General features: G+C 63.1%; 48 protein-coding genes, 2 tRNA genes and 3 pseudogenes (2 of these 53 running past the window's edge). 37 read left to right on the top strand and 16 right to left on the bottom strand.

The genetic code is table 11. The annotated features are described in order from the left end of the window. From parE to AC1MHZ_RS00760, 5 genes are all read left to right on the top strand, one after another. Positions 1-1,248 carry the 3' portion of a DNA topoisomerase IV subunit B gene (gene parE, locus AC1MHZ_RS00780; RefSeq protein ID WP_084854134.1) on the top strand. The gene continues 657 nt to the left of window position 1, outside the view, so the window shows 1,248 of its 1,905 coding nt (coding positions 658-1,905); its start codon lies off the left edge, out of view; its stop codon occupies positions 1,246-1,248. Beyond that, a complete protein-coding gene (locus AC1MHZ_RS00775) occupies positions 1,245-2,231 on the top strand; it encodes an esterase-like activity of phytase family protein (RefSeq protein ID WP_482965931.1) in 987 nt (328 codons plus the stop codon). Before parE ends, AC1MHZ_RS00775 begins: the two co-directional genes overlap by 4 nt. Further along, the gene (locus tag AC1MHZ_RS00770) at positions 2,228-2,746 is read left to right on the top strand and encodes a retropepsin-like aspartic protease family protein (RefSeq protein ID WP_482965930.1); all 519 of its coding nucleotides are present in this window, start codon (positions 2,228-2,230) and stop codon (positions 2,744-2,746) included. The genes AC1MHZ_RS00775 and AC1MHZ_RS00770 overlap by 4 nt, the downstream gene beginning before the upstream one ends. A 10-nt stretch (positions 2,747-2,756) precedes the next feature. Further along, positions 2,757-5,015 (top strand): DNA topoisomerase IV subunit A, encoded by a 2,259-nt coding sequence (gene parC, locus AC1MHZ_RS00765; protein ID WP_224457105.1) that lies wholly within the window; start codon positions 2,757-2,759, stop codon positions 5,013-5,015. Positions 5,016-5,190: 175 nt separating this feature from the next. Then, complete coding sequence (locus tag AC1MHZ_RS00760; RefSeq protein ID WP_084854142.1) at positions 5,191-5,901, top strand: PqiC family protein; 711 nt, start codon at positions 5,191-5,193, stop codon at positions 5,899-5,901. Positions 5,902-6,098: 197 nt separating this feature from the next. Here AC1MHZ_RS00760 and AC1MHZ_RS00755 read toward each other — a convergent pair whose 3' ends face one another. Further along, positions 6,099-7,556 (bottom strand): histidine kinase, encoded by a 1,458-nt coding sequence (locus AC1MHZ_RS00755; RefSeq protein ID WP_084854144.1) that lies wholly within the window; start codon positions 7,554-7,556, stop codon positions 6,099-6,101. Positions 7,557-7,692: 136 nt separating this feature from the next. On the opposite strand from AC1MHZ_RS00755, the gene serB reads away from it, so the two are divergent. Further along, entirely contained in the window at positions 7,693-8,907 is a 1,215-nt protein-coding gene (gene serB / locus AC1MHZ_RS00750; RefSeq protein WP_482965929.1) for a phosphoserine phosphatase SerB, read from the top strand. 92 nt (positions 8,908-8,999) lie between these two features. Here serB and asd read toward each other — a convergent pair whose 3' ends face one another. From asd to AC1MHZ_RS00735, 3 genes are read right to left on the bottom strand one after another with little or no spacing between them, the layout of a single operon-like run. Then, positions 9,000-9,863 (bottom strand): archaetidylserine decarboxylase, encoded by an 864-nt coding sequence (asd, locus tag AC1MHZ_RS00745; protein WP_084854148.1) that lies wholly within the window; start codon positions 9,861-9,863, stop codon positions 9,000-9,002. A gap of 17 nt (positions 9,864-9,880) precedes the next feature. After that, positions 9,881-10,690 (bottom strand): rhodanese-like domain-containing protein, encoded by an 810-nt coding sequence (locus AC1MHZ_RS00740; RefSeq protein ID WP_084854150.1) that lies wholly within the window; start codon positions 10,688-10,690, stop codon positions 9,881-9,883. Positions 10,691-10,736: 46 nt separating this feature from the next. Further along, complete coding sequence (locus AC1MHZ_RS00735; protein WP_482965928.1) at positions 10,737-12,272, bottom strand: HDOD domain-containing protein; 1,536 nt, start codon at positions 12,270-12,272, stop codon at positions 10,737-10,739. Positions 12,273-12,402: 130 nt separating this feature from the next. Here AC1MHZ_RS00735 and motA point away from each other — a divergent pair, with 130 nt between their 5' ends. Together motA and motB are read left to right on the top strand one after the other, a co-directional pair. Next, entirely contained in the window at positions 12,403-13,254 is an 852-nt protein-coding gene (gene motA, locus AC1MHZ_RS00730; protein WP_084854154.1) for a flagellar motor stator protein MotA, read from the top strand. Positions 13,255-13,257: 3 nt separating this feature from the next. Beyond that, positions 13,258-14,271, top strand: coding sequence for a flagellar motor protein MotB (motB, locus tag AC1MHZ_RS00725; RefSeq protein WP_482965927.1), 1,014 nt, complete (start codon positions 13,258-13,260; stop codon positions 14,269-14,271). Positions 14,272-14,341: 70 nt separating this feature from the next. Here motB and rsgA read toward each other — a convergent pair whose 3' ends face one another. Next, positions 14,342-15,373: a small ribosomal subunit biogenesis GTPase RsgA gene (gene rsgA, locus AC1MHZ_RS00720; RefSeq protein ID WP_084854157.1), complete on the bottom strand. Its 1,032-nt coding sequence runs from the start codon at positions 15,371-15,373 to the stop codon at positions 14,342-14,344. A gap of 136 nt (positions 15,374-15,509) precedes the next feature. Between rsgA and orn the strand changes: the two genes are divergently transcribed. Both orn and AC1MHZ_RS00710 read left to right on the top strand, forming a co-directional pair. Continuing rightward, entirely contained in the window at positions 15,510-16,052 is a 543-nt protein-coding gene (gene orn, locus AC1MHZ_RS00715) for an oligoribonuclease (RefSeq protein WP_084854159.1), read from the top strand. A gap of 81 nt (positions 16,053-16,133) precedes the next feature. Then, a complete protein-coding gene (locus AC1MHZ_RS00710) occupies positions 16,134-16,745 on the top strand; it encodes a trimeric intracellular cation channel family protein (protein ID WP_070571131.1) in 612 nt (203 codons plus the stop codon). A gap of 43 nt (positions 16,746-16,788) precedes the next feature. On the opposite strand, the gene queG is transcribed toward AC1MHZ_RS00710, so the two are convergent. Next, on the bottom strand, positions 16,789-17,913 hold the full coding sequence (gene queG, locus AC1MHZ_RS00705) for a tRNA epoxyqueuosine(34) reductase QueG (protein ID WP_084854160.1): 1,125 nt from the start codon (positions 17,911-17,913) through the stop codon (positions 16,789-16,791). Between the two features lie 65 nt (positions 17,914-17,978). On the opposite strand from queG, the gene AC1MHZ_RS00700 reads away from it, so the two are divergent. From AC1MHZ_RS00700 to AC1MHZ_RS00625, 16 genes and pseudogenes are all read left to right on the top strand, one after another. After that, positions 17,979-18,839, top strand: a complete 861-nt coding sequence (locus AC1MHZ_RS00700; RefSeq protein ID WP_324816301.1) for an NAD(P)H-hydrate dehydratase — start codon at positions 17,979-17,981, stop codon at positions 18,837-18,839. Next, a complete protein-coding gene (gene tsaE / locus AC1MHZ_RS00695; protein WP_084854165.1) occupies positions 18,827-19,300 on the top strand; it encodes a tRNA (adenosine(37)-N6)-threonylcarbamoyltransferase complex ATPase subunit type 1 TsaE in 474 nt (157 codons plus the stop codon). The genes AC1MHZ_RS00700 and tsaE overlap by 13 nt, the downstream gene beginning before the upstream one ends. Then, positions 19,301-20,743 carry an N-acetylmuramoyl-L-alanine amidase gene (locus AC1MHZ_RS00690; protein ID WP_172402933.1) on the top strand — a complete coding sequence of 481 codons (1,443 nt, stop codon included), beginning with the start codon at positions 19,301-19,303 and terminating at the stop codon, positions 20,741-20,743. Then, positions 20,740-22,638: a DNA mismatch repair endonuclease MutL gene (gene mutL / locus AC1MHZ_RS00685; RefSeq protein WP_084854169.1), complete on the top strand. Its 1,899-nt coding sequence runs from the start codon at positions 20,740-20,742 to the stop codon at positions 22,636-22,638. The genes AC1MHZ_RS00690 and mutL overlap by 4 nt, the downstream gene beginning before the upstream one ends. Before the next feature lies 1 nt (position 22,639). Continuing rightward, on the top strand, positions 22,640-23,611 hold the full coding sequence (miaA, locus tag AC1MHZ_RS00680; protein ID WP_084854170.1) for a tRNA (adenosine(37)-N6)-dimethylallyltransferase MiaA: 972 nt from the start codon (positions 22,640-22,642) through the stop codon (positions 23,609-23,611). A 93-nt stretch (positions 23,612-23,704) separates the two neighbouring features. Continuing rightward, positions 23,705-23,965: an RNA chaperone Hfq gene (gene hfq, locus AC1MHZ_RS00675; protein ID WP_003258160.1), complete on the top strand. Its 261-nt coding sequence runs from the start codon at positions 23,705-23,707 to the stop codon at positions 23,963-23,965. Positions 23,966-23,977: 12 nt separating this feature from the next. Continuing rightward, the gene (gene hflX, locus AC1MHZ_RS00670) at positions 23,978-25,279 is read left to right on the top strand and encodes a ribosome rescue GTPase HflX (protein WP_480460978.1); all 1,302 of its coding nucleotides are present in this window, start codon (positions 23,978-23,980) and stop codon (positions 25,277-25,279) included. Positions 25,280-25,375: 96 nt separating this feature from the next. After that, positions 25,376-26,554 (top strand): FtsH protease activity modulator HflK, encoded by a 1,179-nt coding sequence (gene hflK / locus AC1MHZ_RS00665; RefSeq protein WP_084854174.1) that lies wholly within the window; start codon positions 25,376-25,378, stop codon positions 26,552-26,554. Further along, on the top strand, positions 26,554-27,423 hold the full coding sequence (gene hflC / locus AC1MHZ_RS00660) for a protease modulator HflC (RefSeq protein ID WP_084854176.1): 870 nt from the start codon (positions 26,554-26,556) through the stop codon (positions 27,421-27,423). Before hflK ends, hflC begins: the two co-directional genes overlap by 1 nt. 410 nt (positions 27,424-27,833) lie before the next feature. Then, complete coding sequence (locus AC1MHZ_RS00655; protein ID WP_084854179.1) at positions 27,834-29,021, top strand: ATP phosphoribosyltransferase regulatory subunit; 1,188 nt, start codon at positions 27,834-27,836, stop codon at positions 29,019-29,021. Between the two features lie 56 nt (positions 29,022-29,077). Next, positions 29,078-30,370, top strand: a complete 1,293-nt coding sequence (locus tag AC1MHZ_RS00650; protein WP_196145050.1) for an adenylosuccinate synthase — start codon at positions 29,078-29,080, stop codon at positions 30,368-30,370. A 616-nt stretch (positions 30,371-30,986) separates the two neighbouring features. Continuing rightward, a pseudogene (locus tag AC1MHZ_RS00645) lies at positions 30,987-31,679 on the top strand (methyl-accepting chemotaxis protein); the annotation flags it as partial. A gap of 390 nt (positions 31,680-32,069) precedes the next feature. Then, positions 32,070-32,585 (top strand): annotated as a pseudogene (locus tag AC1MHZ_RS00640) (methyl-accepting chemotaxis protein); the annotation flags it as partial. A 365-nt stretch (positions 32,586-32,950) separates the two neighbouring features. Then, a complete protein-coding gene (locus tag AC1MHZ_RS00635) occupies positions 32,951-33,439 on the top strand; it encodes an Hcp family type VI secretion system effector (RefSeq protein ID WP_084854185.1) in 489 nt (162 codons plus the stop codon). 9 nt (positions 33,440-33,448) lie between these two features. After that, positions 33,449-34,423 (top strand): hypothetical protein, encoded by a 975-nt coding sequence (locus tag AC1MHZ_RS00630; RefSeq protein WP_324819109.1) that lies wholly within the window; start codon positions 33,449-33,451, stop codon positions 34,421-34,423. After that, positions 34,420-34,797 (top strand): hypothetical protein, encoded by a 378-nt coding sequence (locus AC1MHZ_RS00625; protein WP_482965926.1) that lies wholly within the window; start codon positions 34,420-34,422, stop codon positions 34,795-34,797. Before AC1MHZ_RS00630 ends, AC1MHZ_RS00625 begins: the two co-directional genes overlap by 4 nt. 572 nt (positions 34,798-35,369) lie before the next feature. Here the strand turns inward: AC1MHZ_RS00625 and AC1MHZ_RS00620 are convergent. The 4 genes from AC1MHZ_RS00620 to AC1MHZ_RS00605 form a co-directional block, all read right to left on the bottom strand. Next, on the bottom strand, positions 35,370-36,935 hold the full coding sequence (locus AC1MHZ_RS00620; RefSeq protein WP_482965925.1) for an ABC transporter permease: 1,566 nt from the start codon (positions 36,933-36,935) through the stop codon (positions 35,370-35,372). Then, positions 36,935-37,948 (bottom strand): extracellular solute-binding protein, encoded by a 1,014-nt coding sequence (locus tag AC1MHZ_RS00615; protein ID WP_084854195.1) that lies wholly within the window; start codon positions 37,946-37,948, stop codon positions 36,935-36,937. The genes AC1MHZ_RS00620 and AC1MHZ_RS00615 overlap by 1 nt, the downstream gene beginning before the upstream one ends. Positions 37,949-38,279: 331 nt before the next feature. Then, positions 38,280-38,366: transfer RNA gene (locus AC1MHZ_RS00610), tRNA-Leu, on the bottom strand. Positions 38,367-38,453: 87 nt separating this feature from the next. Beyond that, positions 38,454-38,540, bottom strand: a tRNA-Leu gene (locus tag AC1MHZ_RS00605). Positions 38,541-38,810: 270 nt separating this feature from the next. Here AC1MHZ_RS00605 and rnr point away from each other — a divergent pair. The 7 genes from rnr (at position 38,811) to dnaB (ending at position 46,009) form a co-directional block, all read left to right on the top strand. Next, a complete protein-coding gene (gene rnr, locus AC1MHZ_RS00600; protein WP_324818257.1) occupies positions 38,811-41,384 on the top strand; it encodes a ribonuclease R in 2,574 nt (857 codons plus the stop codon). After that, positions 41,381-42,127 (top strand): 23S rRNA (guanosine(2251)-2'-O)-methyltransferase RlmB, encoded by a 747-nt coding sequence (gene rlmB, locus AC1MHZ_RS00595; protein WP_084854201.1) that lies wholly within the window; start codon positions 41,381-41,383, stop codon positions 42,125-42,127. The genes rnr and rlmB overlap by 4 nt, the downstream gene beginning before the upstream one ends. Positions 42,128-42,418: 291 nt before the next feature. Continuing rightward, complete coding sequence (gene rpsF / locus AC1MHZ_RS00590; RefSeq protein WP_084854204.1) at positions 42,419-42,844, top strand: 30S ribosomal protein S6; 426 nt, start codon at positions 42,419-42,421, stop codon at positions 42,842-42,844. Positions 42,845-42,873: 29 nt separating this feature from the next. Then, positions 42,874-43,104 (top strand): 30S ribosomal protein S18, encoded by a 231-nt coding sequence (gene rpsR, locus AC1MHZ_RS00585; protein ID WP_009403887.1) that lies wholly within the window; start codon positions 42,874-42,876, stop codon positions 43,102-43,104. Between the two features lie 33 nt (positions 43,105-43,137). Then, on the top strand, positions 43,138-44,031 hold the full coding sequence (locus AC1MHZ_RS00580) for a YybS family protein (RefSeq protein WP_084854206.1): 894 nt from the start codon (positions 43,138-43,140) through the stop codon (positions 44,029-44,031). Positions 44,032-44,051: 20 nt separating this feature from the next. Next, complete coding sequence (rplI, locus tag AC1MHZ_RS00575; protein ID WP_084854208.1) at positions 44,052-44,498, top strand: 50S ribosomal protein L9; 447 nt, start codon at positions 44,052-44,054, stop codon at positions 44,496-44,498. 113 nt (positions 44,499-44,611) lie between these two features. Beyond that, positions 44,612-46,009: a replicative DNA helicase gene (gene dnaB, locus AC1MHZ_RS00570; protein ID WP_084854211.1), complete on the top strand. Its 1,398-nt coding sequence runs from the start codon at positions 44,612-44,614 to the stop codon at positions 46,007-46,009. Positions 46,010-46,189: 180 nt separating this feature from the next. Here dnaB and AC1MHZ_RS00565 read toward each other — a convergent pair whose 3' ends face one another. The 3 genes and pseudogenes from AC1MHZ_RS00565 to AC1MHZ_RS00555 all read right to left on the bottom strand — a co-directional run bounded on the left by AC1MHZ_RS00565 (position 46,190) and on the right by AC1MHZ_RS00555 (position 49,122). Further along, positions 46,190-47,815 (bottom strand): ATP-binding cassette domain-containing protein, encoded by a 1,626-nt coding sequence (locus tag AC1MHZ_RS00565; protein WP_482965924.1) that lies wholly within the window; start codon positions 47,813-47,815, stop codon positions 46,190-46,192. Between the two features lies 1 nt (position 47,816). Next, positions 47,817-48,971: pseudogene (locus tag AC1MHZ_RS00560) on the bottom strand (YcaO-like family protein). 52 nt (positions 48,972-49,023) lie between these two features. Next, positions 49,024-49,122, bottom strand: coding sequence for an alginate O-acetyltransferase (locus AC1MHZ_RS00555; RefSeq protein ID WP_084854218.1), 99 nt, complete (start codon positions 49,120-49,122; stop codon positions 49,024-49,026). Positions 49,123-49,509: 387 nt separating this feature from the next. On the opposite strand from AC1MHZ_RS00555, the gene AC1MHZ_RS00550 reads away from it, so the two are divergent. Continuing rightward, positions 49,510-49,749, top strand: a complete 240-nt coding sequence (locus AC1MHZ_RS00550; RefSeq protein WP_253249295.1) for a DUF3077 domain-containing protein — start codon at positions 49,510-49,512, stop codon at positions 49,747-49,749. Between the two features lie 61 nt (positions 49,750-49,810). Further along, positions 49,811-52,111: a YgiQ family radical SAM protein gene (locus AC1MHZ_RS00545; protein ID WP_084854220.1), complete on the top strand. Its 2,301-nt coding sequence runs from the start codon at positions 49,811-49,813 to the stop codon at positions 52,109-52,111. Positions 52,112-52,237: 126 nt separating this feature from the next. Here AC1MHZ_RS00545 and AC1MHZ_RS00540 read toward each other — a convergent pair whose 3' ends face one another. Continuing rightward, positions 52,238-52,825: an LOG family protein gene (locus AC1MHZ_RS00540; protein ID WP_084854222.1), complete on the bottom strand. Its 588-nt coding sequence runs from the start codon at positions 52,823-52,825 to the stop codon at positions 52,238-52,240. Positions 52,826-53,173: 348 nt separating this feature from the next. On the opposite strand from AC1MHZ_RS00540, the gene azu reads away from it, so the two are divergent. Beyond that, a complete protein-coding gene (gene azu / locus AC1MHZ_RS00535) occupies positions 53,174-53,623 on the top strand; it encodes an azurin (protein WP_084854224.1) in 450 nt (149 codons plus the stop codon). A gap of 99 nt (positions 53,624-53,722) precedes the next feature. Here azu and nadE read toward each other — a convergent pair whose 3' ends face one another. Beyond that, the gene (gene nadE / locus AC1MHZ_RS00530; protein ID WP_084854226.1) at positions 53,723-54,550 is read right to left on the bottom strand and encodes an ammonia-dependent NAD(+) synthetase; all 828 of its coding nucleotides are present in this window, start codon (positions 54,548-54,550) and stop codon (positions 53,723-53,725) included. Between the two features lie 3 nt (positions 54,551-54,553). Then, complete coding sequence (gene pncB, locus AC1MHZ_RS00525; protein WP_084854229.1) at positions 54,554-55,759, bottom strand: nicotinate phosphoribosyltransferase; 1,206 nt, start codon at positions 55,757-55,759, stop codon at positions 54,554-54,556. A 518-nt stretch (positions 55,760-56,277) separates the two neighbouring features. Here pncB and AC1MHZ_RS00520 point away from each other — a divergent pair. Then, positions 56,278-56,984 carry the 5' portion of a branched-chain amino acid ABC transporter substrate-binding protein gene (locus tag AC1MHZ_RS00520; protein WP_084854231.1) on the top strand. It continues 430 nt past the right edge of the window, so only the first 707 of its 1,137 coding nucleotides appear in the window; its start codon is at positions 56,278-56,280; its stop codon lies beyond the right edge, outside the window.

The raw sequence follows: 56,984 nt of genomic DNA, 5'->3' as shown, positions 1-56,984 counted from the left end.
GAAGACGGCCTGCGCTCCTACCTGGTCGACTCGGTCAGCGAGTTCCTGCGCCTGCCCGACGAGCCGTTCTGCGGCAGCCTGGCTGGCAATAAGGAGGCTGTGGACTGGGCCCTGCTATGGCTGCCGGAGGGCGGCGACAGTGTCCAGGAGAGTTACGTCAACCTGATCCCCACCGCCCAGGGCGGCACCCATGTCAACGGCCTGCGCCAGGGCCTGCTGGATGCGATGCGCGAGTTCTGCGAGTTCCGCAACCTGCTGCCCCGGGGCGTCAAGCTGGCGCCGGAGGATGTATGGGAACGCATCACCTTCGTGCTGTCGATGAAGATGCAGGAGCCGCAATTTTCTGGCCAGACCAAGGAGCGTCTGTCGTCCCGCGAGGCGGCAGCGTTCGTCTCCGGCGTGGTCAAGGACGCCTTCAGCCTATGGCTCAACGCCCACCCGGAACTGGGCATGCAGCTGGCGGAGCTGGCCATCAGCAACGCCGGCCGGCGCCTGAAGGCGAGCAAGAAAGTCGAGCGCAAGCGCATCACCCAGGGCCCGGCGCTGCCAGGCAAACTGGCCGATTGCGCCGGGCAGGACCCGATGCGTGCCGAGCTGTTCCTGGTCGAGGGTGACTCGGCCGGCGGTTCGGCCAAGCAGGCGCGAGACAAGGAGTATCAGGCGATCCTGCCGCTGCGCGGGAAGATCCTCAACACCTGGGAAGTCGATGGTGGCGAGGTGCTGGCCAGCCAGGAGGTGCACAACATCGCCGTGGCCATCGGCGTGGACCCTGGTGCCGCCGACCTCTCGCAGCTGCGCTACGGCAAGATCTGCATCCTGGCTGATGCCGACTCCGACGGCCTGCACATCGCTACCTTGCTGTGCGCGCTGTTCGTCCAGCATTTCCGACCGCTGGTGGAGGCCGGCCACGTCTACGTGGCCATGCCGCCGCTGTACCGCATCGACCTGGGCAAGGAGATCTACTACGCCCTGGACGAAGCCGAGCGCGATGGCATCCTCGATCGACTGGTCGCCGAGAAGAAGCGCGGCAAGCCGCAGGTCACCCGATTCAAGGGCCTGGGCGAGATGAACCCACCACAGCTGCGCGAGACCACCATGGACCCGAACACCCGGCGCCTGGTGCAGCTGACCCTGGACGATGTGCAGGGCACCACCGAGATCATGGACATGCTGCTGGCCAAGAAGCGCGCCGGTGATCGCAAGAGCTGGCTGGAAACCAAGGGTAACCTCGCCGAGGTCCTGGTTTGATCCGCCTGCTGGCCGCCGTTTGCCTGGCCTTGCTGGCCCTGCCGAGCCAGGCGGGCAGCTGGCCGGAGCTCAAGCTCGGCGCAGAGTACCCGGTCGAAGGCATGCGCGGCGGCAACCTCTCGGGGTTGGCCTGGTGCCGTGGGGCGTTGTGGACCGTGTCCGACCGTGACGATGATCGCATCTACCGCCTCGACCGGCAGGGCGAAGTGTGGCGTGCCCAGCCGCTGACCTTCACCCCGCCGCCGGTGCCGCAGAGCGGCTTGCCATGGGGGCTCAGGTCGCGCAACTGGGCGGTGTCCTACATCCGCGGCGGTGAGCTGGACTTCGAAGGCATCACCTGCGATCAGGCTGGTAATTTCTACTTGGTCAGCGAAGCCCATGCGGCGGTGCTGCAAGTGCCTGTCGAGGGTGAGCCTGAATGGCTGCGGATCGACCCGACCATGGTTCGGCAGGCCCGTGCCAGTGGCATGTTGCTGCACTTCAACGCGTTGTTCGAAGGCCTGGCGATCAACCCGGCGGGCGACCGCCTGTGGCTGGCCGCCGAGCGTGAACGGCGCGGCCTGGTCGCCATCGAGCGCCAGCAGTCGGTGTGGAACTGTGGGCGCAGCTGCGTGCTGCTCAGCGAAGCCGGGGTCGAGATGCAGCCGCCACAGATGCCCGAACCCCAGGCCATGTCACGCGACTTCTCGGACCTCGCCTGGTACGAGGGCAAGCTGTTCACCCTCGAGCGCAATGCCTACCGGATCTGCCGACGCGACACCGACAGCGGCAAGGTCGAGCGCTGCTGGTCGTTCGCCGCCGATGCACTGGTCGACTCGCGTCGCTACGATCAGCCATTTGGCTTGGCCGAAGCGCTGGTCATCGATGCATCCGGTGCCTGGATCGGCCTGGACAACAACAGTGGCGACCGTGCCGACGGCGAGAGGCGCCCGATCGTATGGCGTTTCGCAGCCCCTGAGGGCGGCTGGAGCGCCAAGCCGTGAGCCAACCGCCAGGCAAGCGTGCGGGGCGGGTCCTGCTGGTGGTGGCCTGGGCGGGGGCGATGTTCCTCGCCACGCGCTTTTTCGGTCAATGGGAGGAGCGCCAGCGGAACCCCAATACCCAGGTGCAGTCTTCGCACGGCGAAGGCTTCATCGAGGTACGTCTGCTGAGCAACGGCCAGGGGCATTTCGTCGCCAATGGCGCGATCAACGGCCGTGCTGTGCGCTTCATGCTCGACACCGGGGCGACCGATGTGGCGATCCCCGAGTCGCTGGCCCGCGACCTCGACCTGCAACCCGGCGCGCCGGTGATCCTCAGCACCGCCAACGGCCGCACCCAAGGCTACCGCACCCGCCTGGGCGAGCTGCAGCTGGGCGATATCCACCTGCGCGACGTGCGCGCACTGGTGGTCCCCGGCCTCGATGGCGAGCAGGTGCTGCTGGGCATGAGCGCCCTGAAACAACTTGAATTTACCCAGCGTGGCGGTACCTTGCTGCTGCGCCAGAACTTGAAATGACGAGGCCCGCATGAGCGACTCACTGGAACTCAGTCTCGAAGGCGTCGAACGCCGATCCTTGGCTGACTTCACCGAACAGGCCTACCTCAACTATTCCATGTACGTGATCATGGATCGGGCCCTGCCGCATATCGGCGACGGCCTGAAGCCGGTGCAGCGACGTATCGTCTATGCCATGAGCGAGTTGGGGCTCGATGCCGACGCCAAGCACAAGAAGTCGGCGCGTACCGTCGGCGACGTGCTCGGCAAGTTCCACCCCCACGGCGACTCGGCCTGCTACGAGGCCATGGTGCTGATGGCGCAGCCGTTCAGCTATCGCTACACCCTGGTCGACGGCCAGGGCAACTGGGGTGCGCCGGACGATCCGAAGTCGTTCGCCGCCATGCGTTACACCGAGGCGCGCCTGTCGCGCTATTCCGAGGTGCTGCTCAGCGAGCTGGGCCAGGGTACCGTCGATTGGGTGCCGAACTTCGACGGCACTCTGCAGGAGCCAGCCGTGCTGCCAGCGCGCCTGCCGAACATCCTGCTCAACGGCACCACCGGTATCGCCGTGGGCATGGCTACCGACGTGCCGCCGCACAACCTGCGGGAAGTCGCCAGTGCCTGCGTGCGCTTGCTGGATGAGCCCAAGGCTACCATCGAGCAGCTGTGCGAGCACATCCAGGGCCCGGACTACCCGACCGAGGCCGAGATCGTCACGCCGCGTGCCGAAATCCTCAAGCTCTACGAGAGCGGCCGCGGCTCGATCCGCATGCGTGCCGTATACCGGGTCGAGGATGGCGACATCGTCGTCACCGCGTTGCCGCACCAGGTTTCCGGGGCCAAGGTGCTGGAGCAGATCGCCGCGCAGATGCAGGCCAAGAAACTGCCGATGGTCGCCGACCTACGGGATGAGTCCGATCACGAGAACCCGTGCCGCATCGTCATCATCCCGCGCTCCAACCGCGTGGATGCCGACGAACTGATGCAACACCTGTTCGCCACCACCGACCTTGAAAGCAGCTACCGGGTCAACGTCAACATCATCGGCCTCGACGGGCGCCCGCAGCTCAAGAACTTGCGGGCCCTGCTGCAAGAGTGGCTGCAGTTCCGCATCGGCACCGTGCGCCGCCGCCTGCAGCACCGCCTGGACAAGGTCGAGAAGCGCCTGCACTTGTTGGAAGGCTTGCTCACCGCCTTCCTCAACCTGGATGAAGTGATCCACATCATCCGCACCGAAGACCACCCCAAGCAGGCCCTGATCGCCCGCTTCGACCTGACCGAGATCCAGGCCGACTACATCCTCGAGACCCGCCTGCGCCAGCTGGCGCGCCTGGAGGAAATGAAGATCCGCGGCGAGCAGGATGAGCTGCTCAAGGAACAGGCCAAGCTGCTGGCCCTGCTGGGCAGCGACGCCAAGCTGCGCAAGCTGGTGCGCAGCGAGCTGATCAAGGATGCCGAGACCTACGGTGACGACCGCCGTTCGCCGATTGTCGAGCGTGCCGAGGCCAAGGCCCTATCGGAAAACGAGCTGATGCCGACCGAGCCGGTCACCGTCGTCTTGTCGGAAAAAGGCTGGGTGCGCTGCGCCAAGGGCCACGATATCGACGCCACCGGGCTTTCCTACAAGGCCGGGGATGGTTTCAAAGGCGCTGCCGCCGGTCGTTCCAACCAGTTCGCCGTATTCATCGACTCTACTGGGCGCAGCTACTCGCTGGCCGCCCACAGCCTGCCGTCGGCACGCGGCCAGGGCGAGCCCCTGACCGGGCGCCTGACGCCGCCGCCAGGGGCGACCTTCGAGTGCGTGCTGTTGCCTGAGGACGATGCGCTCTATGTGGTGGCGTCCGATGCCGGCTATGGTTTCGTGGTCAAGGGCGAGGACCTGCAGGCCAAGAACAAGGCCGGCAAGGGCCTGCTCAGCCTGCCCAACGGAGCCAAGGTGATGACTCCGCGACCTGTAGCCGACCGCGAGCAGGACTGGCTGGCAGCCGTGACCACCGAGGGCCGCCTGTTGATCTTCAAGGTCAGCGACCTGCCGCAGCTGGGCAAGGGCAAGGGCAACAAGATCATCGGCGTACCCGGGGACCGGGTCGCCAACCGGGAAGAGTTCGTCACCGATCTGGCCGTCGTGGGCGAGGGTGCGACGCTTGTATTGCAGGCTGGCAAGCGTACTCTGTCTCTCAAGCCCGACGACCTTGAGCATTACAAAGGTGAGCGTGGCCGACGCGGCAGCAAGCTGCCACGCGGCTTCCAGCGGGTCGATGGCATGGCGGTGGAACGCCCCGAGTGAACCGGCTGTCTGTCTGGAACGGCAATTTCAGCGTCATTCCAGGCAGAAATGCTGGAGTCGGACGGTTATTTCGCGGATGATAGTGCCCTTGCGGCGCCGGCGTGGCTGTGTGCCTGCAAGAATCTACATGAGTATCACTGCGGTTTGCCCCGGGGCGACCGCTTGGATGGGATGAATGAAATTTCTGCGCCTTCCATTTGCGCTGTTGATGACGGGTCTGCTGGGACTGAGCGGATGCAGCATGCATCAGCCGGTGGCCTTGTATCAGCTGGACAGTGGTGACCCAGGCCAGCCCTCGCAGAGTGCCGGCATGGCCGTCGTACTCGGCCCGGTATCGGTAGCCGATTACCTTCAGCGTGAAACCTTCTTGCAGCGTCAGCCTGACGGCAGCCTGACGTCCGCGACCGACGGTCGTTGGGCGGGCAGCCTTTCGGCGGACATCGACCAACTGCTGGTGCGTCAGCTCGCCTGGCGCCTGGACAGCCAGCGTGTCGTCCTGGCACCGGCCACCGCCGGTTTCTCGCCGGATGTGCAGGTGTTGCTGTCGATCACCCGCCTGGACTCCGGCCGCAACCAGCCGGCGATCCTGGATGCCCAATGGCGTCTGCTCGATCGCCGCGGCAAGGTGCGGGACAACCGCATCGTGCACCTGGAGCAACCGCACGAGGGCTCTGAGTCGTCCCAGGTGCAGGCCCAGGGGCAATTGCTGCAGAAGCTGGCCGAGCAGCTCAGCGCGGCGGTCAAGCCGCTGGCTAACCAGCCGGCCATCGCCGAGGAAGCACCGCCAAAGAAGTCCGCACCGACCCAGGTCAAGAAAGGGCCAGAGAAGCCGAAGATCCCCATGGCTTCGCCCATTCGGACCGACATGGAGGTCTATCGGTTCTGACCGGCAGACGCAAAAAAGCCCGCAGCGATGCGGGCTTTTTTGTGGCTTATTAGGACCAATTCTCCCTGTAGGAGCGGCCTTGCGCCGCGATCGGGCGCGAAGCGGCCGTAAACCAGGCGTTTCGTTCGTTGACGCAGGTGCATCGAGGTTGCATGGGGCAGGGCCGCTTCGCGGCCCATCGCGGCGCAAGGCCGCTCCTACAAAGCCCGGCGTTCGTGCATGCGGGCCAGCTGGCGTTCGAGCATGGACGGGTAGGGCTCCATCAGGCGTTCGACACAGCAGGCGCCTTCTGGGCTGGCGATAGGACGGATACGGGCACGCTGGCGGATCAGGGCGTCGTCGCTGATCTTGCGTTCCACCAGCAGCAGGTTGCGGCTGTGCTGGGACAGCGCCAGGGCGTCCTGGGCCTTTTCCGCCATCAGCAGGTCTACCTGCTCCAGGCCTTGCAGGTCGTCACCCAGGGTCAGGCCCAGTTGCAGCTGCAGGGTGATGCCGCTGTCGGCCACCTCGATCTGCAGGGCATGGCCCAAGGCGCGCAGCAGCTCGCCACAGCAGATGGCGTTGGTCAGGTAGTCTTCGCCGCAGTCGCGGCTATGGAACAGCAACAGCGTGCTGCCGTCCTTGAGCGTGTGGGTTTCCCCTTCGTACAGCGATGCCGCCTGCTCCAGGCAGTCGCGGTAGCGCTCCAGCAGTTCGGTCAGGCGGGTGCGCGGCAAGCGGCGCAGCTGTTCCTGGGAGCCCAGCTGCACGGCCAGCACGGCGCTATATTGCGGTTCGTCGGACTCGACCGCGGCCGCTTTGACCGGGCTCTGCTCGGTGTCGATCAGGTCGGCGAAGGCATCGTCGTCTTCGTCATCGCTGGTCGTGGCCTTGGCTTTTGCCGAGGGCTTGGGCGCTGCGGCGTGCTCATCCACCTCGCCCACGTCGAATTCATCCTCTTCCACTTCCTCAGGTTCCGGCGGCGGTGGGGCGAGACGGGTGTGCAGTTGGCGAGCCAGGTCGCCGATCTCGTCCTGGCGGTCGGTGCCGGGGGTGTAGTGGTGCGGGTCACGCAGCCATACGCGCAGCTGCAGCAGCGGCGTGGAGATGTGACGCCCCAGGCGCAAGCTCAAGGCCAGCGCCAAGGCCAACAGGATCGCGCCCAGGATGCCCATGCTCTGCAGGCTGATGGTCATCGGCTGGCGGAACTGGGTCATGTCCAGGCTGATGCGCAACTGCCCGGCGGTCACATCCTGGAAGGTGATCTTGGTCTGGTAGAGCCCTTCGGCCTCACCCAGCAGGCTGTTCTTCGGTCGCTGGCCGGCCTCAGCGAGGATGCGGTTGTCCACGCTGTAGATGGCCGCATGAGCCACCAGCGGGTTCTTCACCAGGTTGCCCAGGAGCACGTTGAGGCTGAGGATGTCGTTGGACACCAGCAGCTCGGTCGCTGAGGTGGCGGTCTGGATGGTCAGGCTCTGGCCGAGGGCGTCCGCCTGTTCGTGCATGGCCTGCCGGAACTGCAGGCCCATGACGCAGGCATAGATCACCAGCGCCAGGGCCACCAGGAAGATATTGGTGCTGGCGATGCGCAGGGCCAGGGGAACGCGACGCTGGCTGAGGGCTCGGAAGATCATCACGAAGAAATTATCAGGTTTGACGGGCGTGGGCCGGTTCACAGAGCGCGGCTCTTTATGGCGAAAAAGGTGTTGCGCAGTATAGCGAGCCGTGTTTTGTCGGCAAAGTATCGATGCTGCCCGATCATCACGGAAAATCGGTAGAATGCGCATTTTTCATCGAAGTCGGAGCCCGGTCTTGCGCGAAATCGTCCTGATCAACATCACTGGTGAAGACCGTCCAGGTCTCACTGCGGCCCTTACCGGCGTCCTGGTTCAGGGCGGTGTGAACATCCTCGACATCGGCCTGGCGGTGATGCACGGTACCCTGTCCTTCGGCATCCTGGTCGACATTCCGGACAACGAAGTGGCTACCCAGCTGCTGCAAAGCGTGCAGGCCAAGGCCCACGAGCTGAACCTGCAAGCCCGTTACACGCCGATTTCCGAGGCCGACTACCAGCACTGGGCCGACAGCCAGGGCGAGGCGCGCCATATCGTCACCCTGCTCAGCCGCAAGGTGACGCCCGAGCAGCTGCAGCGGGTGAGCGCGGTGATCAGCCAGTACGGCCTGACGATCGAGCGTATCGAGCGCCTGTCCTCGCGCGTGGCGCTGGATGCTCCGATGGAGAAGAGCAAGGCCAGCCTGGAAATTTCCGTGCGTGGCGAGCCGAGCGACGCCCAGGCCCTGCGCGCCGACTTCTTCGCCCTGGCCGAGGCGCTGGACATCGACATCGCCTTCCAGAAAGACGACCTGTTCCGCCGCAACCGCCGCCTGGCGGTGTTCGACATGGATTCGACACTGATCGAGGCCGAGGTGATCGACGAGCTGGCCAAGGCTGCCGGGGTGGGCGAGCAGGTGGCTGCGATCACCGAGCGCGCCATGCGTGGCGAGCTGGATTTCCGCGCCAGCTTCAAGGAGCGTATGGCTCTGCTCAAAGGCTTGGATGTTGGCGTGCTGGACGAGATCGGCGCGTCCCTGCGCCTGACCGAAGGTGCCGAGCACCTGTTCGCCGAGCTCAAGCGCCTGGGCTACAAGACGGCCATCCTTTCCGGTGGTTTTTCCTATTTCGCCAAGCAGGTGCAGGCGCGCCTTGGCATCGACTATGTATTTGCCAACGAACTGGAAGTGGTCGATGGCAAGGTGACCGGCGTTGCGGTCGAGCCGATCGTCGATGCCCAGCGTAAGGCCGAGCTGCTGCAGCAGTTGGCCGGTGAAGAGGGCTTGCAGCTGGAGCAGACCATCGCCGTGGGCGATGGCGCCAATGACCTGCCGATGCTGTCCCTGGCCGGCCTGGGCGTCGCGTTCCGCGCCAAGCCGCTGGTGCGCCAGTCGGCCAAGCAGGCGATTTCGACCTTGGGGCTGGACGGTGTGCTGTACCTGCTGGGCATGCGCGATCGTGATGCCCGTAGCTGAAGGTTCGGCGGGAGGACTTCGGCGATCTTGAAATCGAGCGCCGCGCGGGCGGCGCTCGATCTAACAGGCGCCGAAACCCTCGCGGCAAGCACTCAGCCCTGGGCAGGCTGTGCCAGCAGCTCACCCATGCGTACCGCCGAACCTGCACCCAGGCTCTCAGCCCACTTCACCTGCTCGGGCCCGAACAGCACGATGGCGGTCGATCCCAGCTTGAAACGCCCCAATTCCGCGCCCTTTTCCAGATGGATCGGCGCACGGCTGCCTTCGTTGTAGCGGAAGGTTTTCACCTCACGCTTGGGCGGCGTGACCAAGCCGGCCCACACCGTTTCGATCGACGCGACGATCATCGCCCCGACCAGTACCACGGCCATCGGCCCGCGCTCGGTGTCGAACAGGCACACCACCCGCTCGTTACGGGCGAACAGTTCGGGGACATTCTCGGCGGTGGTTTGGTTGACCGAGAACAGTCGGCCCGGCACGTAGACCATTTCGCGCAGGGTGCCGGCCAGTGGCATGTGCACGCGGTGGTAGTCCTTGGGAGACAGGTAGATGGTGGCGAACTCTCCGCCCATGAACGGCGCGGCCATCAGCGGGTCGCCGCCCAACAGCTCGAGGGCGCTGAAGCTATGGCCCTTGGCCTGGAAGATGCGGCCATGCTCGATCGGGCCGAGCTGGCTGACTGCACCGTCTGCCGGGCAGAGGATGGCGCCCGGGGTCTCGTCCAGTGGGCGTGCCCCCGGCTTGAGCGCGCGGGTGAAGAAGGCGTTGAAGTGTTCGTAGGCGGTCAGGTCCTCGACCAGCGCCTCGGACATGTTCACCTGGTAGCGCTTGGCGAACCAGGCGGTGAAGGCATTCTTGAACCAGCGCGCGCGGCACTCGGCGACGCAGCCGGCCAGCCGCGACAGCAGGTGGTGCGGCAGCAGGTACTGGCTGATGATGAACAAGCGGGATTTCATTGGGTTTCCTTGGAAATTCAAACTTCTACAGGCGTGTCCGGGTGGTTGCCCCACTCGCCCCAGGAGCCGGCATAGGCCTTGACCCGTGGATAGCCGAGGGCTTTGGCCACCAAGTAGGTGAAGCCGGAACGGTGGTGGGTCTGGCAGTGAGTGATCACTTCCTTGTCCGGGGTGATGCCGAGTTGTTGCAGGATGTCGGCCATGTCCGGGCGGATGCGCAGATGGTCGTTCAGGTCCATGCCTGCGGTCCACTCGAAGTTGACCGCGCCGGGAATGTGCCCGCCTTTGGCTGCCAGGACTTTCTCGCCCTTGTACTCGCCGGGGCTGCGGGCGTCCCAGATGGCCAGGTCGGCCGCGCCCAGTCGGCTTTGCAGGTATTCGCGGGTGGCGGTGGGCTCTGCATGCAGTTGCAGGCTGACCGGGCCAGCCGCGCTGGCAGGTACATCGGTTGAGAGCTTATCAGCCGGCCAGGCCTGAATGCCGCCGTTGAGGTAGTGGTAGCCCTTGTGGCCGATGACGTCGAGCAACCAGATGAAGCGCCCGGCCCAGCCGCCGCCCTCGTCGTCGTATACCACGTAGACCGCGTCGTCGCGGTGGCCGAGCTCGCCGAAGAGCTTTTCCAGGTCGGCGCGCGCCGGCAGCAGGCCTGGCGCCGGTGGCTGGCCCAGCTGGGTGCGCTTGGGGTCGACGAAGCGCGCGCCGGGGACATGACCGCTGCCATAGCGGTTGGCGCTGGTCAGGTCGACCACGATCAGCTGTGGCGAACCCAGGCGCGGCAGCAGGTCGGCCGGTTCGATCACCAGGGGCAAGCCGGAAAAGTCAGTCATCCACGGTCTCCAGGGTGGAATTGAGGGAGCGATTGTAGCGCAAGGCTCAGGCGTTGCGGTTGGCAAAGGCAGCCAGGGCACGCTCGGTGCATTGCGCGGTCTTGCCAAAGGCTTGCACGGTGACATCGGCCAACGGTTTGCCGCCCTGGTCTGCGATCACCAGCATCACCGTTTGGCCATTGACCGCCAGCGAACGCAGCAGCACATGCTCACTGCCGATGGCGGCCCACAGCGGGGCTGGCAGCAAGGCCGAGGACTGGGCGTGGTTGTCTGGTGTCAAGCGCAGCTGCGCCGCCTTGGTCATCAGGCGTTGCAGCAATTTGCTGCCGGCCAGGGGCAGTACCAGGGCCGCGACCTCCGTTGGCAGGCCGGCGGTCTGTTGCACGCGCAGGGATTCGGTGGCCTTGTCCAGGGTCAGCAGAATCACCCGTTGCATACCGCAGGCCAGCAGAGCGTCGCGAGCCTGGGTGCATAGGTGCAGGCTCGTGCCGAACGGGCTGGGCTGGGCCAGCAGCTCGCCACACAGCGTGCGCCAGCGCGCCAGGTCCTGGGTGGTGGGCGGTGGCGGTTCGAGCATGTCCGGATGCGGCCGGCGTTGCTGCCAGGGCCAGATCAGCGCCTCGGCGGGGTGGAACAGGGCATGCCGGGCATGGTGGCGGGCGCTGGCGGCGGCCTGCTGGTGGACCTGCTGTTGCACGTCGTCGAGCGATGTCTGCAGGTACAGGGCGGTCAGCAGTTGCCAGCGCAGCAGGTGCGGGTTGTCCCAGCCCACCTGGGCGGCCAGCGCCAGGCCGTTGGCCAGCAGCACGGTATTGGCCGGCTGGTTGAACCAGCGGCGCAGCCCGGGCTCGTCGTCCAGGCGCTGCTGTTGGGTGAAGCTGTCCTGCTCGCGGGCGATGGCCAGCACCTGGGCCAGCTGTTCGCGCTCATCGAGCAGCAGGCGATAGCCCTGGGTCACCCATTCCGGCAGCCGCCAGTGTTCGGCCACGGCCTGGCACAGTTGCATGATGCGTACGCCGAACAGCGCGAGCTCGACTTCGGCGGCGTCCTCGCCCTTGTGGATGACCCGCAGCTCCCAGGTATCGAGCAGCTTGGGAAAGGCTTGCGCCATAGGCCACAGCGGTGACAGGAACAGCAGGCTGCCCCAATGGATCTCCTGCCACAGCCGTGCCAGGCGGCTGGCGAACAGGCCGCTGGCCTGTTGCGCGGCATGCTGGCTGATCAGCAGGAACTGGCGCAGCACCGGCGGGATGTCCTGGCCCGGCACCGCGGGCAGGCGTGCCAGCAGGTTGGCGCTGCGCGCCAGGCCCAGGCGGTTGAGGGCGATTTCGAGGCTTTCGGCAGGCTCGGCCTGGCTGGCATTGGCCGGGTGGTTGGCCTCGCGCATCACCGACAGCACCAGGGCGGGGCTGTCTTGCATCAGTTCGGCAATGTCCCGCAGAGAGCGGCGGCTATCGTTGATGGCCGACAACACCCGGTCGTGGCTCTCCTTGGGCACCGGCAGGCGGATGCCATCGAGCAGCTTTACCCAGGCATCGAGCGTACGCGGAATCTGGTTTGGCACCTTAGCGTCCATTGGCATTTTGACATCAGTCCAAACTGGCTTTTCGTTATTTGTGGCTATAGTCTGGCGCAGTTCTGCCGATAAGTAGAAGAAGAGTTTCAAAGCTCCCGTCCCTCATCCCGACCACGACAGCAAGTGCCCTGAACCTATGGCTAAAATTATCGGCATCATCGTCGTATTCGCGAGCGTGCTCGGCGGATACGTACTTTCCCACGGCAAGATCGCGGCATTGATCCAGCCGTTCGAAGTGCTGATCATCGGCGGTGCGGCCTTCGGTGCGTTCCTTCAGGCCAACCCCGGTCACATGACCATGCATGTGATCAAGAAGTCGCTGAAGATGTTCGGCACCCGTTTCACCCATACCTTCTACCTGGAGGTGCTGGGCCTGGTCTACGAGATCCTCAACAAGAGCCGCCGCGAAGGCATGATGGCCATCGAGGGGGACATCGAGGACCCGGCGGCCAGCCCGATCTTCGCCAAGTACCCGGCGGTACTGGGTGATGAGCGCATGACCGCGTTCATCTGCGACTACCTGCGCATCATGTCCACCGGCAACATGGCCCCCCACGAGCTCGAGGGGCTGTTCGACATGGAGCTGCTGAGCCTGAAGGAAGAGCTCGAGCATCCCTCCCACGCCGTCACCAGCGTGGCCGACGCCATGCCTGGCTTCGGTATCGTCGCGGCGGTGCTGGGCATCGTGGTGACCATGGCCTCGCTGGGCGATGGCGACCAGAAGTCCATCGGCCTGCACGTGGGCGCGGCGTTGGTCGGTACTTTCTTCGGTATCCTGGCCGCCTACGGTTTCTTCGGCCCGCTGTCCAACGCCCTGCGCCACGATGCCAAGGAAGAGCTGAACGTGTACGAGGCGATAAAGGCTTCGCTGGTGGCTTCGGCGTCGGGCATGCCGCCGTCGCTGGCCGTGGAGTTCGGGCGCAAGGTGCTGTACCCGTCGCACCGCCCGAGCTTCGCCGAGCTGGAACAAGCGGTCCGCGGTCGCTGAGCCATGGAGAACAACCAGCCCATCATCGTCAAGCGCGTCAAACGCTATGGCGACGGCCACCACGGCGGCTCCTGGAAGATCGCCTTCGCCGACTTCGCCACGGCGATGATGGCGTTCTTCCTGGTGCTCTGGCTGCTGTCCACGGCTACGCCCGAGCAGAAAATCGCCATCGCAGGTTACTTCAAGGACCCGATCGGCTTCTCCGAGAGCGGCACGCCCTACGTGATCGACCTCGGCGGCTCGCCGCAGCTGGCGCCGGAGAAGACCATCAACCCCGAGGAGAAGTCCGAGCCGACGCCGAACACCAGCATCCAGCTGGACAAGGACCAAGTCGAGACCTTGGCCGACCAGGTCGAACAGGAGCGCTTGCAGCTGCTGTTGCAGGAGCTGCAGAACAAGGTCGAGGAAAACCCGCAGCTACAGAAGTTCAAGGACCAGATCCTGTTCGAGATCACCCAGGACGGCCTGCGGATCCAGATCATGGACGCCGAGAACCGGCCGATGTTCGACCTGGGCAGCGCGCGTCTGCAGCCTTACTTCGAGGACATCCTGCTGGCCATGGCCGACACCATCAAGGCGGTGCCGAACAAGATCAGCATCAGTGGCCATACCGATGCCAAGCCTTATGCCGGCACCGGGGAGTTCGGCAACTGGGAACTGTCGGCCAGCCGTGCCAACGCGGCGCGCCGGGCGTTGGTGGCGGGGGGGTATCCGGACGACCAGGTGGCACGAGTGGTCGGTTATGCCTCATCGTCGCTGTTCGACCGCAACGATCCGTTCAACCCGGTGAATCGTCGCATCGACATCATCGTCCTGACCAAGAAGGCCCAACGCGACATCGAGGGTGAACAGAGCACGCCCCAGACGCCGGCCGAACCGGCTCCGTCGGGTGCCCAGGCGCCGGCAGCGCCTGCCCAGGGCGACAGCGCCCAGGTACCGATGCAGCCGCGGGAGCTGCGCCAGAAGCTGAACATCTTCGAGGATGGCGTCCTGAAGATGGACGACGCCCAGGAATGATGGCCGCGCAACACTGTAGGAGCGGCCTTGCGCCGCGATGGGCCGCAAAGCGGCCCCAGGATCGCCAGCGTCAGTAGCTATCCTGCGGTAAGCTGGCGATGATCGAGCGGTAGCTGTTCATACGCTGCGGCGTGACGCGCCCGTCCTCCAGGGCCTGGAGCAAGGCGCACCCAGGCTCTCGGGCATGCTTGCAATCGCGGAAGCGGCAGTGGCCGATCAGGTCGCGGAACTCGATGAACCCGGCTTCGACGTCATCACGACTGACATGGCCCAGGCCGAATTCGCGGATGCCCGGCGAGTCGATCAGGTCGCCGCCGTTGGGGAAGTGGTACAGGCGCGCGGTGGTGGTGGTGTGCGTGCCCTGGCCAGACCACTCGGAGAGGTCGCCCACACGGGTCTGTACCTCGGGCAGCAGGCTGTTGACCAACGACGACTTGCCCACGCCCGACTGGCCGACGAACACGCTGGTGTGCGTATCGAGCATCTGCTGAAGGCGTTGCATGCCATCGCCCTGATGAGCCGAAACCTCCAGCAGCGGGTAGCCCAGGTCGCGGTAGACCGCCAGCAGGGCCTCGATGGTCGGGCCGTTGCGCTCATCGATCAGGTCGGCCTTGTTCAGCAGCAGCAACGGGCGGATGCCTGCATGCTCGGCGGCCACCAGATAGCGGTCGATCAGGTTGGCCTGGGGCTCGGGCGCCGGGGCGAAGACGATCACGATCAGATCGACATTGGCCGCCACCGGCTTGAGCTGACCATGGTTGTTCGGCCGACACAGTTCGGCCGTGCGTGGCATCTGTGCGACGATCACGCCATTGCCTTGGTTGCCGGCGCGCCACACCACGCGGTCACCGGTGACCAGAGCCGGCAGGTTGGCCCGCAGATGGCACCGAAACACCTGGCCCGCCGCTTCGCCATCCTGGGCTTCGACCTCCACCTGCACACCGAAATGGGCGATCACCAACCCCAGCTGTTCAGGGCCCAGGTCGCCGCCCTCCAGCTCCTGCAGGGCATGTTGTTCGCGTTTGGCGGCGCGAGCAGCGCGCTCGCCCTGGATTTTTTCGATGCGCCAGTTCTGGCGGCGGTTGAGCTGGCGTTTGGCCATGAATGTTCCGTATCGGCGGGGCAGGAAGAAAACGGCTGGCAGTTTAGCACGGTCCGGCGCGGACACTTGCGCTGGCGTTTGCGGCACGAAGGGCCGCGCCTAGGCTAATATGACCGCCTATTCGAGGAGCCCTTTCATGCAGAACCCACAGAACCTGATCTGGATCGATCTGGAAATGACCGGCCTGGATCCGGACAACGACGTCATCATCGAGATGGCCACCATCGTTACCGACAGCGAGCTGAACACCCTGGCCGAAGGCCCGGTGATCGCCATCCACCACAGCGACGAGGTGCTGGCGCGGATGGACGATTGGAACACCCGCACCCATGGCGCTTCGGGCCTGACCCAGCGCGTGCGCGAGAGCCGTATCGACATGGCCGAGGCCGAGGCGCAGACGTTGGCCTTCCTCGAGCAGTGGGTACCCAAGGGCAAGTCGCCGATCTGCGGCAACAGCATCTGCCAGGACCGGCGTTTCCTCTATCGCCACATGCCGAAGCTGGAAGGCTTTTTCCACTATCGCAACCTGGACGTCTCCACCCTCAAGGAGCTGGCCGCGCGCTGGGCGCCGCAGGTGCGTGACAGCTTCAAGAAGGGCGGGACCCACCTGGCCCTGGACGACATTCGCGAGTCGATCGCCGAGCTGCGCCACTACCGCGAGCACTTCATCAAGCTGTAACCCACGGCGGGTGCGCATGGCACATGGCTAGAAGCACCGGGAGTGGGTAGACTGCGCGCCTTTTTCCCACGGACACGCACCATGTTGTTGATGCTCTATCTCGTCGCCATCACCGCCGAAGCCATGACCGGCGCGCTTTCGGCAGGCCGTCGCGGCATGGACTGGTTCGGCGTGGTGCTGATCGCCTGCGTCACCGCCTTGGGCGGCGGGTCGGTGCGCGACGTGTTGCTGGGGCATTACCCATTGACTTGGGTGAAGCATCCCGAGTATCTGGTGCTGACCAGCTTCGCGGCGCTGCTGACCATCTTCATCGCGCCGCTGATGCGCCACCTGCGCTCGCTATTCCTGGTGCTCGACGCCCTGGGGCTGGTGGCCTTCACCCTGATCGGCTGCATGACGGCCCTGGAGATGGGCCAGGGCATGCTGGTGGCGTCGATCAGCGGGGTGATCACCGGGGTGTTCGGCGGCATCCTGCGGGATATCTTCTGCAACGACATTCCCCTGGTGTTCCGCCGCGAGCTGTATGCCAGCGTGTCGTTCGCCGCGGCCTGGTTCTACCTGGGGTGCGTGTACTTCAAGGTGCCGGCCGAGCAGGCCATGCTGCTGACCTTGTTCGGCGGGTTCCTGGTGCGCCTGCTGGCGATCCGGTTCCATTGGGAGATGCCCAAGTTCCACTACAACGACCAGCAGTGACTACGGCCTTCGGGCTCGATCGCCGGCAAGCCGGCTCCCACCGCTATGGCGGTGCAGGCCTGGTGGGAGCCGGCTTGCCGGCGATTGGGGGCGGCTCAGCCACGCTGGTTTTTTCATGCTGCGCCAACGCCCACTCCACATGCTCGCGCACCAGCTCCGACGGGTGCTCGCGCCGCGCGCGCAAGGCTTCCACCACGGGAATGCTGGTCGGCGCATTTCCAAGCCCTACCGCCAAGTTGCGCAGCCACCGTTCATAGCCGGCGCGGCGAAGCGGCGAGCCTTCTGTTCGGCCAAGGAAGGTGGCCTCGTCCCACAGGAACAGCTCGGCCAGTTCTGCGTTGTCCAGCCCATGGCGCGGCTTGAAGTCGTTCTCCTGGGTCGGCCGGGCAAAGCGGTTCCACGGGCAGACGATCTGGCAGTCGTCGCAGCCGAACACCCGGTTGCCGATCATCGGGCGCAACTCGACCGGAATCGCCTGCTTGAGTTCGATGGTCAGGTAGGAAATGCAGCGCCGGGCGTCGAGTACGTACGGCCCGACGAAGGCCTTGGTCGGGCAGATGTCCAGGCACGCCTGGCAGCGGCCGCAATGCTCGGTCACCTGGGCCTCGTCGACCGGCAGGGGCAGGTCGACGAACAGCTCGGCGAGGAAGAAATAGCTGCCCGCCTTGCGGTTGAGCAGCAGGGTGTTCTTGCCGATCCAGCCCAGGCCGGCCTGCTCGGCGATGGCTTTTTCCAGCACCGGGGCGCTGTCGACGAAGGCGCGAAAACCGAAGGGGCCGATCGCCTGCTGGATGCGTTCGGCCAGGTGCTGCACGCGCTTGCGCACCAGCTTGTGATAGTCGCGACCCAGGGCGTAGCGGGAGATATAGGCTTTTTCAGGCTGCGCCAGCCGCTGGGCCATGAGGGTGTCGCCGGGCAGGTAGTCCATGCGCAGCGATATCACCCGCAAGGTGCCGGGTATCAGCTCATCCGGGTGGGCGCGCTTGCTGCCATGGGCGGCCATGTAGTCCATCTCGCCCTGGTAGCCGGCTGCCAGCCAGCGTTGCAGGTGTTGTTCATGCTCGCCAAGCGCCACGCCGGCGATGCCGACGTGGGCGAATCCGAGTTCGCGGCCCCAATCCTTGATCGATTGGGCCAGCGTGGGAAGGTCAGGAAGGCAAGCGGACATGGATGGACAAGGCAATACAGGCGGAGGTGCGTATAATTCTGCCAGACATCGGAGCCTTTGACCCCATGCCCCAGACCAAACACCCCGGTAACGCCCCACAACTGCTCAGCAGCGTGAACACAGCCCACCTGGCACCACGCCGCGCCGACGCCCACAAGGGCGATTTCGGCCATGTGCTGGTGATCGGCGGCGACCTGGGCACCGGCGGAGCGGTGATGCTCAGTGCCGAGGCCGCCTTGCGTTGCGGCGCCGGCCTGGTGAGCGTGGCCACTCGTCCTGAGCATGTCGCTGCTGGCCTGACCCGCCTGCCGGAAACCATGTGGCGAGGGGTGGAGTCGGCCAACCAGCTGATGGGCGTGCTCGAGCGTGCCTCGGTGCTGGTGGTCGGCCCCGGGCTGGGCCAGGCTGCCTGGGGGCGCAGCCTGTTGTCGGCGGCGGCCAATGCCCACCTGCCGCAGGTCTGGGACGCCGACGCCCTGAACCTGCTGGCGCATCGGCCTCTGGCCCTGCCCAGTGGCAGCATCCTCACCCCGCACCCGGGCGAGGCCGCTCGCCTGTTGGGTATTTCCACCGAGGCGGTGCAGGCCGACCGGCCGGGCGCGGCCCGCAAGCTGGCGCGCAAGCATGCCAGCATCTGCGTGCTCAAGGGGGCCGGTACTCTGGTGGCCGCGCCGAGCGGCGAGCTGGCCCTGTGCGGGCGTGGCCACCCGGCGATGGCCGGCGCGGGCCTGGGCGATGTGCTGACCGGCGTGCTGGCGGCCCTGCTGGCCCAGGGGATGGACGCCTGGGCTGCCGCATGCCTGGGTGTGTGGCTGCATGCCTGCGCCGGCGAGCGTCTGGGGGGCAAGGGCAGGGGCCTGGCAGCCAGCGACCTGGTTCCGGTCATTCGTGAATTGTTGGAGGAGCATTCAGCGTGTCAGGTATAACCTTGTTTCTGGCCGACGAACCGGCCACCGTGGCATTCGGCGCACGTTTGGCCGAGGTGACCGGCGGTCATGGCGTGATCTTTCTCGAAGGCGACCTGGGCGCCGGCAAGACTACGCTCTCGCGCGGGCTGATCCGTGGCCTGGGCCACACCGGTGCGGTCAAGAGCCCGACTTTCACCGTGGTCGAACCCTACGAAATCGGCGAGGTGCGTGCCTATCATTTCGACCTGTACCGCCTGGTCGATCCGGAAGAGCTGGAGTTCATGGGTATCCGCGATTACTTCGAAGGGGACCCATTGTGCCTGTTCGAATGGCCAGAGAAGGGCGCGGGCGTTTTGCCAAAGCCCGACCTGACCATTACCATAAGCCCGCAAGCGAGCGGACGTTCGCTGACCCTTTCGCCGCAGGGGGAGCGCGGTGAGGCCTGGTGCGCCGCCCTGGCCACAGAATTCAAACAGTAAATGGGGTTAGGTATGCGCATACGCGCACTGGTCGCCGTCGTGGGGCTGCTGCTGACAGCGGTGACCGTTGACGCTCTGGCCGTCACACAAGTCAAGAGCATGCGTCTGTGGCGCGCACCGGACAACACGCGGCTGGTCTTCGACCTGTCAGGCCCTGTGCAGCACAGCGTCTTCACCCTGACCGCGCCAGACCGCCTGGTCATCGATATCAACGGGGCCACTTTGGGTGGCGCCCTGAACGTGGCCACCTCCAATACGCCGATCAGCAGCGTACGTTCGGCCCAGCGTACCCCCACCGACCTGCGGGTGGTGGTCGACCTGAAGAAGGCCGTCACGCCCAAGAGCTTCACCCTGGCGCCCAACGCCCAGTATGGCAACCGGCTGGTGGTCGACCTGTACGACCAGGAAGCCGATGCCATCGCCGCCAGCGCGCCGCCTCCGCCCCCGACCACGCGTACGCCCGCCAGCACCCCGGCTGTGCCGGTGACCCCAGCACAGCCAGCGATCAAGCTGCCGCCGGTGCCGAGCGGTAAGCGTGACATCGTCGTCGCCATCGACGCCGGCCACGGCGGGGAAGACCCGGGCGCCTCCGGTTCGCGCGGCCAGCATGAAAAAGACATCGTGCTGCAGATCGCTCGCGAGCTGCAGCGCCAGATCAATACCGAGAAGGGCTACCGCGCCGAGCTGACCCGTACCGGCGACTATTTCATCCCGCTGCGCAAACGCACCGAGATCGCCCGCAAGAAGGGTGCCGACCTGTTCATTTCGATTCATGCCGACGCCGCGCCGTCGCGGGCCGCCTTCGGCGCCTCGGTGTTCGCCCTGTCCGACCGCGGCGCAACGTCCGAGACCGCGCGCTGGCTGGCCGACACGGAAAACCGCTCCGATCTGATCGGTGGCGCCGGCAACGTCAGCCTGGACGACAAGGATCGCATGCTCGCTGGCGTGCTGCTGGACCTGTCGATGACCGCTACCTTGAGTTCCAGCCTCGATGTGGGGCAGAAAGTGCTGGGCAACATGGGCCGCATCACACCGCTGCACAAGCGGCGTGTGGAACAAGCTGGGTTCATGGTGCTGAAGTCGCCTGACATTCCGTCGATCCTCGTCGAAACCGGGTTCATCTCCAATGCCAACGAAGCGGCCAAGCTGGCGACCAAGAGCCACCAGCAGGCCCTGGCCCGCTCGATCCATACCGGGGTGCGTCAGTACTTCCAGCAGAGCCCGCCGCCGGGCACCTACATCGCCTGGCTGCGTGACAGCGGCAAGATTGCCCAAGGGCCGCGCGAGCACACCGTGCGCCCGGGCGAAACCCTGGCCATGATCGCCGTGCGCTACCAGGTCAGTGTGGCGAGCCTGCGCAGCACCAACAGCCTCAAGAGCGATGAGCTGAAGGTCGGCCAGCACCTCGACATTCCCGGCACCACCCTGGCGTCCCAGCGATGAGTGGTGGTTCGCGCATCCAGCTGCTCAGCCCGCGGCTGGCCAACCAGATCGCCGCCGGCGAGGTGGTCGAGCGCCCCGCCTCGGTGGCCAAGGAACTACTGGAGAACAGCCTCGACTCCGGTGCCCGTCGCATCGACGTGGAGGTCGAGCAGGGCGGGGTGAAGCTGCTGCGTGTGCGTGACGACGGTGGCGGTATCGCTGCCGACGACCTGCCGCTGGCCTTGGCCCGCCACGCCACCAGCAAGATCCGTGAGCTGGAGGATCTCGAAGGCGTGCTGAGCCTGGGCTTTCGCGGCGAGGCCCTGGCCTCGATCAGCTCGGTGGCGCGCCTGACCCTGACCTCGCGCACCGCCAATGCCGGTGAGGCCTGGCAGGTGGAGACCGAAGGCCGGGACATGACCCCGCGGGTGCAACCGGCGGCACACCCTGTCGGTACCTCGGTGGAAGTGCGCGACCTGTTCTTCAATACCCCGGCCCGGCGCAAGTTCCTGAAGTCGGAGAAGACCGAGTTCGATCACCTGCAGGAAGTCATCCGTCGCCTGGCCCTGGCGCGCTTCGACGTCGCCTTCCACCTGCGCCACAACGGCAAGAGCGTCCTGAGCCTGCACGAGGCACCCGATGAGATCACCCGGGCACGCCGGGTGGGCGCCATCTGTGGCCCAGGCTTCCTCGAGCAAGCGCTGCCGATCGATGTCGAGCGTAATGGCTTGCGGCTGTGGGGCTGGGTTGGCCTGCCGACCTTCTCGCGCAGCCAGGCGGACCTGCAGTACTTCTTCGTCAACGGCCGCGCCGTGCGCGACAAGCTCGTGGCTCACGCAGTGCGCCAGGCGTACCGCGACGTGCTGTTCAATGGCCGGCACCCCACCTTCGTGCTGTTCCTGGAACTCGAGCCCAACGGCGTGGACGTCAACGTCCACCCGACCAAGCACGAAGTGCGCTTCCGCGAAGGGCGCATGGTCCATGACTTCCTTTATGGCACGCTGCACCGTGCCCTGGCGGACGTGCGCCCGGAAGACCAGCTGGCCGCGCCGGCCGCGGCCACCGAGATCGTACGCCCCACTGGGCTGCAGGTGGGCGAGTTCGGCCCCCAGGGCGAGATGCGCCTGGCCTCGCCGGTGCTCGAACAGCCCCAGGCCGAACCGCGTCAGGCGTTCGCGGGTGGTAGTGGCTCGGGCTACCAGTACCAGTACACGCCTCGGCCTTCGCAACCGGTACCTGCCGCCGAAGCCCAGGCGGTCTACCGTGAGTTCTTCGCCCCGCTGGAAAACGGCGCCGCAGCGCCGGTGGCATTGCCGCAGAGCCAAGGCGATGTGCCGCCGCTCGGCTACGCCCTGGCCCAGCTCAAGGGCATCTATATCCTTTCCGAGAACGCTGTGGGCCTGGTGCTGGTGGACATGCACGCCGCCCACGAGCGGATCATGTACGAGCGATTGAAAGTGGCCATGGCCAGCGAAGGCCTGAGTGGTCAGCCACTATTGGTGCCCGAGTCGCTGGCGCTCAGCCAGCGCGAAGCCGACTGTGCCGAGGAGCATGCCCAATGGTTCCAGCGCCTGGGCTTCGAGTTGCAGCGCCTGGGGCCTGAAACCCTGGCGATCCGGCAGATCCCCGCCTTGCTCAAGCAGGCCGAGGCCAACCGCCTGGTGCAGGACGTGCTGGCCGACCTGATGGAGTACGGCACCAGTGACCGCATTCAAGCGCACCTTAACGAACTGCTCGGCACCATGGCCTGCCATGGCGCCGTGCGCGCCAACCGCCGCCTGGCCATTCCCGAGATGAACGCGCTGCTTCGCGACATGGAAAACACCGAGCGCAGCGGCCAGTGCAACCACGGCCGCCCGACCTGGACCCAGCTTGGGCTGGATGACCTGGACAAACTCTTCCTGCGCGGTCGATGACATGAGCGGCAAGCCCCCTGCAATATTCCTCATGGGCCCGACGGCGGCCGGCAAGACCGACCTGGCCATCGAGCTGACCAAGGTGTTGCCGTGCGAGCTGATCAGTGTCGATTCGGCGCTGGTCTATCGCGGCATGGATATCGGCACGGCCAAGCCGTCGAAAGAGGTGCTCGCTGCCCATCCGCACCGGTTGATCGACATCCTCGACCCGGCCGAGAGCTATTCGGCGGCGCAGTTCTGCAGCGACGCCCTGGAAGCGATGGCCGAGATCACCGCCCGCGGCAAGATCCCGCTGCTGGTGGGCGGGACGATGCTCTACTACAAGGCGCTGGTCGACGGTCTGGCGGACATGCCGGCGGCAGACGCTGCGGTGCGCGCCGAGCTCGAGGCCCAGGCTCGCGAGCTCGGCCTGGCCGAGCTGCACCGGCAGTTGGCCGAGGTCGACCCCGAATCGGCGGCCCGTATCCACCCCAACGACCCCCAACGCCTGATCCGCGCCTTGGAGGTCTACCGGGTGAGCGGCCAGAGCATGACGGCCCACCGGCAACGTCAATTCGCGGAAAGTAGCGCGGCAGACGCAGGCGCGGGCGGGCATTTGCCCTATACTGTCGCCAGTTTGGCGATTGCTCCTACAGATCGTCACATTTTGCATCAACGAATTGCGCTACGATTCTCGCAAATGCTGGAACAGGGGTTCGTCGACGAGGTCCGAGCACTGCGCACCAGAAGTGACTTGCACGCCGGGCTGCCGTCTATACGGGCAGTGGGGTATCGGCAGGTCTGGGATCATCTGGATGGCAAGCTCACGGCCGACGAGATGCGCGAGCGCGGTATCATTGCCACACGCCAGTTGGCCAAGCGGCAATTCACCTGGTTGCGCGGCTGGTCTGGCGTGGAGTGGCTCGACAGCCTGGCCTGCGACAATCTGTCCCGCACCTTGAAATACCTGGGGACCGTCTCCATATTGAGCTGAGTCCCTGCAATTGCCGTCTATTCTTGCGAAAGGTGGCATGAACTACCGATTTTTATTGTTTTTTTACTATTGATCCTTACAGGAGTGCGGCATATGTCAAAAGGGCATTCGCTACAAGACCCTTACTTGAACACCTTGAGAAAAGAAAAGGTCCCGGTTTCCATCTACCTGGTAAACGGGATCAAGCTGCAGGGCTCGATCGAATCCTTCGACCAGTTCGTGGTACTGCTGAAGAACACCGTCAGCCAGATGGTCTACAAGCACGCCATTTCGACCGTGGTTCCTGCCCGTCCGGTTCGCCTGCCAAGCCCGTCCGATTCCGAACACGGCGACAGCGAGCCAGGCAACGCCTGATAGGAGCCTGCATTGTTCTTTGAGCGCCACGGTGGTGGTGAGCGGGCGCTGCTCGTTCACTTGGAAGGTCAGAACCCTGAGGCGCGCGAAGACCCGCAGGAGTTTCAGGAGCTGGCGCTGTCGGCCGGAGCGGACATCGTTTCGCTGGCCACGATAGCCCGGCACCAGCCTACAGCCAAATACCTGATTGGCAGCGGCAAGGTCGAGGAACTGCGCGACCTGGTCCATGCCGAGCAGGTAGACCTGGTGATTTTCAATCACACCCTCACGCCCAGTCAGGAACGTAACCTCGAACGTGTCTTCGAGTGTCGCGTACTCGACCGTACCGGGTTGATTCTCGACATCTTCGCCCAGCGGGCGCGTACCCATGAAGGCAAGCTGCAGGTCGAGCTGGCCCAGCTCGAGCACATGAGCACGCGACTGGTGCGTGGCTGGACCCACCTGGAGCGGCAGAAGGGCGGTATCGGCCTGCGTGGCCCGGGCGAGACCCAGCTGGAAACCGACCGTCGCCTGTTGCGGGTGCGCCTGCGGCAGATCAAGGCACGCCTGGAAAAGGTCCGCAGCCAGCGCGAGCAGGCCCGTCGTGGGCGCAAGCGCGCGGACATCCCGTCGGTGTCGCTGGTGGGATATACCAACGCCGGCAAGTCCACCCTGTTCAACGCACTGACCGCCTCCGAGGTGTATGCCGCGGACCAGCTGTTCGCCACCCTCGACCCGACCCTGCGCCGGCTCGAGCTGGACGACCTGGGGCCGATCGTGCTGGCCGACACCGTGGGCTTCATCCGCCACCTTCCGCACAAGCTGGTCGAGGCATTTCGGGCTACGCTCGAGGAATCGAGCAATTCCGACCTGCTGCTGCATGTGATCGATGCCCATGAGCCCGAGCGCATGGAACAGATCGAGCAGGTGCTGGCGGTACTGGGTGAGATCGGGGCCGAAGGCTTGCCGATCCTCGAGGTCTATAACAAACTCGACCTGCTCGAAGATGTCGAGCCGCAGATCCAGCGCGATGCCGACGGCAAGCCGCAACGGGTCTGGGTATCGGCACGTGATGGGCGTGGCCTGGAACTGGTTGGCCAGGCGATTGCCGAGTTGCTGGGGGATGATCTGTATGTCGGAACCCTGCGCCTGGAACAGCGACTTGCCCGCCTGCGCGCGCAATTCTTCGCTCTAGGCGCGGTGCAAGGCGAAGAGCACGATGAAGAAGGTCGCAGCCTGCTGAGCGTGCGGCTGCCCCGGGTAGAGCTCAATCGCCTGGTCAGTCGCGAAGGCATGGAGCCTGAACTGTTCATCGAGCAACACACTTTGCAATAAATGCCCGTCGAGGTCGCCGGGCGGCCGAAGCAGGCATTCTGTAGCATTGGACGGCGCGCCGTGGGCGCGTCTTTGCTTTATCAGATGGAGAGCGCTATGGCTTGGAACGAGCCGGGTGGCAACTCGAACAATCAGGATCCCTGGGGCGGCCGCCGAGGCGGCGGCGGTGGCGACAAGAAAGGTCCACCGGATCTGGACGAGGCCTTCCGCAAGCTGCAGGACAGCCTGAACGGCATGTTCGGCGGCGGAAAGAAACGCGGTGGCGGTGGTGACCGCAATATCGGCAAGGGTGGTGGCCTGGGCCTGCTGGGCATCGGCCTGGCCGTGCTGGCGGCTATCTGGCTGTACAGCGCCGTTTACGTGGTGGACGAGCAGGAGCAGGCTGTGGTGCTGCGCTTCGGCAAGTACTACGAGACGGTTGGGCCGGGCCTGAACATCTACTTCCCGCCGATCGATCGCAAGTACCTCGAGAACGTGACCCGCGAGCGGGCCTACAGCAAGCAGGGCCAGATGCTCACCGAAGACGAGAACATCGTCGAGGTGCCGCTGACCGTGCAGTACAAGATCACCAACCTGCAGGACTTCGTGCTCAACGTCGACCAGCCGGAGGTCAGCCTCCAGCATGCGACCGAAAGTGCCCTGCGCCACGTGGTGGGCTCCACCTCGATGGACCAGGTGCTGACCGAAGGCCGTGAGCAGATGGCCGTGGATATCCGCGAGCGCCTGCAACGCTTCCTCGACACCTACCGCACCGGTATCACCGTCACCCAGGTCAACGTACAGAGCGCGGCAGCCCCGCGTGAAGTGCAGGAAGCCTTCGACGACGTGATCCGCGCCCGTGAAGACGAGCAGCGTGCGCGCAACCAGGCCGAGTCCTATGCCAACGGCGTGGTGCCGGAAGCCCGTGGCCAGGCCCAGCGCATCATCGAGGACGCCAACGGCTACCGCGATGAAGTCATCGCCCGTGCCAAGGGTGAGGCCGACCGCTTCACCAAGCTGGTCGCCGAGTACCGCAAGGCACCGGACGTGACCCGCCAGCGCTTGTACCTGGAGACCATGCAAGAGGTCTACAGCAACTCGAGCAAGGTCCTGGTGGCAACCAAGGATGGGCAGAACAACCTGCTCTACCTGCCGCTGGACAAGATGGTGGAAGGCAGCCGCAACACGGCCGCTCCGGTCAGCAGCGTACCGGCTTCGGCCAACGACGCGGCCGCGCGCGCGGCGCAGGAAATGCAACAGCAGCAACAGTCGCTGCGTTCTAGGGAGAGCCGTTGATGAGCAATAAATCGCTGATCGCCCTGATCGCCGCTGTAGTACTGGCCATCGTGGCCTGGAACAGCTTCTACATCGTGTCCCAGACCGAGCGTGCGGTATTGCTGCAATTCGGCCGTGTGGTCCAGGCTGATGTCCAGCCAGGCCTGCATGTGAAGGTTCCCTACGTCAACCAGGTGCGCAAGTTCGACGCCCGCCTGATGACCCTGGACGCCCCGACCCAGCGTTTCCTGACCCTGGAGAAGAAGGCGGTGATGGTCGATGCCTACGCCAAGTGGCGGGTCAAGGATGCCGAGCGCTTCTACACCGCGACCTCGGGCCTCAAGCAGATCGCTGACGAGCGCTTGTCCCGTCGTCTGGAAAGCGGCCTGCGTGACCAGTTCGGTAAGCGCACCTTGCACGAAGTGGTCTCCGGTGAACGTGACGCGTTGATGGCCGACATCACAGCTTCGCTGAACCGCATGGCCAGCAAGGAGCTGGGTATCGAAGTCATCGACGTGCGCGTCAAGGCCATCGACCTGCCGAAGGAAGTGAACCGCAGCGTGTTCGACCGCATGAGCACCGAGCGTGAGCGTGAAGCGCGCGAGCACCGTGCCAAGGGTAACGAGCTGGCCGAGGGTATCCGCGCCGATGCCGACCGCCAGCGTCGCGTACTGTTGGCCGAGGCCTACCGCGAGGCGGAAGAGACCCGCGGTGACGGCGACGCCCAGGCGGCTGCCATCTATGCCAAGGCCTACACCCAGGACGCAGAGTTCTACGCGTTCTACCGTAGCCTGCAGGCGTATCGCCAGAGCTTCTCGAGCAAGAGCGACGTGCTCGTCCTGGATCCGAAGAACGAGTTCTTCCGCTTCCTGGACAAGAGCAAGCCTTGATCGGTCTGGCTTGAATTGGCGGGGCCGCTGTGCGGCCCTTTCGCGGCACAAGGCCGCTCCTACAGGATTATGCTCCCCTGTGGAGCGGCCTTGTGCCGCGAAAAGGCTGCAAAGCAGCCCCGGCAACTGGCCGGAAGGCACCCGCCCGGCAGCTAAAATGCCAAGCGGGGTGCATCCTGAAGGAAAAGCGGTGTATGATCAGTCAGCCGGGAAATTCCCGGCTTTTTTGCGTCTGCAAGGTTGATTGGCAAGCCGCCGGTTGACGGCTTGGCCAGGTCGCAAGGCAATTCGAGGGTATTGGGTACGGTGGTGGCGCTGGGATCAGTGCTGCCTGCTGCTGTGCGCCAATGCCTGCTTCACTTACGGCTCGCCTGTGGGCAGGCCGCCCGGACCAGAGGGGAAATGGCGTAATGGCAACGGTAGACCGCTGGCTGCTGCCAGATGGCATCGAGGAAGTACTGCCGCCTGAGGCCGCGCGTATCGAGATCGCGCGGCGCCAGGTGTTGGACCTGTTCCAGAGTTGGGGTTACGAACTGGTCGTCACCCCGCATATCGAGTACCTGGAGTCGCTGCTTACCGGTGCCGGCCAGGACCTGGACCAGCGTACCTTCAAGGTGGTCGACCCGCAGTCCGGTCGCCTGATGGGCTTTCGTGCCGACTTCACGCCGCAGGTGGCGCGCATCGACGCCCATACCCTGCGCCGCGAAGGCCCGAGCCGCCTGTGCTATGCCGGCAGCGTGCTGCATGCTCAGCCCCGAGCCCTGTCCACCTCGCGTAGCCCGATCCAGCTCGGTGCCGAGCTGTACGGCGACGCCAGCCCCACCAGCGATGTCGAGGTCATCAGCCTGATGCTCGCCACGCTGCAGCTGACCGACGTCGCCGATGTGCACATGGACCTCGGCCATGTCGGTATCTACCGTGGCCTGGCCCGTGCCGCCGGCCTGTCGGGCGCGGTCGAGCAGCAGTTGTTCGATGCCCTGCAGCGTAAGTCCGTCGATGAAGTGCAGGCCCTGACCGCCGACCTGCCGAAGGACCTGGGCAACATGCTGCGCGCCCTGACCGAGCTGTGCGGTGGCCGCGAAGTGCTGGCCGAGGCCCGGGTGCGCCTGGGCCGAGCCCCGGCCGGTGTGCTGGCCGCGCTGGACGACCTGTTGGCGATCGCCGACCGCCTGGCTGCGCGCTACCCGGACCTGCCCTTGTATTTCGACCTGGGCGAGCTGCGCGGCTATCACTACCACACCGGCGTGGTGTTCGCCGTGTTCGTGCCGGGTGTCGGTCAGTCGATCGCCCAGGGCGGGCGCTACGACGACATCGGCGCCGACTTCGGCCGGGCGCGCCCGGCTACCGGTTTCTCCACGGATTTGAAGACCCTGGTCACACTGGGGCGAGCGGAGGTCGTATTGCCTTCTGGCGGCATCTGGATGCCCGACAGTGGCGATGCGGCCCTCTGGCAGATGGTCTGCCAGTTGCGCAACGAGGGCCAGCGTGTGGTCCAGGCCCTGCCTGGCCAGCCGTTGAGTGCTGCTCTCGAGGCGGATTGTGATCGGCAATTGATTCAGCAAGACGGGCGCTGGCAGGTACTGCCGCTGACCCATTGAGTTTCTTCGTCGGCAAAAGGCCGGCAACCAAGTTTGCGTGAATGAGGACAAGTGTTATGGGTAAGAATGTCGTCGTCCTGGGCACCCAGTGGGGTGATGAGGGCAAAGGCAAGATCGTCGATCTGCTGACCGAACATGCTGCCGCCGTAGTGCGCTACCAGGGTGGCCACAACGCGGGTCACACCCTGGTGATCAATGGTGAGAAGACCGTTCTGCACCTGATTCCTTCCGGCATCCTGCGTGAGGGCGTCCAGTGCCTGATCGGCAACGGCGTGGTCGTTGCCCCGGACGCGCTGATGCGTGAAATCACCAAGCTGGAAGAGAAGGGCGTACCGGTGCGCGAGCGCCTGCGCATCAGCCCGGCAGCGCCGCTGATCCTCTCCTACCACGTGGCCCTGGACCAGGCCCGTGAGAAAGCCCGTGGCGAAGCCAAGATCGGCACCACCGGCCGTGGTATCGGCCCCGCCTATGAAGACAAGGTGGCTCGTCGCGGCCTGCGCGTGGGCGATCTGTTCCACCGCGAGCGATTCGCCGCCAAGCTCGGCGAGCTGCTGGACTACCACAACTTCCAGCTTGTGAACTACTACAAAGAGCCGGCCATCGACTTCCAGCAGACCCTGGACGAGTGCATGGCCTATGCCGAACAGCTCAAGCCGATGATGCTCGACGTCACCGCCGAGTTGCACAACCTGCGCCGTGCCGGCAAGGACATCATGTTCGAAGGCGCCCAGGGCTCGCTGCTGGACATCGACCACGGTACCTACCCGTACGTCACCAGCTCGAACACCACCGCCGGCGGTATCTCCACCGGTTCCGGCGTCGGCCCGATGTACCTGGACTACATCCTGGGCATCACCAAGGCCTACACCACCCGCGTCGGTTCCGGCCCGTTCCCGACCGAACTGTTCGACGAAACCGGTGCCACCCTGGCCAAGCGCGGCCATGAGTTCGGTTCCACTACCGGTCGCGCTCGTCGTTGCGGCTGGTTCGATGCCGTGATCCTGCGTCGCGCCATCGATGTCAACAGCATCTCGGGCATCTGCCTGACCAAGCTGGACGTGCTGGACGGCCTGGAGACCATCAACATCTGCGTGGGCTACAAGGACGAGAACGGCGCGGTCATCGAAGCACCGACCGACGCCGACAGCTACATCGGCCTGCAGCCGGTGTACGAAGAGCTGCCGGGCTGGAGCGAGTCGACCTTGGGTGCCAAGACCCTGGAAGCGCTGCCGGCCAACGCTCGCGCCTACATCAAGCGCATCGAGGAGCTGATCGGCGCGCCGATCGACATCATCTCGACCGGCCCGGATCGCAACGAGACCATCGTCCTGCGTCATCCGTTTGCCTGATCTGCCGTTCGGCTGATCCGACGCCGCGGCTTCGAAAGGGGCTGCGGCGTTTTTATTTGCCGATACCTGCATCGGCCCCAATCGCCGGCAAGCCGGCTCCCACCGGTATGGCGGTGTCTTTGAAGCAGCGCAGGACAGGTTGGAGCTGGCTGGGCCAGTACAAAGCACTTCCTTGCTGAACCTTGGCACTTCCCCCCGCTGACCCCGGCACAACCCTTGCTGTATGAAACGCCCGTGGGTGCCATCAAAGTAATGGCGCCAAGAACACGGGAGTTTCAACGTGTCTGCCATCCTTTCACTGTTACGAAGCCGCCTCTTGCGGCCTGTGTTTGTTGCCCTTGGTATCGCTCTTCTGGTGCAGGTTCTGGTCGCCGTTGCACTGACCCGAAGCACGGTCACTGCCCTGGAGGCGCAATTGGGCGAGCGCCTGGGCAATGACAGCCGCAAGCTCGCCACGGAGCTTGAGCACGCCGGCCAGGACGTTCGCTCGGGCCTGGACAGCCTGTCTGCCAGCACCCGCCAGCGTCTGAGCGCAGGGCTGTCGGCGCGTCTTGAAAGCGAACAGCAGCAATTGCGCAGCACCCTTGAAAAGAACCTCAAGGACTCAGCCAACGACATGGCCGAGCTGCTGGCCTCGGTGGCACCGCGCGCCATCTGGGACAACGATGTGCCCACGCTTTCCGACTTCGCCCGCCGCGCCCAGCGCAACCCCAACGTACTGTTCGTCATCTATGACGACGCCCAGGGCCAGCATCTCACTCGCTATCTGAACCGGCAGAACCCTATCAACAAGGCCTTGCTCGAGAAGGGGCAGGGCGAGCGGGCGCTGGACAAGGTGCTCGATGCAGCGCGCAAGGACCCCTCGGTGTACTACGTCGAGGCCCCTATCAACCCCAACGGTGCCGAGATCGGCAAGGTTGTGATGGGGGTTTCCACGGCGGGGGTGGAGCAACAGCTCAAGGCTCTGGACGATCGATTCGCCGCCCTGATCGCGAGCGGCGAACAGCTGGTCGGCGACAGCCTGGTGGCTGCGGCGGCCGACAGCGGCAAGGCATTGCGTTCGCGGCTGGAGGCCGCCCAGGGCAGCGCTGCCGCCATGCAGGCCAACACCGCACAAACTGTGCGCGATGCCGCTGCCGAGCTGCGCTGGCGCATAGGCCTCGGTCTGGTGCTTGTGGGCCTGGGGGTGTTGCTGGTGGTGGCCGTCGTGCTGGGGCGACGAGTGGTCAGCAAGCTGCGCCTGTTGATCAGGGCGCTGGATGATCTCGCCGCAGGCGAAGGCGACCTGACCAAGCGAGTGGCGCTCGACAGCCGTGACGAGATCGGCGACATGGCCTCGGCGGTCAACCGCTTCGTCGATAAGTTGCAGCCCATCGTGCGCGAGGCGGGTGAAGTGGCCCAGCGTACGGGCGTGGAAATCGGCACCATGGCCCAGCGCAATGCCGGCGCCGATGCCGCCGCAGCGCTGCAGCGCGACGAGGTGGCCGCCAGCCTGCGCGACCTGTCCAGCATGGCCGACGAAGCCCAGGCCGAAAGCCAGGCCATGCAGGCCGCCTTGCAGCAGGTGGTGGACATCCGTCGCGCTGCCGATGAAAACAGTCGCGCCTCGACCCAGTTGGCACGGTTGATCGAGAACTTGGCCAGCGAAGTGGAGACCGGCTCCCAGGTGATCGAGCGCCTGGCCAAGCAGAGTGAGCAGATCGAGGTGGTGCTGACGGTGATCCATGGGATCGCCGAACAGACCAACCTGCTGGCGCTCAATGCGGCCATCGAAGCGGCGCGGGCAGGGGAGACCGGTCGCGGGTTCGCCGTGGTGGCCGATGAGGTACGCGCCTTGGCGAGCAAGACGCAAAGCTCGACCGGAGACATCCAGGCGCATATCGCCGCCTTGCAGCAGGGCGCCAAGGAGGCCGTCGCGACCATCGGCCAGGCCGGGCGCCAGGCCAGCGAGGGCCTGCTGGTGTTGCGCGACAACGAACGCCGCCAGCAGTCGGTGCAGGCGGCGGTGGAGCAGGTGCACTCGGCCATCGGCCTGGCCACCCGCGCGGCAGAGCAACAGGCCCACGGAGCGCAGGCGGTGCGAGGGCGGGTGGAGAACATCCATGCCCAGGCCGAGCGCTCGGCCGAGGTGGTGATGCAGACCACCGCCAGCAGCAAGGTGCTGGACGACCTGGCGGCGCAATTGCGGGCCAGCCTGGGTCAGTTCAAGGCTTGACCGCATCGCGAAGCAAGCCCGCTCTCAAGGCTATGGACCGCCCTGTAGGAGCGGGCTTGTCCCGCGATCAAGGGCGAAGCCCTTGCCATGCAATCGCGGAGCTGGGTTGGCCTGCTGAGAGGCCGACTCCGCCCGCACAGCTTTTACGCAACCGCAAATGGCAGTCAGGCCTACGCCCTGTTTGAAACAATTTTAAACGCGATCAATCCGCTTTCAGCGGCGAACATGTAGGCAATTTCTGAATTTCGCCTTTTTCTCCCGACAGTATTGCGACGGCCTTCATAGAGGGGCTAGGTTCGTCTGGACCTCAAGATGACGGTCTCCGACATCTCATGAACAGCTCATCTACTACCAGGGAGGTAAGCATGGCTTTTGATGCCTACATTCAAATCGCGCACATCAATGGCGAAGCACTGGACGCGCAGTATCCCAACTGGATCGAGATCACCGGCTACAAGTTTGGCGCCCACCAGAGCACTTCGGCCACCGCAAGCTCTGCAGGCGGCGCATCCTCCGGGCGGACCACGCTCACCAACTTCACCTTTACCAAATATCTCGACAGCGCCAGCAGCAAGCTTCTCGAAGCCAGCTGTGCCGGCCAGCACCTGAAGGAAGTGAAGCTGGTGGTGTGCCGGGCTGGCACCGAAAAGCTCAAGTACTACGAAGTCGTGCTCGAGGAAGTGATCATCGCCGACTACGCCCAGAGCGCTGGCGATGGCGTGCCGGTGGAAGTCGTGCAGCTGAACTATGGCCGTATCAAGACCACCTATACACGGCAGAAACGCCTCGATGGCAGCGGCGGCGGCAATGTGACCGGCGGTTGGGATCGTATCAACAACAAGAAATATGCGTGAGGGAAGGCCATGTCTGAAGCACGCAGTTTTATCAACGCCCGGGCGCAAACCTATGAGTCGTTGAAGGCTGGCATCTCCATGTCGGCGAATCAACGAGCCAAGTTTGATGTGCTGAATGCACATATCGTCAACAGTGTGGTCGTCGGAGGGGAGCTGGTCATCGTTGGAGATCCCAGTACTCCGTCATGCACAAGTCACGAAGCATTTTTGATGGCGAAGGCGGCAGGGATACATCATCAGCTAGAAGTCAATAATATCGGGGTGGATGACTTTTTTCTGGATAATTATGACTTGCTGAAAAGCCTGCTCGCTTATGCTTCTATGGGCGCCGGGGCGGTTGCCGACGGCTGGAGCAGGCATCTCGAGGCGATCAAGAAAACGTTGGAACAGATTGAACGACTTTATCGTGAGTACTTGGGTAACGGTACGATCAGGGCGCGCGATGAATTTTATGCGAAGCGAAAGGCGCTGTTTCTACAGTTAGAGGAACAGCTGAGCATGGTAGCAGCTTATGGTTCATCCTTACGTAACAAAGGAAAAGCAAAGCGGACGCTAGAGATATCTACTAAACGTTATTTGCATTCGGGTGAGATAGCTGGATATGCGGAAAAAATTGCTGGGGTTTCTAAAGCGGCAGCTTTTATCAAGAAGGGAACCTATATAGGGATTGGGCTGGATGTCGCATCGACAACTCTCGATATACATAGAGCATGTGCATTGGGGCGAGAGGAAGAGTGTGAAAAAGCTAAGTATGTGCATGGAAGTTCCCTCGTGACAGGGGTGGGTGGAGGAAGTATAGGAGGGACAATAGGTGGTGCTCTCGCCGTCGCTGGTTGTACCTTCGTTCTTGGGATCACCACTGGGCCCGGTGCACTTGCCTGTGCTGTCTTGGGAGGCATGGTTGGAGGCGTTGTGGGGGGGAATATAGGTGCAGAAGGCGGCGAAATGATAGGGGAGTATTTGTACAGGAAAGTGTCAGGATGAGTATTGAACCTGCAGTACTATGGATGTCTATTCTAGGTCCTGGTTGCTTTGTTATGTCGATGTTTGTGTATGTGGCTCATCGGTATGTCGATTCCATTGAATTGTTGCTCATTAATTCAAAATATATCATGGGCCTGAAATCAATTTTTTCGGGAGCGGGTCTGATTGGGAAGGTTTTACGGATGAGTATTATAGGTTGCGTTCTAATGATTCCGGGCCCCTATGCGCGAAGGGGACTTATTGACTTAGATGACGTCAAGCGCGTTCCCTGCGGCACAAAATGGTTGATTGTGGGGCTTTTGTTGGGGGTTTTCTTATGTTTTTTGTTAATGATCGTTTTTCGTGTGTGGATTTACATAAGCTCCGGCGGGTAAGGTTCTTGATGTTATATTTTCCTAAAGAGCCCAAGCCTACGAGTCGCTCAAGGACGGTCTCGGCATGTTGAGGGTTGCGCAATGACAGATGTGTATGTGGCTGTGCTTGGTGTGCTTTTATTTGCTTCGCCTGTAGTGCTATTTACAGTCTGGGTAGTGATTGCAAATAGATCCCTCGATCACATCGAGTCCTTTTTTTCAAACAGTCCGATGGTGGTGGAGAATAGAAGGGTTTTTTCTCAAGCCGGAGTTATGGGGCGAATTATGCGAGTAGGATCGGTATCCGCAATGTTGATGGCTGCCAAGATGTGCGTGCATAAAGGGCTACTGGATTTTGAGGACGTGCGTAGGTTTCCAGTTCGTTTGAAGCGATTTTTGGTTGCTTTATGGTTTTTCCATTTGTTGCTGTTTTTTATTCTTGTGACATTCTGCATTTGGATAATCCACTGGCGCTAGTAGGCGCCAGTGATGGCTGATTGTAATATGCGGTTCTTGCTTTAAGGCTATCGCGGGCAAGGTGCTCCCACGGGTACGGTGCTGCCCTATAGGAGCGGGTTTGCCCGCGCTAGCGCTCAAGCCTTGTTCAAATACATCCGCGTCGTCAGCAGATATACCGGCAACCCCGAAACCACGATCAACAGCGCCGCGTAAGGCGCCGCCGCCGCGAACTCGACGTTGGCGGTATGTGCCCACACTTCAGTCGCCAGCGTGGTCATGCCGGTCGGGCTGAGCAGCAAGGTGGCCGTCAGCTCCTTCATGGCATCGAGGAACACCAGGGCAAAGGCTGCTGCCAGGGCTGGGAAGATGATCGGCAGCGTCACTCGGCAAAACGCACCGAAGCTGCTGGCGCCCAGGGTGCGGGCGGCTTCTTCCAGGGTTGGCGAGGCCTTGTTCAGTGCCGTGCGCACTGGCGCCTGGGCCAGGGGCAGGAACAACAGCGCATAGGCCAGGATGAGCAATGCAGTGGTCTGGTAGAGCGCCGGTACGTAGTGCAGGGCGAAGAACACCAGGGTCAGGGCGATCACCAGGCCGGGGAGGGCATGGAGCAGATAGGGCAGGCGTTCGGCCCAGATCGCCAGGCGGCCTTTATAGCGCACCACCAGGAAGCTGATCGGCAACGCCAGCAGGACGCAGAAGCCAGCGCCGCCCAGGGAGACCGACAGCGAGGTGAGCAGTGCCTTGCCGATCTCGGCGACTGGGAAGGCTGCCGAGGCGCCCACGCTCAGCCAATACCCGAGCATCGCCAGGGGAATGCCGCTGCCCAGTATGGCCAGCGCCAGGCAGAACAGTTGCGCCGCTGGCATCCAGCCGCGCAGCTTCACCGGTTGGGCGCGTCGGGCCACGCCCTGGCCAATGCGTACATGACGCGCCTTGCCGCGTACCCGCAGCTCGAGCCAGAGCATTGCCAGGCACAGCGCCAACAGCACCGCCGAAAGCATTGCGGCGTTGGCGTTGCTGAACTCGAGTTCGAACTGCTGGTAGATCGCGGTGGTGAAGGTCTGCAGGCCAAGGATCGACAGCGCGCCGAACTCCACCAGCATATGCAGGGCAATCAGCAGTGCGCCGCCCAGCATCGAGGGCCACAGCAGCGGCAGGGTGATCTTGCTGAACACGCCCCAACGGTTGCAGCCCAGCGTGCGCGCTGACTCTTCCAGGGAGGTGTCGAGGTTGCGCAGGGTGGCTGCCACCGGCAGGAACACCAGCGGGTACTTGGACAGCGCCATGACCAGGATCGCCCCGCCCAAACCTTCGAAGCCCGAGCTCAGCGACACCCAGGTGAAACTGCTGACGAACGACGGCACGGCAAACGGCAGGCACAGCACCACGCCCCAGAGGCGGCGACCCGGCAGGTCGCTGCGCTCGAGCAGCCAGGCCAGGGCCAGGCCTGCGACCATGCACAGTATCGTCACGCCGGCCATCAGCATCAGGGTGTTGCGCAGCAGGCCCCAGACGAATGGCCGCCAGAGCAGGCGCAAGGCTTCATGCCAGCCGGCCTCCCAGGCCTTGGTACCGACATACAGCAATGGCAGCACGCTCATCGCCACCAGGAACAGAACCGGCAGCACCACCCAGATGGAGGGGCGTTTGCGGCGTGGTACGAAGCGCGGCAGGGCCGCTTGGGGCAGGGCGGCGGTCATCAGAGCAGGCCGACCTCGCGCTCGAGCTCCAGGGCTTCCTCGGCATTGCCCAGGTCGGCCGGGGTGATCTTCGGTGGGCGCAGGTCCTCGAATGGCTTCAGGCCCTGGTCGGAGACCATGCCCTTGTGCAGTGGGTATTCGGCGGTGGTCTGGGTGATCACGCGCTGGCCTTCTTCGCTGGCCATCCAGTTGAGCAGTGCCTGGGCTTCCTTGGGGTGCTTGCTGGCCTTGACCGCGCCTGCGCCGGAAATGGTCACCAGGTTGCCGGCGTCACCGTCGGCCAGGTAGTACAGGCGGGTGTCCAGCTGGCCGCGCTCGCGCTTGAGGGCGTACCAGTAGTAGTTGTTCACCAGCACGGCATCGACTTCACCTTTCTCCACGGCTTTGAGGGCGACCATGTTGTTGGTGTAGGTCTTGCCGAATGCCTTGAGGCCGGTCAGCCATTCCTCGGTGGCTTCCCGGCCGTGCAGCTTGAGGATGGCCACGGCCTGCTCCTGGAAGGCGCCGCTGGTGGGCACGTAGCCGACCCGGCGGTCCCATTCGGGGTTGGCGAAGTCCATCACGGTGGTCGGCAGGTCTTTTTCGTCGACTTTCTTGGGGTTGTACACCACCACGCGGGTGCGTGCGGTGACGCCCATCCAGGTACCGTTGGCGCCGACGTATTCCTTGGGCAGCATGTTCAGGGTGGCGTCGTCGATCTTGGCCAGCAGGCCCAGCTCGCCCAGGTTGTTCAGGGGCGGGGATTCCTCGGTGTAGATGACATCGGCAGGGGAGCGGTCGCCTTCCTCGATGATCTGGCTGGCCAGCTGGTTGCTGCTGCCCTTGCGGATATTGATGTGGATGCCGGTCTTGGCCTCGTAGGCCTTGGCGATGGCTTCGCCGATTTCCTTGTGCTGGCCGTTGTACAGGGTCAGGGTGACCGGGTCGTCAGCCAGGGCGGCCGGTGCGCCGATCACCAGGCCGAGCAGGGCGGTGGCCAGGCTGCGCATCAGCAATTGCGGGCGGATCGTCATGCGGGTACTTCCTCGCTTACGGCTACATATTTGGAAACAATGGTAAACGAAATCGTTTCTCAAGTGGCCGGGTGAAGGAAAATTCAGGGATAGACCAAAGGGTGGGGCGGTGTCCGCTTCCCTTGTAGGAGCGGCCTTGCGCCGCGAATCGGGCGCGAAGCGGCCGCAATGGGGCGATGTGATATTCACCCGTGGGGCGTGCATGCAGGGTTTACGGCCGCTTCGCGCCCGGTTCGCGGCGCAAAGCCGCTCCTACAGAGAAGGCGTGAAGGCTGGAAGGGTAAAATCGCAGACAAGAAAAAACCCACTAGCAAGCTAGTGGGTTTTTGTATGGTGCCCAGGAGAAGACTCGAACTTCCACGACCGTTAAGTCACTGATACCTGAAACCAGCGCGTCTACCAATTCCGCCACCTGGGCAAAGCTTTGCATCATCTGGTGAGGCGAAAACCGTTCGCTTTCACACAGCAGTAACAGATCCTTGGTCATCTGTTACTTGAAAATCATTGGTGCCCAGGAGAAGACTCGAACTTCCACGGCCGTTAAGCCACTGATACCTGAAACCAGCGCGTCTACCAATTCCGCCACCTGGGCACACATTCGAGATAAAAGATGCTTTACAGCGCCGCTCATCTCTACTACAACTTCGGGGTTGTCCGTCGTTGTGGTGCGCACTATACGGACGCTCCTGAGGGCTGTAAAGCCCCCAGCTCAAAAAAATTTCAAAAAATTCAACTTGTTGATTCCGCAGGCCTATTCCCGCACACCGGACATGCCACTGGGGCTGTCCAAGGCTGACATTTCCGGTTTCAATACGCCTATGCCAGAATTCCTATCTATATACCCCAAGGTGAACCCCTTCTGATGGCCGATTGGCAATCCCTCGATCCCGAGGCCGCTCGCGAAGCGGAAAAATACGAGAATCCCATCCCCAGCCGTGAGCTGATCCTGCAGCGCCTTGCCGACCGTGGCGAGCCCGCCGCCCGCGAAGAGCTGGCCGCAGAGTTCGGCCTGCACGACGAAGACCAGATCGAAGCCCTGCGTCGCCGCCTGCGTGCCATGGAGCGTGACGGCCAGCTGATCTACACCCGGCGCGGCACCTATGCCCCGGTGGACAAGCTGGACCTGATCTGCGGCCGTGTCTCCGGCCACCGCGACGGCTTCGGCTTCCTTATTCCCGACGACGGCAGCGAGGACCTGTTCCTCAGCCCCGCGCAGATGCGCCTGGTGTTCGACGGCGACCGGGGCCTTGCCCGCGTCTCGGGTGTCGACCGCCGTGGCCGCCGCGAGGGCGTGCTGGTGGAAATCATCTCCCGCGCCCACGAGAGCGTGGTCGGCCGCTACTTCGAGGAAGGCGGCATTGGTTACGTGACCCCCGACAACCCGAAGATCCAGCAGGAAGTGCTGGTTACCGCCGGGCGCAATGGCGGGGCCAAGATCGGCCAGTTCGTCGAGATCAAGATCACCCACTGGCCGACGCCGCGCTTCCAGCCCCAGGGCGACGTGGTCGAGGTCATCGGCAACTACATGGCGCCGGGCATGGAGATCGATGTCGCCTTGCGCAGCTACGACATCCCGCATGTCTGGCCTAAAGAGGTGATCAAGGAAGCCCGCAGGTTCCGCTCCGAAGTCGAGGAAAAGGACAAGGAGAAACGTGTCGACCTGCGCCACCTGCCGTTCGTCACCATCGACGGTGAGGACGCCCGCGACTTCGACGATGCGGTCTATTGCGAGCCGCTGGGCAAGCTGCGCCTGTTCTCCGGTGGCTGGCGCCTGTATGTGGCGATCGCCGATGTCTCCAGCTATGTGCGCCTGGGCTCGGCTCTGGACATCGAGGCCCAGCAGCGGGGCAACTCGGTGTACTTCCCCGAGCGCGTCGTGCCCATGCTGCCCGAAGAGCTGTCCAACGGCCTGTGCTCGCTGAACCCGCATGTCGATCGCCTGGCCATGGTCTGTGAAATGACCATCAACAAAGCCGGCCAGATGGTCGACTACCAGTTCTACGAAGGCGTCATCCACTCCCATGCGCGCCTGACCTACAACAAGGTCAGCAGCATGCTCGAGCATGCCCGCACCCGCGAAGGCAAGGCCCTGCGCGAGGAGTACAGCGCCGTCCTGCCGGACCTCAAGCACCTCTATGCGCTGTACAAGGCGCTGGTGGCCGCTCGTCATACCCGTGGCGCCATCGACTTCGAAACCCAGGAAACCCGCATCATCTTCGGCGAAGACCGCAAGATCGATGAGATCCGCCCGACCGTGCGCAACGACGCCCACAAGCTGATCGAGGAATGCATGCTGGCGGCCAACGTGGCCACCGCCGAGTTCCTGCAGAAGCATGGCGTTCCGGCCCTGTACCGCGTGCACGATGGCCCGCCGCCGGAGCGCCTGGAAAAACTGCGCGCCTTCCTGGGCGAGCTCGGCCTGTCGCTGCACAAGGGCAAGGAGCCTTCGCCGAAGGACTACCAGGCCCTGTTGGCGAGCATCGCCGAGCGCCCGGACTTCCACCTGATCCAGACCGTCATGCTGCGCTCGCTGAGCCAGGCGGTGTACAGCGTCGAGAACAACGGCCACTTCGGCCTGAACTACGAGGCCTACACCCACTTCACCTCGCCGATCCGCCGCTACCCGGACCTGCTGGTCCACCGCGCCATCCGCAGCGTCATCCGCTCGAAGGTCGATACCCCACACGTCAAGCGGGCCGGCGCCATGAGCATCCCGAAGGCGCGGATCTACCCGTACGACGAGAACACCCTCGAGCAGATGGGCGAGCAGTGCTCGATGACCGAGCGGCGCGCCGACGAGGCCACCCGTGACGTGGTCAACTGGCTCAAGTGCGAATACATGCGTGACCGCGTTGGCGAGACCTTCCCGGGTGTGATCACCGCCGTGACCGGCTTTGGCCTGTTCGTCGAGCTGACCGACATCTATGTCGAAGGCCTGGTGCATGTCAGCGCCCTGCCAGGCGACTATTACCACTTCGACCCGGTGCATCACCGCCTGTCCGGCGAGCGCAGCGGGCGCAGTTTCCGCCTGGGCGATACGGTCGAGGTCAAGGTCATGCGCGTCGACCTGGAGCAGCGCAAGATCGACTTCGAGATGTCCGAGCAGGCCGTTGCCGCCCCGGTCGGCCGCAAGTCGCGCGGTGCGACCCCGCAGGCCGCTGCCACCGCGGCCGAGCCTGCACCGGAGCCGAAGATTTCGCCCAAGCCGCGTAGCCGCAAGAGCGAGGCGTCCGAGGCCTACTTCCCCAAGGATGCCGTGCAGCGCAACGCCGAGGTGCGCAAGAGCCGCGAAATGAAGAAGGCGCTGATGAGCGAGGCTCGCCACAGCCACGCCAGCGGCAAGTCGGAGAAGGGCGCCAAGGCGTCCGGCAAGCCGACCAAGCACCGCAAGGGGCCGTCGAAGTCCGGCGCGCCACGTAAAGGCAAGAAGTCATGAGCCAGCTGGAAAAAATCTACGGTGTACACGCCGTGCAAGGGCTGCTGCAGCACCATCCCAAGCGGGTCAAGCAGATCTGGCTGTCGGAAGGTCGCAGCGAGCCGCGTATCCAGGCCCTGCTGGCGCTGGCCGCGGAAAACCGTGTGCCGGTCGGCCAGGCTGAGCGCCGTGAGCTGGACGCCTGGGTCGAGGGTGTACACCAGGGTGTGGTCGCCGAGGTCAGCCCCAGCCAGGTCTGGGGCGAGGCCATGCTCGACGAGATGCTCGAGCGTGCCGAGCAGCCGCCGCTGATCCTGGTGCTCGATGGCGTGACCGACCCGCACAACCTCGGCGCCTGCCTGCGTACCGCAGATGCCGCCGGCGCTACCGCGGTGGTCATCCCCAAGGATAAGTCGGCCACCCTGACCGCCGTGGTGCGCAAGGTCGCCTGCGGTGCCGCCGAGGTGATCCCGCTGGTGGCCGTGACCAACCTGGCCCGTACCCTGGAAAAACTCCAGCAACGCGGCCTGTGGATCGTCGGCACTGCCGGCGAGGCCGAGCAGGAGCTGTACCAGCAGGACCTGACCGGGCCGATCGCCATCGTCATGGGGGCCGAAGGCAAGGGTATGCGCCGCCTGACCCGCGAGCACTGCGATTTCCTGGTCAAGCTGCCGATGGCCGGCAGCGTGAGCAGCCTGAACGTGTCGGTGGCCACCGGCGTATGCCTGTTCGAGGCCGTGCGCCAGCGTCAGGGCAAGCGCTGACCCTATCGCGGGACAAGCCCGCTCCCACAGCGTCTGCGTCGGTCTTGCTGGCTGGGGCGAGCCTGTGGGAGCGGGCTTGTCCCGCGATGGGTTGCTCACAGTCCGGAATTGTTTCAGGCTGTTCAAATATTCGCCAATCGCCTTGCTTGTCCGCCCCGCCTTCTCTACAATTGCGCCCCTTGCCAAGCAGGCAGGCGCGCATGTGCCTTCTTTTCAAGGCAAGACATACAGTGTCATTCACTCCTTGTCTGACCAGGGTGCTGGCAGACTACTAACCCGTAAGGAGCATTCATGCGTCATTACGAAATCATCTTCCTGGTTCACCCGGACCAGAGCGAGCAAGTCGGCGGCATGGTTGAGCGTTACACCAAGCTGATCGAAGAAGACGGCGGCAAGATCCACCGCCTGGAAGACTGGGGCCGTCGTCAGCTGGCCTACGCCATCAACAACGTTCACAAGGCTCACTACGTGATGCTGAACGTTGAGTGCACCGGCAAGGCCCTGGCCGAGCTGGAAGACAACTTCCGCTACAACGATGCCGTGATCCGTAACCTGATCATCCGTCGCGACGAAGCCGTCACCGGTCCGTCCGAGATGCTGAAGGCCGAAGAGAACCGCAGCGAGCGCCGTGAGCGTCGCGAGCGTCCTGAAGCTGCTGATGGCGCCGAAGGCGACGACAGCAACGACAGCGACAACAGCGATAACGCTGACGAGTAATCCACGGACCTTTTTGAGGAGCCTATTACATGGCACGTTTCTTCCGTCGTCGTAAATTCTGCCGCTTCACTGCCGAAGACGTGAAAGAGATCGACTACAAAGATCTCAACACCCTGAAAGCTTACGTATCCGAAACCGGCAAAATCGTTCCAAGCCGTATCACCGGTACCAAAGCTCGTTATCAGCGTCAGCTGGCTACCGCTATCAAGCGCGCCCGCTTCCTGGCCCTGCTGCCCTACACCGACAGCCACGGCCGCTGAGACCGGGTCGTCGACAAGTAGCAAGGGATAAGCATGCGAGCGTTGGCTGATTTCATCATGCGCGGTCGTGTGCAGGCCTCCATCGTGGTGGCCGGTTGTGCGGCATTGCCGCTGTTGTTCTGGTTGAGTGCCGCCGCCGGGAGCCTGGTGTTCCTGCGGCGCGGTTTCAAGGACGCTTCCTCGGTCATCGTCTGGGGCATCTTGCCGGCGTTGGCCTGGTGGGTCTTCGGCGAGCCACGCACCTTGATGGTGCTGCTGGGGACGCTGGGGCTGGCTGCGCTGTTGCGCGCCGGGCATTCCTGGAACCGGGTGCTGTTGTCCAGCATCGCCCTGGGCCTGTTGTACGGTGTTGTGCTTGGTTCGGTGTTCCGCGAACCGATCGAAGCTCTGGCGCGAGCGCTTGAAAAAGCCCTGCCGCAGATGCTCGACGGCCTCTACCAGCAGTTATCGGTAGAGGAACAGGCACACCTTGGAAGCCTCATCGTACCGGTGCTCGGCGGCCTGATCGCGGCCCTGTTGCAAGTTGTCAGTGTGCTGGCCCTGATGTTGGGGCGCTACTGGCAAGCCGTGTTGTACAACCCGGGAGGTTTCGGCCGCGAGTTTCAAGCGGTACGGATTCCCCTGGTGCCGATGCTGGTGCTGTTGGCCTGCATGCTGTTCGGCCCGAACCTCGGTTCCGGCCTGGCATTGCTGACGCCGCTGTGCAGCGTACCGCTCATGTTCGCGGGCATTGCCTTGCTGCACGGGTTGGTGGCCCAGAAGCGCCTGGCCAGGTTCTGGCTGGTGGGGTTGTACGTGACGCTGGTGCTGTTCATGCAGCTGACCTATCCGTTGCTCGTGGTCCTGGCCATTGTCGACAGCCTGATTGATTTTCGCGGTCGCAAGTCCCCTCACCAGGGTGACGACTCCGCGAACGGTGAAGGTTAAAAGTTAAGAGGTTTTACCAAATGGAACTGATCCTGCTGGAAAAAGTCGCCAACCTGGGCAACCTGGGCGACAAAGTAAAAGTTAAAGGTGGTTACGGCCGTAACTTCCTGCTGCCTTTCGGCAAGGCTGTCGTTGCCAACGCCGCCAACCTGGCTGCGTTCGAAGAGCGTCGCGCCGAGCTGGAAAAGGCTGCTGCAGACCGTAAAGCTTCGGCTGAAAGCCGTGCTGCCCAACTGGCCGAGCTGGAAGTGACCATCACTGCCACCGCCGGTGACGAAGGCAAGCTGTTCGGTTCGATCGGCACCCACGACATCGCTGACGCCCTGACCGCCTCCGGCGTTGAAGTGGCCAAGGCTGAAGTTCGTCTGCCGAACGGCACCATCCGCCAGGTTGGCGAATACGACGTAGCCGTGCACCTGCACAGCGACGTCGAAGCCACCGTACGCGTGGTCGTCGTAGCTGCCTAAGCTGCACTGGCTGGCTAGCCCTTGATGGGCTCGCCGGTTAACATCGGGCACGGTCCTGTCTTTCACAGGCCGTGCCCTTTGTCTTTTTCATCCTCCAGAATTCTTTCGTGGCCATGAACGAGATCACCACCCCCGAACAGCTCGACCTGCAGACCGCTGCCCTGAAGGTGCCGCCGCATTCCATCGAGGCCGAACAGGCCGTGCTCGGTGGCTTGCTGCTGGACAACAACGCCTGGGAGCGGGTGCTGGATCAGGTGTCGGATGGCGATTTCTACCGGCATGACCACCGCCTGATCTTCCGGGCCGTGCACAAGCTCGCCGACGCCAACCAGCCGTTCGACGTGGTCACCCTGCATGAGCAGCTGGACAAGGAAGGGCTGTCGAGCCAGGTCGGTGGCCTGGCCTACCTGGCCGAGCTGGCCAAGAACACCCCGTCGGTGGCGAACATCAAGGCTTACGCCGCGATCATTCGCGAGCGTGCCACCTTGCGTCAACTGATCAGCATCAGTACCGATATCGCGGACAACGCCTTCAACCCGCAGGGGCGCAGTGCCGAAGAGATCCTCGACGATGCCGAGCGACAGATCTTCCAGATTGCTGAAGCCCGTCCGAAAACCGGCGGGCCGGTAGGGGTCAACGAGCTGTTGACCATGGCGATCGACCGGATCGACACGCTGTTCAACTCCGACAGCGACATCACGGGCGTCTCCACCGGTTTCACCGATCTGGACGAGAAGACCAGCGGCCTGCAGCCCGCCGACCTGATCATCGTCGCGGGCCGTCCATCGATGGGCAAGACCACCTTCGCCATGAACCTGGTGGAAAACGCCGTGCTGCGTACCGACAAAGCGGTGCTGGTGTTTTCCCTCGAGATGCCAGGTGAGTCGCTGGTCATGCGTATGCTGTCGTCCCTGGGCCGTATCGACCAGACCAAGGTGCGTTCCGGCCAACTGGACGACGACGACTGGCCGCGCCTGACCTCGGCAGTCAACCTGCTCAACGACCGCAAGCTGTTCATCGACGATACCGCCGGCATCAGCCCTTCGGAAATGCGCGCGCGTACCCGTCGCCTGGCGCGCGAGCATGGCGAGATCGCCCTGATCATGGTCGACTACCTGCAGCTGATGCAGATCCCGGGCTCTGCCGGTGACAACCGGACCAACGAGATTTCCGAGATCTCTCGCTCGCTCAAGGCCCTGGCCAAGGAATTCAACTGCCCGGTCATCGCCCTGTCGCAGCTCAACCGTTCCCTCGAGCAGCGCCCGAACAAGCGTCCGGTGAACTCCGACCTGCGTGAATCCGGTGCGATCGAGCAGGACGCCGACGTGATCATGTTCGTCTACCGGGACGAGGTGTATCACCCTGAGACTGAGCACAAGGGCGTAGCGGAAATCATCATCGGTAAACAGCGTAACGGCCCCATCGGTTTCGTTCGCCTGGCATTCATCGGCAAGTACACCCGCTTCGAGAACCTTGCGCCGGGTATGTACAACTTTGATGATGACGAATAACAGCCGCTGGCCGTGACCGGTTCTCTGTAGGAGAGGGCAAGCCTGCGAAGCAGGCGCCGCGGTGGATGGCACGGGCTTCGCCCGTGTTCGTGGGCAAGCCCGCTCCTACAGAGATCGCACCAGCACCTACATTTTGAGAAAGACAGTCACTTCTCCATGAGATGCGTCCACCTTAAGCATTCAGGTGGTCGCTGATCCCACTTGCACTTGGCTGATGATCCGTCCCTCGCTCATGCTGATAACCCGGTCAAACCGCGACAGCGCACTCTTATCATGTGTCACACAAATCAGTCCTCTCCCTTGGAATGCTTCGAACAACAGGTCCCAGGTGTGCTCAGCGGATCCGGCATCGAGCCCGGCTGTGGGTTCGTCAAAGAAATTGAATTCCCCGGGCTGATTAAGAATGCGTAGCAGCGTCAGCCTGCGTGCTTCGCCGCCCGAAATCGATTCTGCGCGTGCATCCAGATCAAGTTCGTACCAGTCTTTGCCCAGGCCCAGTCGTTCAAGCAGTCGTTCGATTTGAGCGCGATCATGAGCATGCTCGAACAGCACTGCGCGGGGCAGGGGGCCGGGTATGAAGTGCGCATCCTGAGGGCAGAGTCGTAAACGACTGAACTGTTCACTAGCGTCGAGCGAAGCCAGGCACCTGCCGTGCAAGTGAACATGCTTGCGCAACTGGAATACCGTTCCTGCCAGCGCATGCAGAAGTGTCGATTTACCACAACCGCTGGGCCCGATCAGCGCGACCCGTTCTCCCTTGTGCAGTACCAAGGGTTCTTCTATTTGCAGTTGCACACTGTTCCGAGCGTTCATCAGGCACGGGGAGATGCTCAGCCCTGCGTCATTGTTGTAGGACTTCGACTCAGTAGTGCATGACGGGCCGAACGAGGGGAGCTGGAGCCAGTGCTCAAGTTTGCGTTTGTCTAGCCGGAATTGGTCTAACAATCGCCAGGCCTCAGCCAGTTGCGCAACCCCTGCCAGCAATCCACTCACCAAGGTGAAGAGGGCAACCAGCTCGCCCAGGCTCAACTGCGGTGTTGACTGAACCTGATCATGGATGCCCCACATGAGCAAACCGCCACTGCCCAGGCCTATGAACAGGGTGCGCAGACCCTGAATCCAACCCCCACTGTGAGCTACCCGCACTGCTGAGTCGGCATAGAGCGAAAGTGTCTGGTTGACCGGGAGCATCGCTGCATCCTCGGCTTTTTCCAGCTTGACCGTTGCCGCGCTGGCGAAAGTATCAACCCATTGTTCCGCCAGTTCATCCTCGCGCCCGTTCACTGCCTCGATATGTGGCCGGCGCCAGCGTACCAAGCGATCGTTGGCCCACAGGTATGCCAGGCTTAACGGGATGAGGCCGATCAATACCGAAGTAGCCCCCAGGTATGCGAAGAGCGTTATCAGCACTGCGGCTTCGGCCAGCACCGGCCATGCCGAGCCAATCAGAAAGCCTAACCACCGTTCCTGTGCAGTAATGCCCCTATCCAGCACCTTTACCAGTGCTCCGCCATGGAGTTGTCCATATGCCTCGAAGCGTTTGTCCAGCAATGCTCGGCACCAACGGATGGACAGTTGCTTCACGCGTTCCTGGCAGAGCCGCGCCAGACACCAGGCTTGCAAAGGGGTCATTGAGGCTTGCAATGCTACAAGGCATATGAAGGCTCCGAGCAGAAACTGGGAAGACGCGGCTGAGGTGGCCAGGTTGTCAATGATATCCGCCAGGACTAGGGCAGGTACGACGGTCGCGATTTTCAGGATCAGTGTCGCGCTTAGGGCGGCGAGGATTCCTCGATAGATATGCATGTCATTGCCTTTTGCCTTTGAGTGCACTCTGTGGTGCGACTGGAATACCTGATCTGATCAGGTGGAAGCGTTCCAGTCCGGGTATGAACACCTGAACAACCGTAGCGAGATTCGGGTGCTCATAAAGTGTGCGATAGAATGCGGCCTTATTTTGATTTTCCAGGTTGATCAGTGTTCGCTTGACTTGTCCGCGCACGCTGAGTTCGGTACGCGGAGGGTGAAAAGTGGGTACAGCATATGTGGGGCATGGGTGGAGAAGTGCCGAAAGGCGGGTTGAATGAGCAAGCATTTTTTCAGAAGAGAGATCTTCTTGTTTTTCTTTGGGCCCAGAAAGCTGCTCGCACTGAATCTGCTCCGTTACGGCTCGGTACATTGCAATGGAGGGATTGATGGAACTACCGGAACCTATTCTGCTGATTGAGCCTTATTTTTTGTTTTGAGAAACAGCAATGCAAAATGGAACTTCGTAGAAGTCGTGTGTCAAGTATATTTCTAGCTTCTTTGCCCGGCGGAGAAGCTCGGTATCATGGGCGAATGTTTCCTCCAGAAAAGAATTCGAGGGCTGGTAAAGTTTGGGTGGGGAAGTCAGGCCGCAGAGTGATAGGTAGTACATAGAGAGGGCGTGGCGTTCGATCGCTTCATTGATGGCGTGGAGCAGAGCCTCGTTCTCCGTACAGCCAAGTGCTGTACCTGAGTTGGTCGCATATTTCGAAAGAAAGCCCGCTGCAGTTTTTTCGATCTCATCAATGTTTCTGGAGGAAGGGGCTATCAATATTGCGGGAATGGCTATTTCGTCGTAGCTATTCAACGCCTGAAGACTGAAATAAGGTATTCGGCAGTCAGGTGGTATAGATTTAAGGAGCCAATCGTCAAATGGGGCTATCGATTGCAAGATTTCGTCGCTTTCGATGAGTGGTGGAGTGCTCTTATCGACGAAGTAATGTTCTAGGCTCTCGGCCAGGGCGCCTAGCTCGCAATGCTCCCCTTTTCCTGCTCCGCAAGAGACTTCATTGTAGGCGCTGTCGTATAAGTGGCATGTGGCGACCAAGCTATTGTTTTTTGATAGTTTTGTTTTCGAATGGAACCCTAGGTGATGATGCAATCTTTTTAAACGGTTGTAGGCTTCTTCTGTGTTTAGCTCGCGTTCGGTAATCATCTCTTGCTCCTTGGTAGAGCCAGAAGGGGCTAAGCCCCTTCTGGTTTGTTACTTACAGCAGGTTGAGGAACTCAACCTCGGCCTCGGTGAATGTGTAGTTCATCACGCGAGGGATCTGCAGAGTGTTGATTTCAGAACGACGACGTCCCATAGCTAGTGCTCCTATAGAGTTGATTTGAGTGCGCCTTTCAGCGCGTCACAGTTGTATCACTTGTTTTTTTCTTGGTTCAAGATCTGCTCGGGATTTGTTGGGGGGAATTATCGTAGGATCTTTTACTGGTGCTTGAAGTTAGATTCCTACAATTTTTCAATGGATAAAGAAAATTCACTAATAATTAGCCCGTTAGCATTTTCTGAGGGTTGGAGAGGCTAAACATTTAGTAAAGATCTGAAGGGATTGCGATCGCTCAGCAGGGGGGCGGCGCGGTAATCGTCGGCCTAAGCAGGCTCAGGTTTTCCTGTGGGTAATCTTCCTGGCTCCTGAGGCCTGCCTGGATCTGATAGGCGCAACAGTCGAGAACTTCCAGGGGATTGAACAATGACAACAGAAGACACCCAGTTCACTGTCGGCGAGACCACCTTCTATCAGGGCGAGAATGGCACCCACCCGCTGTTCCGCATCGAACCGGGCGTCCCATGCAGGGACGCCCGTGAGCAGTCGTCGGAGTTGATGGGCTATGTCCGCTGCGCACCACTGCAAACCCAAAGCCAGGCACTTGGCGACCCACCCCCAACCGTCGCTCACCCCACCAATCCCCACGAAGACAGTCGGATTTGATCAAAATTTGTGCTATATTCCGCGCCCGCGATTTCCCTGCACACCCATACCGGTCATTGACATGCAAGCAGCCAAGCCACTCTACGACTATCCCAAGTACTGGGCCGAATGCTTCGGGCCAGCGCCTTTCCTGCCGATGAGCAGGGAGGAGATGGATCTGCTCGGCTGGGATTCCTGCGACATCATCATCGTGACCGGTGATGCGTACGTCGACCATCCGTCGTTCGGCATGGCCATCATCGGCCGCCTGCTGGAGGCCCAGGGCTTTCGCGTAGGCATCATCGCCCAGCCGAACTGGCAGTCGAAGGACGACTTCATGAAGCTCGGCGAGCCGAACCTGTTCTTCGGTGTCGCGGCCGGCAACATGGATTCGATGATCAACCGCTACACCGCAGACAAGAAGATCCGTTCCGACGATGCCTACACGCCCGGCGGCATGGCTGGCAAGCGTCCGGATCGCGCCAGCCTGGTCTACAGCCAGCGCTGCAAGGAAGCCTACAAGCACGTGCCGATCGTGCTCGGCGGCATCGAGGCCTCCTTGCGCCGTATCGCGCACTACGACTACTGGCAGGACAAGGTCCGCCACTCGATCCTGATCGACGCCAGCGCCGATATTCTGCTGTTCGGCAACGCCGAGCGTGCGGTGGTCGAGGTGGCCCAGCGCCTGGCAAGCGGCGAGAAGATCGAGACTATCACCGATGTACGCGGTACCGCGTTCGTGCGCCGTGACACGCCCGAGGGCTGGTACGAGATCGACTCGACCCGCATCGACCGCCCCGGCCGGGTCGACAAGATCATCAACCCGTACGTGAACACCCAGGACACCCAGGCCTGCGCCATCGAGCAGGCCAAGGGCGAGGTCGAGGACCCGAACGAAGCCAAGGTGGTGCAGATCCTCGACAGCCCGCGCATGACCCGGGAAAAGTCGGTGATCCGCCTGCCGTCGTTCGAGAAGGTGCGTAACGACCCGGTGCTCTATGCCCACGCCAACCGGGTGCTGCACCTGGAGACCAACCCGGGCAATGCCCGCGCCCTGGTGCAGAAGCATGGCGAGGTGGATGTGTGGTTCAACCCGCCACCCATCCCGATGAGCACCGAAGAGATGGACTACGTGTTCGGCATGCCCTACGCGCGCGTGCCGCACCCGGCCTACGGCAAGGAGCGTATCCCGGCCTACGAGATGATCCGTTTCTCGGTGAACATCATGCGTGGCTGCTTCGGCGGCTGCACGTTCTGCTCGATCACCGAGCACGAAGGAAGGATCATCCAGAACCGCTCGCATGAGTCGATCCTGCACGAGATCGAGGAGATGCGCGACAAGGTACCGGGCTTCACCGGCGTGGTTTCCGACCTGGGCGGCCCGACCGCCAACATGTACCGCATCGCCTGCAAGAGCCACGACATCGAGAAGCACTGCCGCAAGCCGTCGTGCGTGTTCCCGGGTATCTGCGAGAACCTCAACACCGACCACAGTTCGTTGATCGAGCTGTACCGCAAGGCCCGCGCTTTGCCGGGGGTGAAGAAGATCCTGATCGCGTCGGGCCTGCGCTACGATCTGGCGGTGGAATCGCCGGAATACGTCAAGGAGCTGGTGACCCACCACGTGGGTGGCTACCTGAAGATCGCCCCGGAGCACACCGAGCGTGGCCCGTTGGACAAGATGATGAAGCCGGGCATCGGTACCTATGACCGCTTCAAGCGCATGTTCGAGAAGTTCTCCAAGGAGGCGGGCAAGGAGCAGTACCTGATCCCGTACTTCATCGCCGCGCACCCCGGCACCACCGACGAGGACATGATGAACCTTGCCCTGTGGCTCAAGGGCAACGGCTTCCGCGCCGACCAAGTGCAGGCGTTCTACCCTTCGCCCATGGCCTCGGCCACGGCCATGTACCACTCGGGCAAGAACCCGCTGCGCAAGGTCACCTACAAGAGCGAAGGGGTGGAGATCGTCAAGAGCGAGGAGCAGCGCCGCCTGCACAAGGCATTCCTGCGCTACCACGACCCCAAGGGTTGGCCGATGCTACGTGAGGCCCTGCAGCGCATGGGCCGTGCCGACCTGATTGGGCCGGGCAAGCACCAGCTGATCCCGCTGCACCAGCCGCAGACCGACAGCTACCAGAGTGCCCGGCGCAAGAACTCGACCCCGGCCGGCAGCCACAAGGTGGGCAAGGACCAGAAGATCCTCACCCAGCACACTGGCCTGCCGCCGCGCGCCAGCGATGGCAGCAAGCCGTGGGACAAGCGCGAGAAGGCCAAGGCCGAGGCGTTCGCCCGCAACCAGCAGGCGGCCAAGGAGCGCAAGGAAGCGGCCAAGGGCGGCAAGGGCAAGAGGAAGCCGCGTCAGCCGGTCATTCCGCGCTGACTGATCCCTTGGGGCTGCTTTGCAGCCCATCGCGGCACAAGGCCGTTCCTACGGGCGAGCCCATACCCCTGTAGGAGCGGCCTTGTGCCGCGAAAGGACCGCAAAGCGGTCCCGAAGGTCCCAGCTTCAGTCAGGCGTCTTGTCGACCCACTTGGGCAGCACCGGCGCCACGAATTCACCCATCGCATCCAGAAGTTCGTCGGGCTGCCTGCCCAGCAACAGCATCGCCCGGTGCTGGGGCCGTACGAAACCTTCCTCGACAATGTGGTCGAGGAACCCGCCAAGCTTCTCGTAGAACCCATTCACATCCAGCAAGCCCAGCGGCTTGGCGTGGTAGCCCAACTGGCCCCAGGTCCAGACTTCGAACAGCTCCTCGAGCGTCCCCAGGCCACCGGGCAGGGCGATGAAGGCATCGCTCAGCTCGGCCATACGCGCCTTGCGGGCATGCATGCCATCGACTACTTCCAGGCGTGGCAGGCCCTTGTGGCCGATTTCCGCGTCGATCAGGCTCTGCGGCATGACGCCGATGACGTCACCACCCGCGGCCATGGCCGCATCGGCGACCGCGCCCATCAGGCCGACCGCGCTGCCGCCGTACACCAGCGTCAGGCCGCGCTTGGCGATGGCCTGGCCGAGCGCCACGGCCGCTTCCCGATAGGCTGGGTTGGCGCCGGTGCTGGCGCCACAAAAGACACAAACGGAACGTACAGGCATTGCTTATCTCCAATCACATGCGCTGACAGGGTAAGGCGCATGCCCGCCGCTTCCAAGGCCGGATTCACTCCGGGCGGGAGAACTCGCACAGCGCGCCGGTGGCCCCGTGGGCATAGGCGGCGAGCAGGCTGTTCATGAAGGTCGAGAGAAACATTGTCATGGCTCCTGTAATGAGAGGTTGTCCCATCGTCCTTCAAGAGGGCATGATGTGCACTTAGATTGGTTGTATACAATCCATTGAACAAATCTACTGGCTGGCCCCTCGATCCTCCTTGACCCATATCAGCGAGGAGGAAACAGGTTTCAGGCAGTCTCGCAATTGATAAAACCCTGCCAAGGAGATTCACGATGTTTGCGAAAGCTGTAGCGGTATCCCTGCTGACCCTCGCCAGCGCCTCTGTCTTCGCAGCCGAGTGCTCGGTGACTGTCGACTCCACCGACCAGATGTCCTACACCACCAAGGAATTCACCGTAGACAAGAGCTGCAAGGAATTCACCGTCAAGCTGACCCACAGCGGCAGCCTGCCGAAGAACGTCATGGGCCACAACCTGGTGATCAGCAAGACTGCCGATATGCAGGCCATCGCTACCGAAGGCATGTCCCAGGGCCTGGACAAGGACTACCTGAAGGCTGACAACGCCAACATCATCGCCCACACCAAGATGATCGGCGCGCCGGAGAAGGAAACCGAGGTGAAGTTCGACACGTCGAAGCTGGAAGCCGGCGGTGACTACAGCTTCTTCTGCACCTTCCCGGGCCACATCTCGATGATGAAGGGCAAGGTCATCGTCAAGTAAGAGGTTAGGGGAGGGCTTTGCCCTCCAATCGCGGGACAAGCCCGCTCCTACAGGGATCACTAATGACCTTGTGGGAGCGGGCTTGTCCCGCGATGCTTTTCAAGGCGCGAACGGCAGCTCGCGCTTGTGCTGGGTCTTGCGGTAGGTGGCCACGATGATGTCGAACGCTTCCTGATCAACCGGCTGCCCATGCAGGAAGGCATCGATCTGCTGATAGGTCACGCCATGGGAGGCTTCGTCCGGCTTGCCCGGCGCCAGGTCTTCCAGGTCTGCAGTCGGCACCTTTTCCACCAGTGACTCCGGCGCACCGAAGCTGCGCGCAATCGCCCGCACTTGGTTCTTCACCAGCCCGCTCAGCGGTGCCAGGTCGCAGGCACCATCACCGAACTTGGTAAAGAAGCCCATCACCGCCTCGGCGGCGTGGTCGGTACCGATCACCAGGCCCGCGCGGGCACCCGCGATGGCGTACTGGGCGACCATGCGGGTACGTGCCTTGACGTTGCCGACCACGAAGTCCACCAGCGTCGGCGAGCCGTTCTTCAACTCCACCACTTCAGCCGCCAGCGCCCGTACTGCCGGGGCGATATCCACGGTGTGCACTTCGTCGGCCTTGATCACTTCCAGGCACGCCTGAGCGTCATGCTCGTCATGCTGGACCTGGTAAGGCAGGCGTACGGCGATGAAGGTGTAGGCCTTGTCACCGGTTTCGGCGCGCAGTTCATTGATGGCGCGCTGGGCGAGCAGGGCAGCGGTCAGCGAGTCGACTCCGCCGCTGATGCCCAGGACCAGGGTCTTGAGCCGGGCATTGGCCAGGCACTGTTTGATGAAGGCCACGCGCCGGGTGACTTCGGCCTCGAGCGCGGCGGCATCGGCGAACGGCGGCTGCACCTTGAGCTGCTGTGCAATCTCTCGCTGGACGGCTTGCATGGGTTACTCCTTGCTGGGGACTTTGAATACGTGACGCAGGTAGGCGACGAAGTTCGCGTCTCGACACTGGGTCTTGGCGGCTTCGTCGGAAATCTTGGCCACCGGCGAGCCGTTGCAGTCGGTCATTTTAAGCACGATGCTCATGGGCGCCACTGTGGGTATGTCGCAGGTCAGGTTGGTGCCGATGCCGAAACTCACATTGATGCGACCGCGCAGGGCGCGGAAGATTTCCAGCGAGCGGGTCAGGTTCAGCCCGTCGGAGAACACCAGGGTCTTGGTCATCGGGTCGATGCCCAGTTTCTGATAGTGGGCAATGGCTTTTTCCGCCCAGGCCACCGGTTCGCCCGAATCGTGGCGCAGGCCGTCGAAGAGCTTGGCGAAGTACAGGTCGAAATCATTGAGGAAGGCATCCATGGTGATGCAGTCGGTCAGGGCGATGCCCAGCAGCCCACGGTATTCGCGTACCCAGCAGTCCAGCGCGGCGATCTGGCTGTCGATCAGTCGTGGGCCGAGCTGCTGGTGGGCCATGATCCATTCGTGGGCCATGGTGCCCAGGGGTTTCACGTCCAATTTCCAGGCCAGGTCGACGTTGCTGGTGCCCACGAAGCGCGCCGGGAAGTCATCGCGCAGTACCCTCACCACTTCTTCCTGGACGCGGCTGGAGAAACGCCGGCGGGTGCCGAAATCGGCGACCTGCAGGGCGGCCAGTTCCTCCTCGCTGGCGTGGGCGCGCAGCCAGTCGAACTTGCGGTAGAGCTGGTCGCGTGCCTCGGCCAGGCGCATGCGCGGGTGCAGGTGGCGGTTGCGGACCTCGCTAATGATCGCCAGCAGGGGCACTTCGAAGAGGATCACGTGCAGCCACGGGCCGCGCAGGCGCAGGTACAGCTGGTCATGCTCGATGCCGATGTGCACGTAGCGCAGGTTGAAGCGGAACAGGCGCAGGAAGCGCAGGAAGTCTGGCTTGAGGAAGCTGATGCGTTCGAGGAACTCCAGCTGGCCATCATCGAGGGTCAGGTCGCTGAGCAGTTCGATCTGGTTGCGGATTTCGCCCAGGTAGGGGCGCAGGTCCTCGCCGTTGCGGCAGCGGAACTCCCATTCCACGTCGGCGTCCGGGTAGTTGTGCAGGACGGCCTGCATCATCGTCAGCTTGTAGAAGTCGGTGTCGAGCAGGTTGTGCACGATGCGCTCGGCAAATGCGCTCTCGCTCATTGAAAGGCTCCAGGTGGCGGCGTTCGCGTAACAAGGACGAGCGCGCGGAATCCGGGCCATTGTGCCAGCCTTTTGGCCGTCGTTGTGGCGGGGCGCTCTGATCGCTGGCAATCCGGCTCCCACAACTGAAACAGTGCAAGACGGGTGGGAGCCGGCTTGCCGGCGATTGGGCCTTGCGAGCCGTCACCAAGTTCAGCCTTGAAACGGTGCCGGCTGTAGCAGTCGCGCACTATCAGTGTGCAGTTCGGTGACGTTCGCTGTTACAGGTCGGTTGCACGTAAACACTTGCCGTGGTTGCGATGATGGCACTCCGTGGTTGCGCCTTGTCTAGGAGAGAGGGTGGCGCCACGCTTGTGGCAGACGGTTGCACGCTCAATAAAGAAAAGGCCGTCGGTCGCCTCTGGCCTGCCGCATGGGTGCGTTTTGCGCAAAGACAAAACCTCTGGCACGCCGCTTGCTCTGAGCTTGATGCTGAAAGTTGTAGTGCCAACCAAAAAAACTCTAAGGAGCACCACCTCATGTCGCAGACGTTCTACAAGAAAGGTTTCCTGGCGCTCGCCGTCGCTTCGGCACTGGGTGTCTCTTCGTTTGTTCAAGCCGACGTCAAGATCGGCGTCGCGGGCCCGATGACCGGTGCCAACGCAGCGTTTGGCGAACAGTACATGAAAGGTGCACAGGCGGCGGCCGACAAGATCAACGCCGCTGGTGGGGTGAACGGCGAGAAGATCGTCCTGGTCAAGGGTGACGATGCTTGCGAGCCGAAGCAGGCCGTGGCCGTGGCCAACCGCCTGGTCGACCAGGACAAGGTGATCGGTGTGGTGGGCCACTTCTGCTCCTCCAACACCATTCCCGCTTCCGAGGTCTACGACGAAGCTGGCGTGATCGCCATCACTCCAGGCTCCACCAACCCACAGGTCACCGAGCGCGGCCTGACCGCCATGTTCCGCATGTGTGGCCGTGACGACCAGCAAGGCATCGTCGCCGGCGACTACATCGTCGACGTGCTCAAGGGCAAGAAAGTGGTGGTCCTGCACGATAAGGACACCTATGGGCAAGGCCTGGCCGACGCCACCAAGGCACAGCTGGAAAAACGCGGCGTGAAGCCGGTGCTGTACGAAGGCCTGACCCGTGGCGAGAAAGACTTCAGCGCCGTGGTCACCAAGATTCGCGCCGCCGGTGCCGACGTCGTCTACTTTGGCGGTCTGCACCCCGAAGCCGGCCCGCT

The organism is Pseudomonas sp. FA-1, assembly GCF_056856075.1.
This window is presented reverse-complemented; position numbering and strand designations above follow the sequence as displayed.

Excerpts from the sequence above, each read along its gene's own strand:
- parC (WP_224457105.1), top strand. The coding sequence starts at position 2,757 with ATGAGCGACTCACTGGAACTCAGTCTCGAAGGCGTCGAACGCCGATCC.
- AC1MHZ_RS00760 (WP_084854142.1), top strand. The coding sequence starts at position 5,191 with ATGAAATTTCTGCGCCTTCCATTTGCGCTGTTGATGACGGGTCTGCTG.
- asd (WP_084854148.1), bottom strand. The coding sequence starts at position 9,863 with ATGAAATCCCGCTTGTTCATCATCAGCCAGTACCTGCTGCCGCACCAC.
- AC1MHZ_RS00740 (WP_084854150.1), bottom strand. The coding sequence starts at position 10,690 with ATGACTGACTTTTCCGGCTTGCCCCTGGTGATCGAACCGGCCGACCTG.
- AC1MHZ_RS00735 (WP_482965928.1), bottom strand. The coding sequence starts at position 12,272 with ATGCCAATGGACGCTAAGGTGCCAAACCAGATTCCGCGTACGCTCGAT.
- motA (WP_084854154.1), top strand. The coding sequence starts at position 12,403 with ATGGCTAAAATTATCGGCATCATCGTCGTATTCGCGAGCGTGCTCGGC.
- motB (WP_482965927.1), top strand. The coding sequence starts at position 13,258 with ATGGAGAACAACCAGCCCATCATCGTCAAGCGCGTCAAACGCTATGGC.
- rsgA (WP_084854157.1), bottom strand. The coding sequence starts at position 15,373 with ATGGCCAAACGCCAGCTCAACCGCCGCCAGAACTGGCGCATCGAAAAA.
- orn (WP_084854159.1), top strand. The coding sequence starts at position 15,510 with ATGCAGAACCCACAGAACCTGATCTGGATCGATCTGGAAATGACCGGC.
- AC1MHZ_RS00710 (WP_070571131.1), top strand. The coding sequence starts at position 16,134 with ATGTTGTTGATGCTCTATCTCGTCGCCATCACCGCCGAAGCCATGACC.
- queG (WP_084854160.1), bottom strand. The coding sequence starts at position 17,913 with ATGTCCGCTTGCCTTCCTGACCTTCCCACGCTGGCCCAATCGATCAAG.
- AC1MHZ_RS00700 (WP_324816301.1), top strand. The coding sequence starts at position 17,979 with ATGCCCCAGACCAAACACCCCGGTAACGCCCCACAACTGCTCAGCAGC.
- AC1MHZ_RS00690 (WP_172402933.1), top strand. The coding sequence starts at position 19,301 with ATGGGGTTAGGTATGCGCATACGCGCACTGGTCGCCGTCGTGGGGCTG.
- mutL (WP_084854169.1), top strand. The coding sequence starts at position 20,740 with ATGAGTGGTGGTTCGCGCATCCAGCTGCTCAGCCCGCGGCTGGCCAAC.
- miaA (WP_084854170.1), top strand. The coding sequence starts at position 22,640 with ATGAGCGGCAAGCCCCCTGCAATATTCCTCATGGGCCCGACGGCGGCC.
- hfq (WP_003258160.1), top strand. The coding sequence starts at position 23,705 with ATGTCAAAAGGGCATTCGCTACAAGACCCTTACTTGAACACCTTGAGA.
- hflK (WP_084854174.1), top strand. The coding sequence starts at position 25,376 with ATGGCTTGGAACGAGCCGGGTGGCAACTCGAACAATCAGGATCCCTGG.
- hflC (WP_084854176.1), top strand. The coding sequence starts at position 26,554 with ATGAGCAATAAATCGCTGATCGCCCTGATCGCCGCTGTAGTACTGGCC.
- AC1MHZ_RS00655 (WP_084854179.1), top strand. The coding sequence starts at position 27,834 with ATGGCAACGGTAGACCGCTGGCTGCTGCCAGATGGCATCGAGGAAGTA.
- AC1MHZ_RS00650 (WP_196145050.1), top strand. The coding sequence starts at position 29,078 with ATGGGTAAGAATGTCGTCGTCCTGGGCACCCAGTGGGGTGATGAGGGC.
- AC1MHZ_RS00635 (WP_084854185.1), top strand. The coding sequence starts at position 32,951 with ATGGCTTTTGATGCCTACATTCAAATCGCGCACATCAATGGCGAAGCA.
- AC1MHZ_RS00630 (WP_324819109.1), top strand. The coding sequence starts at position 33,449 with ATGTCTGAAGCACGCAGTTTTATCAACGCCCGGGCGCAAACCTATGAG.
- AC1MHZ_RS00625 (WP_482965926.1), top strand. The coding sequence starts at position 34,420 with ATGAGTATTGAACCTGCAGTACTATGGATGTCTATTCTAGGTCCTGGT.
- AC1MHZ_RS00620 (WP_482965925.1), bottom strand. The coding sequence starts at position 36,935 with ATGACCGCCGCCCTGCCCCAAGCGGCCCTGCCGCGCTTCGTACCACGC.
- AC1MHZ_RS00615 (WP_084854195.1), bottom strand. The coding sequence starts at position 37,948 with ATGACGATCCGCCCGCAATTGCTGATGCGCAGCCTGGCCACCGCCCTG.
- rnr (WP_324818257.1), top strand. The coding sequence starts at position 38,811 with ATGGCCGATTGGCAATCCCTCGATCCCGAGGCCGCTCGCGAAGCGGAA.
- rlmB (WP_084854201.1), top strand. The coding sequence starts at position 41,381 with ATGAGCCAGCTGGAAAAAATCTACGGTGTACACGCCGTGCAAGGGCTG.
- rpsF (WP_084854204.1), top strand. The coding sequence starts at position 42,419 with ATGCGTCATTACGAAATCATCTTCCTGGTTCACCCGGACCAGAGCGAG.
- rpsR (WP_009403887.1), top strand. The coding sequence starts at position 42,874 with ATGGCACGTTTCTTCCGTCGTCGTAAATTCTGCCGCTTCACTGCCGAA.
- AC1MHZ_RS00580 (WP_084854206.1), top strand. The coding sequence starts at position 43,138 with ATGCGAGCGTTGGCTGATTTCATCATGCGCGGTCGTGTGCAGGCCTCC.
- rplI (WP_084854208.1), top strand. The coding sequence starts at position 44,052 with ATGGAACTGATCCTGCTGGAAAAAGTCGCCAACCTGGGCAACCTGGGC.
- dnaB (WP_084854211.1), top strand. The coding sequence starts at position 44,612 with ATGAACGAGATCACCACCCCCGAACAGCTCGACCTGCAGACCGCTGCC.
- AC1MHZ_RS00565 (WP_482965924.1), bottom strand. The coding sequence starts at position 47,815 with ATGCATATCTATCGAGGAATCCTCGCCGCCCTAAGCGCGACACTGATC.
- AC1MHZ_RS00555 (WP_084854218.1), bottom strand. The coding sequence starts at position 49,122 with ATGGGACGTCGTCGTTCTGAAATCAACACTCTGCAGATCCCTCGCGTG.
- AC1MHZ_RS00550 (WP_253249295.1), top strand. The coding sequence starts at position 49,510 with ATGACAACAGAAGACACCCAGTTCACTGTCGGCGAGACCACCTTCTAT.
- AC1MHZ_RS00545 (WP_084854220.1), top strand. The coding sequence starts at position 49,811 with ATGCAAGCAGCCAAGCCACTCTACGACTATCCCAAGTACTGGGCCGAA.
- AC1MHZ_RS00540 (WP_084854222.1), bottom strand. The coding sequence starts at position 52,825 with ATGCCTGTACGTTCCGTTTGTGTCTTTTGTGGCGCCAGCACCGGCGCC.
- azu (WP_084854224.1), top strand. The coding sequence starts at position 53,174 with ATGTTTGCGAAAGCTGTAGCGGTATCCCTGCTGACCCTCGCCAGCGCC.
- nadE (WP_084854226.1), bottom strand. The coding sequence starts at position 54,550 with ATGCAAGCCGTCCAGCGAGAGATTGCACAGCAGCTCAAGGTGCAGCCG.
- pncB (WP_084854229.1), bottom strand. The coding sequence starts at position 55,759 with ATGAGCGAGAGCGCATTTGCCGAGCGCATCGTGCACAACCTGCTCGAC.